The sequence below is a fragment of the Herbinix hemicellulosilytica genome (assembly GCF_002904165.1).
Classification (GTDB): domain Bacteria; phylum Bacillota; class Clostridia; order Lachnospirales; family Lachnospiraceae; genus Mobilitalea; species Mobilitalea hemicellulosilytica.
Map to the genome: position 1 here is coordinate 461371 of NZ_CVTD020000008.1, position 52931 is coordinate 514301.

Below are 52931 nucleotides of genomic sequence, written 5' to 3' on the forward strand. Positions count from 1 at the left end.
TTTTGCTTTCGGGTCGCTATCATTCCTTGGAGATTTTATAGATGAATTAAGAATACGAAAAAATTGCGATCTAAAAGATAAAGAAAAAAGTGAATATATTTGTCATAAAAAATAAGGTTTACCACAGAAAACTTGTCCGTGGTAAACCGGTAATTTGCCGTTTATTTATGGATTTAGGTCCGGCGGGTTAAAAATGCTTACCTTTGCTTTTCCGTCTGCCGGTATAATATAAGTGTTGGTATTGTCCATATCCTTAAAGAAAACATAATTTTCTGTTACATGAATTTGTTTGAAATGACCTTCCATCAAAATTTCGACTGCGGATGTTTCCAGATTCATTCGGCATAATTTGCTGTTGTCCGCATCATTCACCTGATAGTAAAGATATTTACCGGAATTTGTAATATTATAGGCGGAGCATTTTTCTTTTACAAGTACAGTACGGTCCGTTCCGTTAAGGCTCATCCTGTTTATGGTACCTGCAGACCGGTCGATATAATATATATAATCACCGAAAAAGACAGGATAAGCAAAATCACCTTCAATAAATGTACCGGTTGTAAAGCTGGATAAATCAAGGTAACTGATACTGTAATCAGAATCGGCTTCTGTATAATATAATCTGTCGTTAATTACAGCAGCCGGTATAGCAGGCTCAATCAAAAGCAGCCTTTGATGAGAGCCGTCAGTCTGATTTCGGTAGAGGCTAACACCTCTGTCTACATCGTAATTTTGATAATACAGATGATTTCCCTTTAAAGTAATGTAACTGCCTGGCTTACTGCTGATAAGTTTAAGGCCTTCACCGTTTCGGTTTATACGGTAAATACCTGTATTATTAAATGGAAGGCTGCTTCCTGAATTAACCGATTTGGTATCAACGGCTCGGATATAATATATATAATTTTCATCGACATTTATATAGGCAGCTTTGTCATCATGAAGCTTTTTAATATCTGTGGCATCAGATTTCATCATATAAAGGCTGCCGTTATCTTTATCATTGCTGAAATAGATTATGCCGTCCTTTTCACAAAACAGGCCACCGTTATAAATGTTGCCCGCCGTATTGCCTATAAGGTTCTCATCATTGGCGAAGGTTCGATTCCAGGAATATAAAAGAATGCCTGCTAATGACAAAGTTGTAATTATAAAAAGTGTCAGCAAGACTTTTTTTATGGTTGACAAAAAGGACCCCTCCAATTTTATTATAAATAAAGCTAATTTTATTGTATATAAAGATACACATATTATATATCGGCCCGAGGGAATCGACAATTAATACAGGAATTATAAATAAGATAAATAATTTCACGGAGGAATTTTATGAATGATATGTTAAAATTAAGAAATGAAATTGATGAAGTTGATAAAAAGCTTAAGGAGCTTTTTGAATACAGAATGGATCTTGTTTTAAAAATAGCTGAATATAAGAAAAAAAACGGGATTCCGGTTTATGATCCGGCAAGAGAAGAAGAAAAGTTAAGCCAGCTAAAGAATTCTTTAGCTGATAAAAAAAATGCAGATGCAGTTGTCGAATTGTTTTCTCAAATAATGGCTATAAGCAGAAGGGCACAATACGCAGCAATTAATTCGGCAGACGATCTGGGGTTTACAGCTGTTGATGAATTCGAAGCAGGGGATGATACCGTTATTGCCTACTATGGTGAAACCGGTTCCTTTACCGAACAGGCCATGCTTGAATACTTCGACGGTAAGGGAAAAGGGATTCCTATGGGTACATTCGAAGAGGTCATGGAAGCCCTTAAAAATAACAAAGCAGATTACGGTGTTCTTCCCATTGAAAATTCCTCAACCGGTACTTTGTCAGATATTTTTGACTTACTTGCGGAATATGATAATTATATAATAGGTGAACACGTTGTAGCTATCAATCATATTCTTTGGGGACTTCCTGATGCAGAATTATCGGATATAAAGAGGGTATATTCCCACCGCCAGGGTTTATTGCAGTGTTCAAATTTTCTGAAAAAGTATCCGCACTGGGAATTGGTTGAAGGAGGCAGCACTGCCGGGGCTGCAAAAAAAGTTAGTATGGAAAATGATATAACTCAGGCAGCCATTGCAAGCAGAAGAGCCGGTGAAACTTACGGATTAAAAATACTTAAACCCTCTATACATAATGAGGAGCATAACCAAACCAGATTTATCATTATATCAAATAAAAGAAATTATATCAGGAATGCAAAACGAATAAGCATTTGCTTTGTACTTCCGCATAAAAGCGGTGCCCTTTATCATATGCTGTCGCATTTTATCCATAATAATATAAACTTAACAAAAATCGAATCAAGACCTATAAAAGGCCAGGCTTTCAGATACCGTTTCTTTATAGACTTTGAAGGTTCCCTGGAGGATCTTGAAGTGAAAAATGCCTTACTTAGCATAAAAAAAGAAGCATTGGAAATGAAAATATTAGGATCTTATGTTCCTGTTCCCAATAGCAATTAAAAATTATTTCAAAATCTAATCACAAAGTAAACATAAATAGCTGTTAGAATAACATACATAAAGGTGGTTAGGATTTTGAAGGAGGAAAAAATATGAACGATAATTACAATAATGATAATTATAATAATGATAATTATAACAATGATAATTATAATATAAATAATCATGACAGTAACGAAAATTGGCGGATGGCAGAAGACAGCCCTAACCGGATTTATCCGACACCGGAGGTAAAGGATAAAGGTAAAAAGGAAAAAGGAAAGTTTAAAAAACTTATATGGTTTATGGCAGCAGCCCTTATTTTCGGTATAGTTGCCGGTATCGCAGTTACAGGATATCATTATTTTTTCCTTGGCGGCAGAGATTATATGAAGATGTCAGAACAGGACAAGGATGAAATTGAAGACAGTGGCCTTTCAGAGGAGTCAGACACCGACAAGGCGATTTATACGGACAGCAAGATAGACGGTTTAATTTCCGATGTTTCAGATATAGTGGACAAGGTTATGCCTGCCATAGTTTCAATTAATGCAACAGATATTATTACCAGTTATGATATATTCTTTGGCAGAAGATTTAATGAACCTGTGGTCGGAAGCGGTTCGGGCATAATTATAGGCCAAAGTGATTCACACATTTTGATAGTTACCAACAATCATGTAGTAAATGAAGCTGAAAAAATAGAAATAGTTTTCGCTGACGACAGCAAGGCTGAAGCAAGTATAAAAGGTACCGATTCTAACAGCGATCTTGCTGTTTTGGAAGTAGCAATAGAAGACTTGTCGGCAGAAACTTTAAACTCAATTAAGGTTGCCCGTTTGGGAAATTCGAATAATTTAAAAGCCGGTGAAATGGTAATAGCCATTGGCAATGCTTTGGGATATGGACAATCTGTGACTGTGGGATATATCAGTGCCCTTGAGCGTGAGCTTAATGTCCAGGGTTTTAAAATGAAACTGATACAGACCGATGCGGCCATAAATCCGGGAAACAGTGGCGGAGCTTTACTAAATATTTACGGTGAAGTAATAGGAATTAATTCGATTAAACTGGCAGACACAAAAGTGGAAGGAATGGGCTATGCTATTCCTATATCGGATGCAATCCCCATGATTAACTTGCTTATGAACAACAAAGTTCTGGAAGTTTCAGAAATGGGCTTTTTGGGAATAAATGTTGAAACTGCACAAAATGTGACCGAAGATTTATCAAAAATATATAATATACCTGTAGGAATATTTATTAATGATGTCGTCAAAGATTCACCTGCAGAAAAGGCAGGATTAAAACCCGGCCATATAATAGTAGGTTTTGATGATATAAAGATAGAAACTATCGATGATTTATTGAATGTACTTACTTATTCAAGGCCCGGCGATGAAGTGGTAATTAAAATAAAAGAACTGAATAACGGCCAATATGAAGAAAGAGAATTGAATGTCGTTCTGGGTAAAAGACCTGAATAACAAACGGGGCATTAAAATTTAAAGATGAAGTAATGTTGCGGCAAAAACTGGGTTGTCGCACAACTTGATAAAGAGGATATAAAGAGGATATAGATATAACCAAACCAGTGCATTGCAGTTATATCTATATCCTCTTTAATTATGCAATCAGCGCTCCAGCAGTAAAATAGAACACCCCAATAAACGCTTGACCAGTTTAGTTCATTTATATTTTTATTTAATGAATTTATGAAATATTTTAATCCTCCATATATATTCAATTATTTATGAGAAATTTGAGGTGAAAACCTTAATATAAATTTATCGGGATTATTTATTTGGTATGAAATGGTACCAGATATTTAATTTTGCATATAGTAGATAGAAGAAAATTTTTAGGGAGGATAAATGAAAAGAAAGTTTATTATAGTACTGGCTCTTGTTTTTTTGGCAGTACTTACGATGGCGGGATGTAAAAAGGAAGACGAGCTGATTGAAATTACTCTAAATGAAGTAGCACACTCCATTTTTTATGCTCCAATGTATGTGGCTTTTGAAGAAGGATATTTTGAAGAAGAAGGGCTAAAGGTTAATCTGGTAAACGGGCTGGGCGCCGATAAGACTATGACAGCACTGCTTTCAGGTGAATGTGAAATTGGATTTATGGGAGCCGAAGCTTCAATCTATGTTTATAATCAGGGTGCGGAAGATTATGTAGTAAACTTTGCGCAGCTGACACAGCGGGCCGGTAATTTCCTGGTATCAAGAGACTTAAATGAGGATTTTAAGTGGGAAAACTTAAAAGGTAAGACTGTTTTGGGCGGGCGTAAAGGCGGAATGCCCCAAATGGTATTTGAGTATATACTTAAGAATAAAGGTATAGATCCTCAAAAAGACCTTAATATCATCCAGAATATAGATTTTGGTCTTACTTCCCAGGCTTTTGCATCGGGCCAGGGAGATTATACTATTGAGTTTGAACCTGCTGCTACAGCACTGGAGCTTGAAGGTGTAGGCAAAGTGGTAGCTTCCCTCGGTATAGAAAGCGGAAAAGTACCGTATACCTCATTTTCTGCCCGCAAAAGTTATATAGAAAAGCATCCGGATATAATCCAGAAGTTTACCAATGCAATTCAAAAAGGCATGGATTATGTTCAAAGCCATACTCCCGAAGAAATTGCAAAAGCCATATCCGGACAGTTTAAAGAGACTGATGAGAAGACACTTGTATTGCTGGTAACAAGATATTACGAACAGGAAACATGGAAAGAAAACTTAATATTTGAAGAGGAAAGCCTTGACCTGCTGCAGGATATTCTGGAGTTGGCGGGAGAGCTGGATAAAAGGGTTCCTTATGAAAGCATTGTAACTACAGAGTTTGCTAAGAATGCATTGAGCAAATAAAATATTAAAAGACAATATATAATGCAAATCTGTTAGATAAGAATGCACAAAATTTATTTATTATGTAATTTCCAACTATCTTTAACTTTATATGATACCTCTTAAGCTGATAGGATGAATCCTTATTGCTTAGGAGGTATTATTTATAATAATATATATTTTTTAACTAATTATAGTAACTATCTTTATCTTAATATGGCGGTTAACAATAATTTATAGACTTGACATCAATGTATAATATTGATAGCATAAACAAATATATACTATAAATGGAATAAAATGAAATTATATAATTATGAAATTATGAAAAGTTGACTGTAATTGTGATTAAAAGGTGAATTTAATGAAATGGTTTGAAGCTGATAAAAGGGATAGGAATAATGAAAAGAAGAAAAGTAAGTAATTTGCTTATATTATGTAGTTTCCTTTTGGTATTAGGATTTATAATTAAAATTCTCGTTCATGGTTTATTAAATACGCTTAATCAGGAAAAATGGTTATTTAGTACACTTGAGTGTATTTTACCGGCAATTATCCTTATGATAGTTGGGTTTTATTTAAGAAGACATGATAAAAGCCAAAAAAAAGATTAGAAATAAAAAAGAATCACAATCGATTTTAAACAACTGACAGGAAATAAAATCGACGGTGATTCTTTATATTGGGTACTTAATTATTCTTCGGTAGTATCATCCTGTTCGGTTTCAACTACATCAGCTTCATCATCTTCATAATCATCTTCGTCATCAAAGTCGTCTTCATATTCGTCAAAGTCATCATCAAAATCATCCAGATAGTTAGGATTCAAATACCTGTAAACAGCATAAGCAATGGCTGCAACTGCCGCTATAGCACCGATAACAGCAAGAATACAGATGATAGGATTTCTCTTTTTTTCGGGTTTTCTATGCATAAGTTCTCCTATCTTAATTGCACTTAAAAACTCATCTAATTTATTTCCCATGGCAGCACTTCCTTTCTGGTTTATTATATGACTAACTGCTTATAAACAGTATAACATAATAATGGATTAATTACTATATATTATAATTTGTAATCGGCAATCTTTTTATTCAGTAAAAGTTTATCCTCAAATACTATTGATTAGTGATTCTATTACAAATTTAATTTATATAGTTTTTTAATTATTAAAAATTAATTTTATTTTTTCTTGACTAAAAGTTAGTCTACCTTTGTAAGATTGGCAAACGATGCCATAAGTTTTTTAACTCCAAATCTGGGAAAATCCACGGTAACTTCATAATCTTTACCGCCCGCAACAATATTTGTAACGATACCGGTTCCAAATTTGACATGTTTTACAGTATCGCCGATACCATAATCTATGGTGCCTAAATTACTGCCGCCAAAATTCTTTGGTTCGGGAGTAACAAAAGGTTTGTAGTGGGTTTGGGACAGATGATAAGCGGAAGTTTGTCCGGATTCTTTTGAAAAATCATCATCTGCAAATTTATATACAGTTTTTTTGTCGGGCGAAGTAATTTTCAGTAGATGTCTTGGTATCTCATGAATGAAGCGGGAGGGTTTATTATAGTGCATTTCACCGCGAAACATCCGGAATTTTGCTGCCGAAAGGGAAAGACGTTTTTGGGCTCTGGTTATACCCACATAGCAAAGCCTGCGTTCTTCTTCAATCTCTTCTTCTGGATTTTCCGCATTTATAGCCATATAGCCGGGGAAGGTGCCTTCCTCCATACCGCAGATATATACATACGGAAATTCCAGGCCTTTGGCACTGTGAAGAGTCATAAGTACAATATTATCCTTGCTTTCGTCCATACTGTCTATATCGGAAACAAGGGAAACCTCTTCCAAAAATCCGTTCAAAGTGGGAATTTCAGCAGTTTCTACATATGATACCAGTTTGTTTTTGAGTTCATAAATATTGTCTATTCTTTCTTCGGCTTCTTGTGTGCCTTCTTCTTCCAGCTCTTTTAAATAACCGGTTGCATTAAGGATATCATCGATTATTCCTGTCAGATCATAGCTGTCACTGTTTATACTTGAGCGAAGGCCTTCAATAAGGCTGACAAAAGGCTCTATTTTTGATGCAGTACGCTCAAGCCCAGGAATTTGCCTTGCTCTTACCAAAGCTTCATAAAAGCTGATATCGTTTAAAACGGCATAATCATTCACCTTGTCAATGGTTGCAAGACCAATTCCTCTGCGGGGGACATTAATAATTCTTTTTACCGAAATGTCATCCTTGCCGTTAACTATTGTTTTAAGATACGCAAGGATATCTTTAATTTCCTTACGGGCATAGAAGTTTAAGGCACCAATTATTTTGTAAGGTATGTTTTTAAGGACTAGTTTTTCTTCGAAAATTCTGGACTGGGCATTGGTTCTGTAAAGAATGGCAAAATCGTTATAACTGGCCTGTTTGCTTTCTACAACCCGTTTTATTTCACTGGTTATGCGGTCAGCTTCTTCAAAGTCCGATTCAAAGAGGGTAAATGATACCGGTTCGCCTTCTTCATTGTCGGTCCAAAGGGTTTTTTGTTTACGGCCCTTGTTGTTTGCAATAACTTCATTGGCAGCATTAAGTATGTTTTTAGTTGAGCGGTAATTTTGCTCAAGCTTAATAACTTTAGCATTTGGAAATGCCTGTTCAAAGTTAAGGATATTATATATATTGGCTCCCCGGAATTTATAGATACTCTGGTCGTCATCACCCACTACGCAAATGTTGTATTCCCTTTCACCATACTCGTTTATACCGGAAGCCAAAAGATGAATCAACTTAAACTGTGCGGTATTGGTATCTTGATATTCGTCTACCATTATATAGCGAAATCTGTTCTGATAGTAAGTAAGGGCTTCCTTATCATTCATAAAAAGTTCTACGGTCTTAAAAATCAAATCGTCAAAATCCAAAGCATTGCTTGCCTTAAGCCGTCTTTGATATTCCATGTAAGCGGCGGCGTATTTTCTTTGGGTATAATCATGACCGGCCCTTTTTTCAAATTCTTCGGGTGAGATAAGTTCATCCTTTGCTTTTGATATAGCATTCAATATGCTCTTTTCCGGTATCCTTTTGGTATCTATATCAAGATATTTACATACGTCTCGCATCAATGTTTTTTGATCATCCGTATCATAAATGGTGAAGTTTCGGTCATAACCCAGCCGGTCTATAAACCGCCTTAAAATACGGACACAGGTGGAATGAAAGGTGCTTACCCAGATGTTTTCCGCACCGGCGCCGACAATTTTATCCACCCGTTCCCTCATTTCGTTTGCTGCCTTATTGGTAAAGGTAATGGCAAGGATATTCCAGGGATTTACGTTTCTGTGTTCAATCAGGTATGCAATCCTGTAAGTTAAGACCCTGGTTTTTCCTGATCCTGCTCCTGCCAGGATAAGAAGAGGGCCTTTGTCATGCAATACAGCCTTTTTTTGTTCGGGGTTTAATGTATCATATATACTCATAATTTTACCTGCCTGTTTCTAGTTTTGAAATCGATAGAACAGGTTTAGTATAGCATGGCCTCTTCTTAGTTGCAAGTCGGTGGCATTATCCTGTTCAAAATTGCATAAGATACCATGTTATATGGTTGTAATTTAACTAAGCAAATAGCACTCAAAATCAGATTTGCGGATAACTGTTTTATAACATTCAAATAAATTGCTTTAATTTTGTGCTTTTAAATACAGAACTTTTAGCTTTGACATCTAGTATTGGATACTATATAATAAATTTGAGGTGATCGGATTGGAAACGTCAAAAGAGGAGTATATCTCCGGCCTGATAAATAACTTAAAAAAAATGAAATATATAATGCCCGATGATATACCTAACATAGATTTATATATGGATCAGGTTACCACTTTTATGGATAAACACCTGAAATCCTCAAAAAGGTATAGTGAAGATAAACTCCTTACCAAAACAATGATAAATAATTATACGAAGAACAAACTGCTTCCTCCCCCCATAAATAAGAAGTATACAAAGGAGCATATGTTTCTTCTTATATTTATTTATTATTTTAAGAACATACTCACCATAAATGATATTCAAAGCATATTTAATCCCCTGACTAAGAGATTTTATGGTGGAAAATCCGATATAGGGCTGGAAGAAATATATGAAGAGATTTTTGAACTTGAAAATGATTTAACCGATATCCTGACAAAGGATATGGTCCGCAAGATGGCAAAAGCCAAAGAATCTTTTGAGTTTGTAAAAGATTATGACGACCGCGATTTCCTGACATTGTTTGCATTCATTTGTATTCTTTGCTATGATGTTTATATGCGAAAACATGTTATAGAACAGCTTATAGATAATTATCTGAAACCAGAAGCAAAAGCCGAGGGTAAAGAAAACGGTAACAATAAAGTTAAAGGAAAAAGCAGCAATAACAACAGCAAGAAATCTTAAGTTTAATATGCTTTCTTTTAGGTCAAGAGTATATGTAAAAGACACCGAAATATTTAATTGTCTTAAATATAAATAATACCTGCTGTGATTTCTGCATTTATAATCTGTCTAAGACTTCATATGACTGCACAAATCACAGCAGGTGTTTATTTTTGATCATTAATTTTAAGCGATATGTTCTTTATATTAAAAGCCCATCATGACTATTTTTCTGTTTGCTTTTCGGATTTTTTATTTTTCATCCGTGAAAATACCATATCATAACCATCATTACCGTAGTTTAACGAACGGTTTACCCGGCTGATGGTTGCTGTAGAAGCACCGGTCTTTTCTGCTATTTCAAGATATGTTTTTTGATTTCTTAACATTTTAGCAACTTCAAATCTTTGAGATAAAGAAAGAATTTCGTTCACGGTACAAATATCTTCAAAAAAGGTATAACATTCTTCAATATTCTTAAGGCAAAGGATCGCTTCGAACAATTGATCAACAGCCGGTGTTCGTATATTTTTGCTCATCGTCTGGACTCCTTTCTCTCATCCGTTGTGTTTTTCACACAGTATAATTTTATCATTCTGAAGTATTAAAGTAAAGATTTTTTTGCTTTCAAAAAGGAGCCATCTTATTTGTAATATTTCCGGTAATCGTAATAACCGCATTTTCTGCTGGGGCAGCTTAAATAGCCGTCTCTGTAAAGGTTTCTGTATCTGTAATGCCGGTGTAAATCCTTTCTTTCGTGCCGGTAGAAAGGATCGTAAGGGTCGAATCTGTCATAATGTCTTTCACGTCTAAATCCCCAATTTTTGCAGCAACTCATATACGCTCAACTCCTTTTTCTTTTATCATATGCAAAATGATGAAAAAAGGTGAATAATGTCGCAAAAATCAAATAAAGGCATTAATATTATAATTTTATAAAATCAAATTAAATTTCAAATAATATTTTAGGATTAAAAATAGTCATATTGACAATTAATAATTATTAGTTTATTAAACCGGCACATAATGGTAATAATTAGTAATAACCTAATGAATATGGAGGCACCATGAGAAATAGAAGAAGAAAAAGAAAAATACAGGTTTTTCTTATGTTGCTAGACCTATTTGTATTGATACTTGTGATAAGTTTAGCATATATGAAAATGAAACCTGCCGTTGTAAAAGCTGTAACTGTTGAGGCAGGTACAGGCTCTATTAATATTAAAGATTTTCTGACCAATAAACGGAAAAACGGCAGTTTTGTTACAGATATAAATAATATTAATCTGAATATTCCGGGAGCTTATGAAATAAAAATAAAAATTAACGGACGTATTTATAAATCAAAGCTGGAAATTGTAGATACAGTAGCTCCAAAGGCTGATCCGGTTTCGGTTATTGCCTTAAAGGACCAAAAAATAGAAGCAACAGATTTTATTACGAATTTAAGTGATGCAACCGAGGTGACGGTTTCTTTTGAAGCAAAACCCGATACGTCTATTCCGGGAGAAAAGGATGTCAATATAATACTGAAAGATATGGGGAATAACCGCACGGTTATAAGCTCCAAACTGACCGTATTGAATGTAAAAAGTTCCGTACAGGTTGAAGCAGGAACGAAACTTAATATAAAAGCATCGGATTTTGCGGATGACAGCAAATTAAAAGTAAATATTTTATCAGACTTGTCAAAACTTGATATAAGCAAACCGGCAATCCATACTATACAGCTTGAGGTAGACGGTTTGGTTGTGGAATCCAAAATTGAAGTTGTAGATACCACACCACCTAAGGCTGTAGCGCTAGATAAGGAAGTCTGGAAAGGAGATGTTTTGGCTGCTCAGGATTTTGTCACTGATATCAGTGACGCATCAGATGTAAAAGTTACTTTTGCAGAGGAACCCGATTTTGAAACACTGGGGACAAAAGAAATAACAATAATTCTTGAGGATACCTACGGTAATAAATCGGAAGTAAAATCAATGCTTACAGTAAAAGAAGATACTGAGCCTCCCGTATTTTCGGGCATAAAGAATCAAATCGTTTATGTGGGAGATAAGATTTCATATAAAAAAGGAGTCAGTGTAAAAGATAACAAAGATACGGATATAAGTTTTCAGGTAGACTCAAGCAATGTAAACCTTAATAAGGCAGGGACATACAAAGTTTATTATATAGCAGAAGACTCCTCTGGAAATAAAGCAAAAGAAACTGCAACCATTACGGTTTTGCCTCTTACCGTAACCGAGGAAATGCTCAATGAAAAAGTGGATAAAATCCTTGCAAAGATTATGAAGGAAGGTATGACAAAAAGGGAGATAGCATGGGAAATATATCAATGGGTTAAGAAAAATGTAGTTTACACCGGTTACTCCGACAAATCAGACTGGAGAAAAGAAGCTTATAGAGGTATAGTAACCGGAATGGGAGATTGCTTTACTTATTATGCGATATCCGAAGCACTTCTTACAAGGGCAGGAATTGATAATATGCGGGTAACCAGAGTCGGAGGAAAGACAGAGCATTTTTGGAATCTGATTAATTGCGGCGACGGCTGGTATCATTTTGATTCGTGCCCGAATAAGGATAAGCGGCAAACTTTTATGCTTACGGATGCGGAAGTGGAAGAATTAACGAGGCTAAGAGGAAACAATTATTATACCTTCGATAAATCCTTATATCCGAGGACACCTGAAAAATAAGCCCGGGTATAATTGATTGGTATCAACCATATATATAATTTATCGGAATATTCGTAAATAAATATTTATTAAATACCAATAAGTCGGGAAGGGAAGCATATGCCGAAAAGATTGGGTGTTATAGGCGGTTTGGGACCGCTTGCAACTGCTTATTTTTATGAACTGATTTGCCGGATGACTGATGCCGGTAAAGATCAGGAACATCTGGATATGGTTATAATCGGCAAGTCCTCAATTCCTGACAGGACAGAATATATACTTGGCAAAAGCAGCGACAGCCCCATGCCCCAAATTAAGGAATCCGCAAAAACACTTGAAATAATGGGTGTGGACTATATTGCAATACCATGTATAACTGCCCATTATTTTTACAGGGAAATTTCAGAAAGCATTAAGGTCCCAATAGTTCACATTATAAAAGAAACCGTTAGGTATTTAAAAGAACGGGGGATAAAAAATGCGGGAATAATGGCTACGGAAGGAACCATAAAAAGCAACCTGTTCCAAAAAGAATTGCATGAAAATGGTATTAATCCTGTTATTCCTTCAAAAAATGGGCAAGAATATATTTCAGACATAATTTATAAAAATGTAAAAGCCGGAATGCCGGTAGATATGGTGCAGTTTAAAAAAGCAAGCGATGAACTGTTAAATAAGGGAGCCGATGTGATTATCTTAGGGTGTACAGAGCTTTCACTGGTAAAGCGGACGGCCGATATCGGCCCGGGTTTTATCGATGCCCTGGAAGTACTTGCCATGTGCTGCATAAATAAATGTGAAAGACCTGTAAGAAAGGAATTTTCAAATCTCATAACATAATTTAATTTATACAGGTTTTGAAATAATAAAAGAATCATTATTTAGTTATTTAAAACTTACTTAAAAATTACCGTATAAACAGGAAGGTAACAGGTTATGCAAACCAATGTACTGGAATATCTGGAAAATATAATAGGAAAAGTGCCTGATAAAATCGCTTATGCCGATGATACAAATGAGGTTACATTTAAAGAAGTATATAATAATTCAAGGGCTATAGGAACATATCTTTATAAGATGGGACATTACAAAGAACCTATAATGGTGTTTATGGGTAAACACCCAAGCACCATAATAACATTTTACGGAGTTATTTATGCCGGATGTTTTTATGTCCCTATAGATGAAGAAATGCCAAGGCACCGGATTGAACTGATTTTCGAAAATGTCAAACCGAGAGCCGTTATATGTGACCATAAAACCGTTAAGGTTATGGAGACTTTTGATTATAAAGGGAATGTATATCTTTATGATGAGATAATTAAGACAAGCCCGAATGAGAAAGTGTTAAACCTCGTAAGAGAAAAACAGATAGATACCGATCCCATATATATTGTGTTTACATCGGGCTCAACGGGGATTCCGAAAGGGGTTGTAGCCTGCCACAGGTCGGTTATCGATTATATAGATAATCTTACGGCAGTGCTTAAAATTGACGAGAATGCAATTTTCGGTAATCAGACACCCCTGTATGTGGATGCTTGCCTTAAGGAATTGTATTCCACTTTGAAATTCGGGGCTACCACCTATATAATTCCGAAACATTTATTTATGTTTCCGTTAAAGCTTGTGGAATTTATGAATGAAAAGAAGATCAACACCATTTGCTGGGTGGTTTCCGCCCTTACCATAATCTCATCTTTCGGTACGTTTGAAAAAGCGGTTCCTAAATATTTAAAAACCGTGGCATTCGGCAGCGAAGTGTTTCCCATAAAGCAGTTTAAACTTTGGAGAAAGTATCTTCCTGATGCCAGGTTTATAAACTTATACGGGCCTACAGAGTGTACAGGAATGTCCTGCTATTACGAAGTGGACAGGGATTTTGAACTTGATGAAGCTATCCCTATAGGACGGCCCTTTAAGAATACGGACATAATACTTCTAAACGAAGAAGATAAGCCGGCAAAGGAAGGCGAAGTGGGAGAGATTTGCATCCGGGGGACCTCACTTACCCTCGGATATTACAACAATTTTGAAAAGACTTCGGAAGTATTTGTCCAAAACCCCTTAAACAATTCCTATCCTGAGCTTATTTACAGAACAGGGGATTTGGGAAAATACAACGAACGGGGCGAGCTGGTCTTTGTGTCCAGAAAAGATAATCAGATAAAACATATGGGACACAGGATAGAACTGGGAGAGATTGAAACGGTGGCAAATATGCATCCGGAGATTAAATCGGCATGCTGCATATTTGATGATGTATCAAAAAAGATTATTCTGTATTATGTCGGGGATATTTCCGAAGCAGATGTGGCAACTTATATGAAGGACAAGCTTCCCAGATATATGATACCAAACCTGACAAAAAAACTTGACAGAATGCCCCTTACGGCAAACGGGAAAATAGACCGGGTACTGCTAAAAAGCTTAAATAAATAAATTTTTCATAAATAATGTTTAAAAGTTTGCATTTATATTAAGAATTGATTATGGGTGTAACTATAAGAATTAATTAGGGAATATTTTTGTTTTCCAATAAAATTAAAAATAATGAATAACAGGAGAAATGATATGGAAAAAGTAATTGAAATTTTAAAGAGCTTACATCCTGATGTTGACTTTGAAAACTGCACAACATTAATAGACGATAAAATTATCGATTCATTTGATATTGTTACCCTTATATCGGAATTAAGTGATGAATTTGATGTAAATATTCCGGTAGAAGAGATTGTACCGGAGAATTTTAACTCCGCAAAAGCTATATATGAGCTTATTAAAAGGCTTCAGGAGGATGAATAACAAGAGTATTTATGCTGTTTACATCGTTTGAATTTATTCTATTTGCAACCGTACTGTTTGTACTTTATTATATAATACCCAAAAAACTTCAATGGATGCTGCTTCTTGCGGCAAGCTATGTATTTTACGCCTTTGCGGGAGTTAAATATCTGGTATATATCCTGGCTACTACCGTATCAACCTATTTTACAGGCCAAAGGATAGGAAAACTTCAGAAAATCGGATATGAGTACATTAAAATCAATAAAGAAACTCTCTCAAGAGAAGAAAGAAAGGCCTATAAGGAAAAGATTAAGAAAAAGCAAAGATACTGGCTTGCTTTTTGTCTGGTGCTCAATTTCGGAATACTGGCGGTAATTAAGTATTACAATTTTACAGTCCTTAATATAAATTCTGTATTTGACTTACTTAAAATTAATGTAAATATACCGACTTTAGGTTTTGTCCTGCCCCTGGGTATATCATTTTATACGTTTCAGACCATGGGGTATATTATTGATGTTTACAGGGAAAAGTATGCTCCTCAGAAAAATATGTTCAGACTGGCCTTGTTTGTATCATTCTTTCCTCAGCTAATCCAGGGACCTATAAACCGTTATGATGATTTGGAAAAAACCTTGTTCGGGCCTCACAAGTTTGTTTCTAAAAAAGTATCTTTTGGCCTGCAAAGGATACTTTGGGGCTATTTTAAGAAACTGGTGGTTGCGGACAGGCTTCTTATTGCAGTTAATACCATTGTAAAAAATCCCGACGAATACCAAGGGGTATATGTGCTTCTTGGCATGTTCTTTTATGCCATAGAACTTTATGCGGATTTTACCGGAGGTATAGATATAGCTATAGGTGTGGCCGAAGTCTTAGGAATCCGAATGGCAGAAAACTTCGAGCGGCCCTATTTTTCAAAATCTATTACCGAATACTGGAGAAGATGGCATATTACACTGGGTACCTGGTTTAAGGATTATCTGTTTTTGCCCATATCGGTCAGCAAGTCTATGCTTAATCTTTCAAAGAAATGCAGAAAGCTTTTTGGGGATTCCATAGGAAAAAGAATACCGGTATATATTTCTACAATAGTAGTATGGTTTACAACCGGTATCTGGCACGGGGCTGCCTGGAATTTTATAGTCTGGGGACTTTTAAATGCCCTGGTTATTCTGATATCCCAGGAGTGTATTCCTCTATACAACAGATTTCATAAACGATTTAATGTAAGCGGGACCTTCTGGTATCGCCTGTTCCAGGTAGGACGGACTTTTTGGCTTATGAGTTTTCTTAGGACTTTGGACTGTTACAGGAATGTGCCTACGACATTCAGGATGTACGGTACCATATTTACAAAATGGAACTGGCATGAACTGTTTAACGGAAAATTTGCTTCCCTGGGCCTTGGTATTTCTGATTATATAATATTGACTCTGGCAGTTTTGCTGATACTTTATGTAAGCCTGGCTTCAAGAGCAGGATCATTTAGGGAAAAGCTTTCCAAAAAACCTTTAATTGTAAGGTATTTGTCTTATTTTGGCCTTATTATATCTATACTGATTTTTGGAGCATATGGAATAGGATATGATTCCAGCCAGTTTATTTACAGTCAGTTCTGAAAATAATATTAATAAACGGATGTGCTTTTACGGAAAGGCGGGATCAGAAGATGCTAAAAAAGATCCTGATAAATGTTTTTTCTTTTGTTATATTGGTCGGAGTATTATTTTTTCTTCAGGAGTTATTTATGCCCAAATATATGACTGAGATTCCTGAAGGAAATTTAATAGAAGAGTATTATAAGGAAGAAAAAAAGCATGACGTAATTTTTATCGGGGACTGTGAGGTTTTCTCCAACATTTCCCCTGTTACCTTATGGGAAAAATACGGAATAACAAGCTACATAAGAGGAAGTGCGCAGCAGCTTATCTGGCAGTCCTATTATTTGCTGGAGGAAACCTTAAGATATGAAAAACCAAAAGTGGTTGTCTACAATGTCCTCGCCATGAAATACAACGAACCTCAAAAAGAAGCTTATAACAGACTGACTTTGGACGGTATGAAATTATCCGGCTCAAAAATCAAGGCGATTAAAGCTTCTATGACAGAGGGCGAAGACTTTATTAGCTATATCTTTCCTTTGCTTAGATATCATTCCAGATGGAATGATCTTAAGGCTGAAGATTTTAAATATCTATTCGGTAAAAAAAAGGTTTCTCATAACGGATACCTGATGAGAATAGACGTAAAGCCTGTGGGTTATATTCCTAAGGGCAGAGTGCTGGCTGATTATAGATTTGGGGAAAACAGCTACTATTATCTTGAGAAGATGACTAAGCTTTGCAAGGAAAATGATATAGAACTGATATTAATTAAATCGCCAAGTGTTTATCCCTACTGGTATCCGGAGTGGGATCAGCAGATGAAAGATTATGCGAAAAAGAATAATCTTACTTATATTAATTTCCTAGAGCTGGCAGATGAAATCGGAATTGATTATCAAAAGGATACATTTGACGGAGGTTTACATTTAAATCTCTCCGGAGCAGAAAAATTCACCACATACTTTGGTGAAATATTAAGCAAAGACTTTAATCTGCCTGACCACAGGAACGAGGAGGAATATCAAAGGATTTGGCAGGATAAGGTTAAGTTTTATTATGCCATGAAAAAAGACCAGGAAAGGGAACTTAGAGAATACGGATATTTAAAAAGTTATGGGGCAGTAGCCCAGACTATAGAAGAATAGGTATATGAGATAAATCAGAGTTAAATGAATATTGCTTATGATATAAAAGTCTGTTTAAATAGGAAGAACAGTAAAATAAGAGGCGTGAATGCCTGGCTTATGAACTAATGAATTTATATCATATTTGATAATTTATATTTAATTTATAGATAAGGACATGTAGTTTTTTCTATAAATCAAAATTATTTAAAGACAGGTGAATTATTATGAGAAAAATATTGCTTTTATTAATTTTAATATCAGTGATATTGGGAGGTTGCGGTACAAAAGACAATTCATCAGATGTTAACGGAAATGACAAAAAAACTGCTGAAGAAGTGCAGACTGATGAAAAGCAAAATGAGCAGCAGGAACCTTCAGGATATGCCTTTGAATATAACGGAGTAACAATTTATATGAACACGGATGTAAAATCTGTAATAGACAAATTGGGAGACCCTTTAAATTATTTTGAAGCCGAAAGCTGCGCCTTTAAAGGGCTTGATAAATTTTACACATACCCGGGATTTGAAATTACAACTTATCCTATGAACGGGAAAGATTATATATCTTCTGTTAATTTAATGGATGATACGGTAAGCACACCGGAAGGGATTTATCTGGGATCGACGGTTGATGATATGATAGCTGCCTATGGGGATAACTATACGGAGTCATCCGGATCATATACTTATATTAAAGATGATTCAAAAATTCAGTTTATTGTAAAGGACGATGAAATAATTTCTATAACATATCTGGCAATAGTGGAAGGACTGGAATAAGAACTGTAAGTAAATTATAAAGCTCTTAATCTGATGGGGACTGACATGTCCGAATTCGGATTAAGAGCTATTTAATTAATTATTTAAGCAAAAAAGAACATATTACCATCGGTTTTGTGTTCTTTGAGCAAACCCAAGAATTTCTTTAAGGTATATAACAGTCCCGTCATCAAGGATGGCCCTGCCTGTAAATTTACCGAATACCTGATGGCGATTAAGGGAAAACGGGAAAGGAAATAAAGGAAATTGTAAACTACGGTCAATAATAGGTATAAATACCATATCTATTCGGCTGTCAGAGGAAGTAATTATCCAGGGTTTAAGATAATCATATCCGTTCTTTTTATCTTTGGGTATATGAAAGGATACATTTTCAAGCTTGCTTGATGTTCCGTCAAAAATGATCATATTTTCCGTAGCATAGGAAGAATCACTAAGTCCGCAGCCTAAATTGAAAGCAAAGATTTTGCCATGAATTTTACCTGCTGCCGAACTCCAATACCAGGTTGTCTTATAGGGCAATACCCCACGCACCCAGTTAATGACTGCAAAAGAATTTGCCGGTGAAAAACCGTAATTAACATTTCTGTACTTTACATAGCCGGATGCTCTCATACCAAATATTTTTCTGTTATAGATAAAGTTATTGCTGCTTTCGTCAAACGGCGCTGCGATAACCATAGAATCATTAGGTTCGTTAAAAAGAATCAAGGAAATATCCAAATCTGTTTCCTTTTTAAGATTATATTTTTTCAGTATAAGAATACGGACGGAATTTTCAATTTTTACGCATAAACGGATGAATTTATCTTTGTATATAATGCTGCCCCTTGCGGAATCTTTAGGAAGCTTAAATTTTTTTGGAGAAATTCTTATTGTATTTTTATTGATAATCTTTTTTTCTTTTATGTCAACAATTGAAACACATATAAAAACCAGGTTTAAACTTTTAGCGACAGTTAGATTTAGGGCATAATTTTTATTATAAACCAGATAATAATCCCATTCTTTTAGGCGATGCTTTTTCTTTACGAATTTTTTAGTATATCTAAGAAGCGGCCTTTTGGCATATCCTTTCTGGACTAATTTACCCTTATTATCAAGCAACATGGACGGTCTTGTGATTTCCAGCTGCATTATTATCCCCCAAAAAAAGTGTTTTGTATATCATATGCAGATATACCAATGATAAGCCATGAAATTATCTTTTTATCAATTCTATTTTGGTTTGTAATAATTAGAACAGGCAAAATGGCGATTGAAAAAATAATTGTGCTTTTTGGCGGAAACGAAGAAATGCTAAAAGATATGGATGCTACAATTTCATTAGACTTTATAGAAAACTCTTTTAGAAAGGTTTTCGTTAGAGCAAATAATTTTTTTTCCTAATAATTAAACATAAAACCTCCGGCTTTTATACCGGAGGCTATGATACATATTACTTTATAAGCCGCTGCCATAGCATTATATATAAGTAAAATAAAATAAATGCTATATATGTTTTGACCTGTTATATGACAGATAAGTTTGCAGGCATTATTCAAATACGATTACAGCATTCTTATTCTTAATTCTTAAAAGAAGCGTTTCTATGATACGGAAGTAATGATTCAAATTCTTGGTTTCAAGATAAGTAGTAATCATATCCTGACCGATTACTAAATCTATATTATGCGGCTCGGCACAGACCATAACTGCTTTGTCGCCCTTTAATACCGGAGTGCTGAAAATATTGCCGTTTAATAGTCTGCTTATTCTATCATATTCGGTAGTGCCTGTGCCCGGTTGAATTCTTTGAAGTTCTACATAAAGCTTAGGGCTGACTACGAGAGCTTTTCTGCCTACAATACCGTTTTCAATAAATTTGGCAATTCCTACGGATATATCTTTAAAAGGATTTTCGCCTTCGCTCCAGTCGGATAATTGAAGTTTAATTACTCCGTCTTCGTTTATAAGACCTTTGTAGCCAAGTTCTTCATTGCCTAAGAAAATTAATTCGTCTTCTTTTAAAGCGCATTGGGAAGCGGCCTGAATGGCTGCGGATAAATCAACCGGCAAACCCATTTGGTCGCTGAATTCTAAGTCTCTCCACAAAAGTGAAAAATCCTGATTTATCAAAGGAATATGTCTATATGTTCTTCCTTTAATAACGGAAATATCCCCTTCGCTTTCTTCCAATTCCGAAATGCTGTCAACGTTGATACTTTGAATACCGCCGCCTAATGGTCCGTAGTTACTAATAAATCTTCTTCCTGTAAGAATACTTTTAGCCGTTGATACAACAGTATCATCAATTTGCTTCCAAAGGTCTGCGGAAATCGGAGAACCTTCTCTGTATAAATAGTCCATATTCTCCCTCCTTGTAAAAAATATTTAACTAACTTTAAACTTACTTGTTAAGCAGGCTGCCTATGGTACTATCAGCTTTTGCGGAAGATGTTTTTGTTACAATATTCAGCTGCTCTAGCATTTCTCTTACTTCTTGTTCACCTTCAGCGAAATGTTCTGCTTCCTCAGGATCAAGATGGCGAAGCAGGGTCATAAGTTCACCGACATGTGCTTTTTCTTCATCCCTAATATCTGCAAGAACTTTTTTTGCCACAGGGTCATCGGTTGCCTGCACATGGGCGTCATAAATAAAAATAGCTTCAAGCTCGCCTGCTATATCAAGTCTTATTGCCTGTATCAGTTCTTCTTTAGAAATTTTTCCGGGTATGTTGCCGGCAAAGGGATTTGCAAAACTTGCCATATGGTATTCCTCCTTTTTAGAAAATTGTATGATTTGTTTAATTAATTATATTGCTTAGCTTATATTATACTACTTAATAATTAAATTTAAATAAAATAATAATAAATTATTCTATTTTTAGTTTTATTTGTTTAAAAATGAAATAAATTCATGAATATTTTTTGATAATACATAACGACAAATTTGAAAGAAAGATGAAAAAATTAATAAAGGGAATGTAAATATATAAATATGACAATATTAATTATAGTATTTACAAAAATATAATTACAGTTATTACATATAATTACAGTTTTTACAAATACATAAAAAACTTTCCTGCCTAGCACTTATAAATTATTATACCCAATAAAATTATAGTAAATCAGTAAAGCGACACAGATGTAATGGTGATACTTAATAACTTAGAATCTATGTTATAATTATTACATAATAATTGATAATATTTATGAAAAATCAGCTAAAGAAGTGAAAAACAGCTAATGTAAAAGTAAATAATGCCTCTATAAATGGCTAAAATATCATGACTATTTTATAAAGAGGATTTGACACAAGCAAATCTGATTTGAAAGTAAAGTTTTTAATTTAATAAGAACGATTCTTAATAATTATGGTTGCGCTTCTTATGAAAAATTAGGGGGGAAAATATGGCATATAAAGTTGATTTTTTAAATGTATCAACAACCGGTTTAGAATCTTCACCTGTAGCGGAAGCACTGGCAGGCCTTAGGGCTAATGAAGCCCGTTATTACAAGAACAAGTACAATCATGATTTTGTGGTAGTTCCTGCGGATGAAAGCCGGGAAACTATTGATTATGTTCAAAGAATTTTGAAGGATGAACGTGGTATTGAGTTTGAAGCAAAACCACTGGAAACATCACGCTTTAGAATCGAGAATACAGACTTTGCTTATGTTTTTTATGAGGATGGTCTTTGTGTAAATGTTATGTATTCGCTTGATGATCCTAAAAAAAGGGCTGTAGGATTTAAACTTTCCGAAGGAATGGATGTTCCCAAAGAACTTGAAGGAAAATTTAAATTTGCAAAGCAAAGATCAAAACTGGCAGGAACAATCAGAGGGTCGTTTTTTGTGATTAAGGGAGAGTATCAGCAAAAATAAACTAAATATCACAGCTATGCGTTCGATTGTGCTTATGTGACACAGCATCCATTTATTTTTAATGATACTCTTTTAAATAATATAACGCTTTATCGTGATTATGACCCTTTGCTACTAAATATTTTGGATTTGCTTGGTTTACGTGAGTTGATAGAAAGTAAGGGGCATAAAATATTTACTGAAAATGATAAAAAATTTCAAGTGGTGAGAGGCAGAAAATTGCTATTGCATGTATTCTTTTTATGAAAAAAACTTTTTATTAAGACTCAAAAAATACTTTAACTAAAATAAACACTTCTTGCATAAAAGATATTTTGTAAAGTAAAGGTGGCAAAAATGCGAATGTTAGTAAATATACTTTTTCTTTACCTTAATATATAATTTTATTTAAGGTGATGATAATGATCTTTTCTGAAAAATTGCAATTATTAAGGAAAAATAAAGGACTCACACAGGAAGAGCTGGCTGAAAAACTCGACGTATCAAGGCAAGCAGTTGCCAAATGGGAATCGGGACAGGGATATCCGGATATAGCAAATCTTATTCAAATAAGCAATCTGTTTAATGTTACAATTGATTATTTAGTAAAAGACCAGGCTTGCAATATAAGTATATCGCCTGATACTAAGACAGATATGGACAAGCTTATTGAATTCAGAATCGAAGCAGGCGCAAATACTTATGCGGCATGTATGAATGAAACAGCTTCAACAAGATTTGATTCCCATGATTATCAGTATTCGAAGGGACCTTTTATATATCATGATACATATGTAGGCGGGGAACAATTTGCAGGTGAAGAAGCCATATGGCAAGACGGTAAAGCAGTATATGCCATGAATTACATGGGTCGGGTGTTGGGAGAACCTTTTAGCGGTGATTTCTTAAAAGAAGCTTTAAGAAAGGCAGACAAAAATATGCCGTATCGGGGGCCTGAATACTATCAGTCAGGGGAATACTTGTATAAGAGCAAAGTCATGGGGGATTTTACCTGGTTTCAGGGCTATGAAGAAATCTACTATAATGGGACAATTATTTATGAATGCTATTTTCATGGCGGATTGATCCGTTAATATGAAATTATGGACTTTGAGTTGTATAGTGAAAATTCATTTAGGATACATTAATGGGAAACCGGTAAAGGTACATACTTTAAAAAGTAGACAAATGCTCAGACTTTTCGTATAATGTTGTCGCTGTATTTAATACTGATTAAAAAAAGAAACAGGAGAATGCGACGTGAAAAAAGGAACACAATATGTCGGTGAAGTTTTAAAGGTAGAATTTCCTAATAAAGGAATTCTTGAGATAGAAGATAAAAAGGTAGAGGTTAAAAATACTCTGCCCGGTCAGAAGATTAGCTTTATGGTAAATAAAATTCGTAAGGGTAAAGCTGAAGGCCGGCTTATAGAAGTACTTGAAAAGTCTCCGCTTGAAACGGCAGAACCAAAATGCATTCATTTTGGCCCCTGCGGTGGCTGCAGCTATCAGACATTACCCTATGAAACTCAGCTTAAACTAAAAGAAGAACAGGTAAAAAGACTGCTTGATGCGGTTTGCGACGAGTATAGGTTTGAAGGAATAAAAGGAAGTCCAAAACAGTGGGAATATCGCAATAAGATGGAATTTTCCTTTGGTGACGAGGAAAAAGACGGACCTCTTGCCTTGGGCCTTCATAAGAAAGGAAGCTTTTACGATATTCTGACAACCGATCAGTGCCAAATCGTTGACAGTGACTACAATAAGATACTGGCCGATGTTCTTAGGTATTTTGCAGGGTTAGGGGTAAGTTTTTATAAAAAGATGACCCATACGGGCTATTTGAGGCATTTGCTGATACGTAAAGGGATAAAAACCGGAGAAATATTAGTCAATCTGGTTACCTCAACACAGTGGGAGCATGAAAAACAGGAAAGAGAAGTTATAGAGGAGTTTAAAAACAGGTTGCTTAAGCTTGATTTAAGCGGTAAAATAGCGGGAATTCTCCATATATACAACGACAGTTTGGCGGATGTTGTACAGGGCGACAGTATCAATATTTTATTCGGCAGGGATTATCTGTATGAAGAATTACTCGGCCTGAAATTCAAGATATCCACCTTTTCATTCTTCCAGACGAATTCACTTGGGGCGGAGGTACTTTACAGTACCGTAAGAGAATATATAGGTGAAACAAAAGATAAGCTTATTTTTGATTTATACAGCGGAACCGGAACCATAGCACAGATTCTTGCCCCGGTAGCAAAAAAAGTAATTGGAGTGGAAATTGTTGAAGAAGCGGTTATGGCTGCGAGGGAAAATGCTGCCCTAAACGGCCTTGACAACTGTGAGTTTATTGCCGGAGATGTGCTTAAAGTTATTGATGAAATCGAAGATAAACCGGATCTTATTGTTTTGGACCCACCCAGGGACGGAATTCATCCGAAGGCATTGGAGAAAATCATTGATTTTGGAGTGGACCGGATTGTGTATGTTTCCTGCAAACCTACGAGCCTGGCAAGAGATTTGGTAGTACTGCAGGAGAGAGGATATAAGGTTGAAAAGGTATGCTGTGTGGATATGTTTCCCAATACGGTGCACGTTGAGTGCGTAGTATTGATGACGCGGCTGTAAGCCTTGATTTTACTGGATTTTCGGAAGCACATCCAAGTTGTCTACTCGACCTAAAGGGCTAAAATGCGTACGCGGAAACATATCGACAGGTGATTTTACAGGCAAAAATTTAGCTTAAAATTGGTAGGGTTGAGTTGACAGATTAGATAAAGGGCATTTTTCATAAGGTTGAGGAGACAGGATGGATGTACATTTAATGCAGGTATACTCATTTTCTGAAAAAACTTTATTTATTATGTATAAAGTTGTAATATGTTGAAATTGTTCGTTTCTTCGCATATAATAAAAACTGGAATCTCATGTTCTGCGAGGTATTCATAATGGATTACTTAACGGCAAAACAAGCTGCTGAAAAATGGAATATATCCCCGCGCAGAGTTCAAGTTTTATGCGAGCAGGGGCGCATTAAGGGCGCTGTACGCCTGGGATGGGCATGGGCGATACCTAAGGATGCTGAGAAACCTTACGATTTGCGTGTGAAAAAAGATAAAAAATAGAGGAGTAGAGTAGAATGGCAAAAGTTAAAAAATCAAAAAATGAAGTAAAAGAGCAGCCTATTGAACAAGTACTTTGGGCAGCTGCGGACAAGCTCCGCAAAAATATGGATGCTGCGGAATATAAGCACGTTGTTCTCGGGCTTATTTTTTTAAAATACATATCAGACAGTTTTTATGATTTATATTATAAACTTAAAGAAGGCAAGGGCGAGTACGAAGGAGCGGACCCTGACGATCCCTATGAGTATCGTGCGGAGAATGTATTCTATGTGCCACCGCAGGCACGCTGGGATTATCTTCAAAGTCGAGCCAAGCTGCCGACGATCGGCAAAGATATAGACGAAGCTATGGAGGCCGTAGAAAAGGATAACCCATCCCTCAAAGGCGTTTTGCCGAAAGAATACGCAAAAGAAAAGCTGGACAAGCAGTCTCTCGGTGGTCTGATTGATTTGATTGGTACGATTGCGCTTGGTGACAGTGTTTCTAAATCAAGTGATATACTGGGGCAGGTATATGAGTATTTTCTTGGACAGTTTGCCCTTGCAGAAGGTAAAAAAGGCGGACAGTTCTATACGCCCCGTTCCGTAGTACAGTTGCTTGTTGAAATGCTCGAACCTTACGAGGGCAGGGTTTTTGACCCTTGCTGCGGCAGTGGCGGTATGTTCGTTCAAAGCGAGAAATTCGTTGAAGCTCACAGAGACCACTATAACGGAAAATCAAGAGAGATTGATAAGCTTTTCGAGCGTGTTGTTTCTATCTATGGTCAGGAAAGCAACCAAACAACATGGCGGCTTTGCAAAATGAACCTTGCCATACGAGGTATTGACAGTAGCAATGTTTTATGGAACAATGAAGGTTCTTTTTTAAACGATGCCCACCCCGATCTGAAGGCTGATTTTGTGATTGCCAATCCACCTTTTAATGACAGCGATTGGAGCGGAGAACTGCTGCGGAATGACGGACGCTGGAAGTATGGTGTGCCACCAGTATCCAACGCAAACTATGCATGGATCCAGCACTTTTTGTATCACCTTTCGCCCAAAGGAACCGCCGGCTTCGTTATGGCTAAAGGCTCCCTTTCGTCAAAAACAAACGGCGAGGGAGAAATCCGTAAAAACATTATTGAAGCCGGTCTTGTAGATTGTATTGTAAACCTGCCGGCAAAGCTATTTTTGAACACCCAAATTCCCGCATGCTTATGGTTCTTGTCAAGGGAAAAGGAAACAAATCCGAACCACCCGCGTCGGAATACGATTTTGTTCATTGATGCACGGAATATGGGAACTTTGATAAACCGCAGGACCCGTGAACTCACCAATGAGGATATCCGTAAAATAGCCGACACTTACCACAACTGGAAGAAGAACGATGGTTCATATGAAGACATTCCCGGTTTTTGCAAATCAGCAACGCTTGATGATGTGCGGGAACTCGATTATGTGCTGACCCCTGGCAGGTATGTCGGATTGCCCGAGGAAGAGGATGACTTTGATTTTGAGGAACGTGTAAAAAAGCTGACTGCCGAGCTTAAAGCGCAGATGGAAGAAAGCGCAAAACTGGATGAGCGGATAAAAGAAAACCTTGCAAAAGTGGGGATTGAGTTATGACGGAGTGGAGAGAGTTTAAATTAGGTGATATTTGTACAATTATTCAATATGGTTATACTGAAAGTGCAACTTTTGACCCGGTTGGACCAAAATTTCTTAGAATAACAGATATCGTACCTAATATTATTGATTGGTCAACTGTTCCTTATTGTAAGATTGATAAGGAGAATTATGAAAAATATAAACTGGATGTTGGGGATATAGTTATCGCTCGTACTGGTGCCACAACTGGATACAATAAAAGAATAAAAGATAGTATTAATGCTGTATTTGCGTCATACCTCATAAGATTTAAGATTAACAAAGAAATTGCTGATGATTGTTTTATTAGTTATGTGCTAAAAAGTGATTCATATTTTGGGTTTATTGATAATGCCGTTGGTGGTTCAGCGCAACCAGGAATAAATGCAAGAGTACTAAGCCAGTTTTCTTTTTTACTCCCCCCCCTCCCCGAACAAAAAGCAATTGCTGATGTTTTATCCTCCCTTGACGATAAAATCGACCTTCTGACAAGGCAGAATAAAACACTCGAAGATTTGGCACAGGCATATTTCCGTAAATGGTTTATTGAGGATGCGAGCAAAGAGTGGGAAGTTGTTCCTATATCTGAAAAATTTGATGTTTTATTGGGAGGTACTCCTTCTCGAAAAATTGAATCATATTGGACGAATGGTACAATAGGTTGGATTAATTCAGGGAAAATTAATGAGTTCAGAATAATTGAAGCAAGCGAATATATTACTGAAGAAGCTCTTAACAACTCTTCAGCAAAGTTACTTCCCGCTGGAACAACTGTATTAGCAATTACAGGAGCAACATTGGGAAAAATCAGCATGGTATTGCGCTCATTTGCAGCTAATCAGTCTGTAATTGGTTTAGTGCCAAAAGCAGAATTATCGAATAATTTTATTTTCCTTTGGTTAAAAGAGAATATAAATGCTCTGATTAGCATGCAAACGGGAGGGGCTCAACAACATATTAATAGCAATGATGTAAAAAGTTTTGACGTTATTGTTCCAGATACAGTCGCATTAAGCCTGTTTAGAAGAAAAATTGATCCATTGATGTTAAAAATATCTCAAAATTGCTTTCAAATAAATACCTTAAATAAACTCCGCGATACCTTGCTTCCCAAGCTTATAAGCGGCGAAATCCGCGTAAAAATGTGAGGTGAAAAAGGTGCCTAAGCTTTGTGAGTCTGAAATAGAGAAAATGGCAATAGAAGAACTGGTGGAATTGGGTTATACATATCTTTCTGGGCCGGATATAGCACCGGATGCACCTTTTGCAGAGCGCAACAGTTACAGTGAAGTTCTGCTTAAAAAAAGACTGACCGATGCGGTAGTGCGTCTTAATCCCAACCTTTCCTATGATGTTATTTTGGAGGCAGTAAATAAAGTTGCACGTATAAGTTCTTCAAATCTGGTAGCAGACAACGAAGCATTTCATAAAATGCTGGTTGATGGTGTGCCCGTTGAATACCGCAAAAACGGAGATATAGTTGGCGATTATGTAAAGCTTGTGGATTTCTCGGAAGATGGAGTTAACAACAACGAATTTCTTGTGGTCAATCAGTTTACCGTCATTGAAAACAATAATAATAAGCGGCCTGACATTCTTCTTTTTATCAACGGTATTCCTATGGTGCTGTTTGAACTTAAAAATCCGGCCGATGAAAACGCCACCATTCGCAAAGCTTATGATCAAATCTGCACATACAAGGCCACCATACCAAGTCTTTTTACATACAACGAGATATGTGTTATTTCCGATGGGCTGGAAGCTAAGGCAGGTTCGTTAACTGCTCCGTTCTCACGTTTTTCAACGTGGAAAACCAAAGATGGACTAAATGAAGCGTCCAAGTTTGAAGATCAGCTTACCACCCTTATTCACGGGCTGTGCAACAAGAAAACCCTGCTCGACTATATACGCAATTTTATAACCTTTGAAAAGAGCAAAACTGAGGATAAAAAGACCAAGATAATAAAAGTAGAAACTGTCAAGAAAATTGCCGCCTATCATCAGTATTACGCTGTGAATAAAGCTGTTAAAAGTACGATTGAAGCGGCAAGGGTAGGTGGCAGCAAAAAAGCCGGTGTTATATGGCATACTCAAGGATCCGGCAAATCCCTATCTATGGTTTTTTATGCTGGAAAACTGGTGCAAAACCTTAACAATCCAACTATAGTTGTTATTACCGACAGAAATGATTTGGACGATCAACTCTTTGATACTTTTGCTGGAAACAGCGACCTTCTGCGCCAGCCGCCGAAGCAGGCGGAAAGCTGCGAGCATTTAAAAGAATTATTAAAGGTAGCATCCGGAGGCATAGTTTTTACCACTATTCAAAAATTCATACCTGATAATGACAGCTCGGTTTATGAGCTTTTGTCGGAAAGAGACAACATAGTTGTTATAGCCGATGAAGCGCACCGCACGCAGTACGGCTTTAACGCGAAACTCAGAGATATAAAGGACGAAAACAATCAGGTTGTGGGGCAGCGTATAGCTTATGGTTTTGCCAAATATATGCGCGATGCCTTGCCAAACGCTACTTTCATAGGTTTTACCGGTACACCGGTAGAGAAGCAGGATGCCAACACGCCGGCGGTATTTGGCAATTACATTGATATTTACGATATTGCCCAAGCGGTTGAAGATAAGGTGACAGTTAAAATATATTATGAAAGCCGTCTGGCTAAAGTCAATCTCACCGAGGAAGGCAAAAAGCTGATTGAGGAGTTCGACAGGGAACTTGAAGAAGTAGATGAAAAAGACGAAGCAAAAGCCGCAAAAATGAAATGGGCAAAGCTGGAGGCTATTGTCGGGAATAAAGAACGCCTTGCCACTCTCGCAAAAGACATTGTTACGCATTTTGAGGATCGCCAAAAGGTTTTTGAGGGTAAGGCGATGATCGTTGCGATGAGCCGTAGAATCGCTGTTGATTTGTATAATGAAATCATAAAGCTTCGCCCTGAGTGGCATAGTGACGATTTGGACAAGGGTGTTATCAAAGTTGTTATGACATCTTCCAGTTCTGATGGTCCTGAAATGCAGAAACACCATACTACTAAGGAGCAGCGAAAAATGCTTGCACAGCGTATGAAAGATGAAAATGATCCACTGAAAATTGTCATCGTGCGCGATATGTGGCTGACTGGCTTTGACGTTCCATGCCTCAACACCATGTATATCGATAAGCCGATGAAGGACCACAACCTTATGCAGGCAATAGCGCGCGTAAACCGTGTTTTCAAGGATAAGCCGGGCGGGCTGATTGTCGATTATATCGGGATTGCCCCAAACCTAAAAAAAGCTTTAAGTTTCTATGCAGAGAGCGGTGGCAAGGGAGTACCTGCTGAAACTCAGGCAAGGGCTGTAGAAATAATGCTTGAAAAGCTTGAGGTTGTCCGGCAGATTTTACACGGATTTGATTATACGAGCTTTTTCAAAGCAGAAGTAAAGGACAAGCTTTCTATTATTCTTCGTGCTGAAGATTTTATTTTATCTACAGATGATAAAAAAGCGCGTTTTATTAAGGAAGTAACCCTCCTAAGCCAGGCTTATGCACTTGCCAAACCTGATAAGGCAACGGTTACACATGCAGAGGAAATAGCGTTTTTCCAAGCAGTTAAGGCAAGACTCACTAAATTTGAAACAAGCGGCGAAAGTGGCATAAATTACGATTCTGTTATAAAAAACATTGTTGATTCGGCTATTGTATCAGATGAAGTTGTAGATATTTTTGATGCTGCTGGTATTGAAAAGCCGGAATTGTCCATTCTCTCAGATGAATTCCTTATGGAAATTAAAGGGATGAAACATAAGAATCTGGCTATTGAGCTACTAAAAAAGATTTTGTCCGATGAAATAAAAGTACGTTCAAAATATAACCTGACAAAATCAAAATCACTTATGGAAATGCTCAGTTCAGCGCTTAAGCGGTACCAGAATAATCTACTTTCAACGGCTGAAATCATAGAAGAGCTTATTCGTATTGCAAAGGAAATAAGAGAAGCAGACAGACGAGGTGAAAAACTTGGTTTGTCTGAAGATGAACTTGCTTTTTATGATGCCCTTGAAACCAATGACAGCGCGGTTAAGGTGTTGGGCGACGAAACGTTAAGAACAATCGCCCGCGAGCTTGCGGACAAGGTGCGTAAAAATGCCACAATCGACTGGACACTGAAGGAAAGCGTCCGCGCAAAACTGATGGTATTGGTTCGTCGGACATTAAATAAATACGGTTATCCGCCTGACAAACAGCAGCGCGCCGTGGAAACGGTCATGAAACAGGCAGAAAACTTAGCTGATGTATGGGCTTCACAAGGAGTAACCTATGGTGCGAGACATTTGTCAGGTCATTTAAAAGTAGCGGAAGAAATGGATAAATCGTATTTCGTGTAGCGCAAACATTTAATAAATATGGGTAGATAAAACTCCAATAAAGAGAAATACGGGGGTCTTTGCATGTATTTCTTTCAAAAAATAATGGAGAGAGTTAAAAGCCCTGAAGTTCAATTACTCTGCCAAATATCTGTATCGGATGACGAATATAAAGAGTTGTTAAAATATATACGCTCAAAAATATCAAATTTATATATGCAGGTAATCCCAGTACCTGATTTAATGCTTTCCATAACATTAGTTCAGATTGCAATTCGTAGATATGATGAAGGCAACTACTGGGATTGCTTTTTAAATGAGATTGGTGTAGAGGTTTCTGTAGCAAAAAGAAACTATTTAGGCCAGATTTTTATGAAAACATTACGACATTTTAATTTATTCATAATAGAACAAGAAAAAGGCTCAAGGCATGCTTATGTTGAAAACATTAAAGCTCATGCCTTTGTTCCTAATAATTACCTTTTCGGCTACTTTGACTTTCTGTTCTCATTTTACGATAGGAACCTTTTTAGACAGATTCCAGAAAATTTGGAAGATAGTATTTATGAAATGATTGACTTTATGAATGATTCATTATCCTTAAATAGTGATAATGTGAGAATTGAAGGTTTTGGTAATAAACCACCAAAGATTTATCGTCTTCTAAAAGCAACAAAAAATGTGATTGCACAGTGCTCGCCTGTTACTATATGTGATTTGATATCTGAGCATTTGATAATGATTGATGAATATTATTACGACAGAAAACTCCCGAAAAAAGATAACAGAATTGCGTCCGGTTTTATTGCTTGGTGTGAGACAAAGGAAGCTGAAATTAATCTTGAACCAAATATTAATAGGCGACGTAAGGCTATCGGTGTATTCTATAATAAACCGTACTTTGAAGTTAATCGTTCTCATGAGCAAGCTTTTATTGTGATACCGAGTCAAAAATTTAGGGAAGAAGAATTTAATGGAAGTGCTTTTATTAAGTTAGAATACGATAATAAGACAATAAAAAAACAACTCGATATTTATAGAGCGTATGGTGTTTTTGTATCTGAAAAACTAAAAATAGCAATTGATAATATATTTGCATCTTATCGTATTGACATTATTTCAAGTACAACACGTTCTTTTAAAATTCCTGAAAAAGAATATCGCTTATTTGATGAAGATTTTACAGAGATTCAGAAATTAAAAAAAGGGCAATGTTATATTCTCGCAAAGAAAGGCACTTCAGTCAAAAGTGATTTACATTCCGTATACGTAAATCCCCATCATGACTTATGGGATGAGTATTCATATAGCAATATTAATGAAGATACGGTTATTTATATAAAAAACAGGCCTATTTCTATCTCCGGGGAGTTTTCTGAAGAACCAATATTTGAATATGTATCAAAAGAATACATTTTGTATAGTGGAGAAAGACAAATACAAACCGCATATAAACACCCTATTATTTCATTTAAGGTTGCCAAAAAAGCTTTGGCAGGAACTTTTATATGGTGTAATAATAATCGTTTTTGCGCCAAAATGGAAAATGTCAGCTCCATTTATGAATTTGATTATGATTTGGAAAACTGTGGAGTATCTATTGCGTTGAGTAATGTGTTGGACAACAAAGATGGTTTATATCAAATTTGGATAGATGAACCGGGAAAGCATAGAAGACTAATCTGTCAATATGTTTTGATTACTTCTTTACGTTGTCGTCCAGAAAAGCCACGTTTTATTTTTTGCGATAAAGCTTTAGTACATATTATTGGAGACTATGACATCACTCCTTTGAATTGTGAGCGGGTTAGCGATAACGTGTATTCGCTTGATCTTACTTCTGGTACAGAAGAAGCGATATTTGAGTTATTATTAGAAGGGGTAAACTACACTTTAATTGTGCCGCTAAAAGTTTTCAAATACGGATTTTCCAAGCAGTGGAAATATAGAAGAGAAAATTACTTATGGTTTCCGGAGATAGAAAATGATCTTTTTGTTTTTATGCCTGGCGCAACTCGAGCTTTTGTTTATCTTGGAAATGAAGAGGAATGTATAGAGGGTGAAAAGCAATCTAATGGAGAGTTTCGATTTGATATAACTGATTTTGTTAACAAAATTAGACAAAGCAGCAGTGCGTTTGCAAACATCAATCTAAAATATTTCGATAATAAGTGGAGGAACCTACCACTTTTTAGAGTTTTGAAGAGATTGTGGCTGCATAAATTCGAAATGGTATATTTAAATAATATGGTTCGCATTATATCGGAATACGAGGGAAAAGCAAAATTAAAGGTTCGTATTTCAGATTTTGCAACCAAGGAAATTGTTACTGAAAAATATTTGGACAATGGTAGTACAGATTTTCCTGAACTTGATTATGATAAATTATACAGCTTGGAAAAGATTCAAGTCATTCCAGATCCATTTGGATTCTCAGACCAATCAACATCATTAGGAGTTATTTATAAAATTGGAACAATAGACTTTAGTGATCTGACAAATTGTAAAATGGTTATAAAATCTATAGCTTGTAATGGTGTTATGCTGAATCTGGATCATATATATACGGTTTACAACTTAACAAAAATCTCAGACTTTACTTATATTGGCAAGCTTACATTTAAGCCTAAGTCAGCAAATAATAGTTCTAAAAAAATAAGAGAGTCAGATTTATTTGAGAAAATTCGTTTTGAAATAATGTTTGAAGATGGGGACGTAAATATTCTTTATTTACATGCACTAGAAGACGGCGATTGGACAGAGATTTGGTATGATGCAAAAACTAATAAACTTATAAGCGCTTCTGATGACATACTTTATACCTCAACAAATTATGAACGGTTTATCCCGTTGTATGAAGATATTACAGATTATAATATTGAATTTAGGAGGGTTAAATGATGTTATTTAGACCTGCAGAAAGCTCAAAAAGAATCGTTGAATTCTTTCGAAAGTATCTTCTGACTACATTCAAAACAAACAAAGATATTTACAATAGACAATTAAAAGAACAATTGTCTGAAGATGGTGTTATTTCGAAGGGTCCGTACATTAGTATGAGCGACTCTTTTGAAAAGGATAAAACTTTGCGTGAATTGGTTGAAGAAGATATTTTATGCAGAGAACTGTTGCAGTTGTCTGAATTGCATCCTGACAGAAAACTATATAAGCATCAGGTGGAGGCTATATGTAAAGCAAATAATGGGAAAAATTTAATTATAACAACAGGAACAGGATCGGGTAAAACAGAATGCTTTTTGATTCCTATAATTAATCATCTGATGCGTGAGAAAGAAAAAGGCACTTTAGGTCCTGGAGTACGTACGCTTATCATTTATCCGATGAATGCTTTGGTTAATGACCAAATCAGAAGGTTAAGAGATATATTTTCAAATTATCAGGAATGTGGCATTACATTCGGAAAGTATACAGGTGAAACTTTAGAAAAGTATAGTGATGCACTTGACGAATTTATTGAACGTGAAGGTACTGAACCAATTAAGAATGAGTTGATATCCCGGGAACAGATGAGAAAAACCCCTCCTCATATCCTGATAACAAACTTTGCTATGCTTGAATATCTTTTACTGCGGCCTGGTGACAGCATTTTCTTTAATGAACAAAATGCATCAAGATGGCATTCAATCGTTTTTGATGAAGCGCATACCTACTGTGGAGCGAAAGGAATCGAAGTGGCTACTTTAATCAAACGAGTAAAGGCAATGCTTAATCGTAATGATATTCAATTCTTTCTGACTTCGGCAACGTTGGGTGATGAAAAATCAAACCCACAAATTATCAACTTTGCTCATTCATTATGTGATGTACATTTTGATGAAGACTCTATAATAAGATCGTCAACTATTGCACCTGCAAAACCAGAAAGCACAAGTAAATTAGATTTCTCAATTTATCGCGAACTTGCAGAAAAAATCAGAAATAACTTTGCTTCTGAACATATTCTTAAATTTCTTAGAGAAAAAGGCATTGACATTATTAAGGCAGAAAATGCAGATGAAGCTTTGGAAAAAACTCTCTATTCAATGATACTGCATGATGACTTTTATTATGAAGTCAGGCATCATTTATTGAACAAAATAAAACCATTGAATCAGCTTGCTGAAGAATTAAGTGTTTCGGTTGATGATATAACAGATTTTATAGCAGTAGCTTCAAATGCTCAGAATAACGGTGACAGGATATTTGAAGCAAGATATCACATGTTTATTCGTGGTATTGAGGGCGTGTATGTTACTCTAAATCCAAGCAATAAACTTTTCATCAGGAAAATGGAGACTTATAAAGAAGACCCGGAAAGCAACGATTGTGGTTTTAAAGTATTTGAAATCACATTTTGTTATAATTGCAATGCTACATTCATTGTTGGACAAACAGAAGATGGATATCTTGTACAGAAGTCCAAATTTAACGATGATTACAGCCCAGAAGTTTACTTGTTAGATGGCGTATATGATGAATATGACGAAGAAAACGAAAATGAGAATAAATATATAGTGTGCGCAAAATGCGGAGCAATAGAACGCGCTTCATCCATAAATGGATTATCATGTGGACATAGCAAAGAAAATTATAATTTGTTGATCAAAGTCAAAAATTCTGGGGACAAACTCCACACTTGCCCATGCTGTCATGTAGTTAACACTCAGCGCAGTATTTTGCGCCCATTCTTTTTGGGTAATGAAGCAGCAACAGCTGTTATTGCTACAGCATTATACAATGAGCTTCCTGATGTCAAAATAACAAAAAGGTTTATATCTATTGATGATCCTTTTTTTGGGAATAGTCCTGAAAAATTGATCGAAGAGCGTGAAAATTTAGTTAAGCAGTATTTAACTTTTTCTGACAACAGACAAGCTGCAGCGTTCTTTGCTAGCTATCTGCAAACAACATACCGAGAAAATTTGGTTAAAAGAATAATGACTAAAATATGTGAAGACAATTCACAAGTATTACATCAAGGGGTAAGATTGAGTACATTTGTTAGTTTGCTTGAAGAATATTTTGAAAAGCATAACATATATCATGCGGATGAGAGAAATAAGCAGGCATGGTTAGCAGTCATTAAGGAGTTGACTAATTATAAAGCAATGAATGCTTTACAAAACATGGGGATATTACATTTCGATCTCAATATAAAAATGCCTGAAAATGAAAAATTAGAATTATCTTCTGAAGAAACAACTACTCTTTTTAAAATTATGGCATTGTTTTTTATAAAGGATGCAGCAATAAAATTACCAATTACCTTAACAAAAGCAGATATTAAAAGGCTATCCTATGCTGGAGAAATTAAGGGATTTACTTGTGATTATACTCAAAAAAAATATATACGTTCATGGCTACCAGCAATAGGGAGGGAAAATGCGCAGACTAAACTATTACGTAAGTTATTTTTAGGAATGGACAATGACACTATTCTTAAATTATTAAAATCAATCTGGGAAATATTAAAATATTATAATTTAATAGAATATGATAGCGAAAACGGAACATATTATTTATCTTCTGAAACAATTATGGTTAAAAATGTTGATAAGCTTTATATTTGCAATGAATGTAAAACAGTAACACCATATTGTTTAAAAAATGTTTGTATTAATCCGAGGTGTAATGGAAGACTTGTTGAATATGACTATCTTAAGGCAATGAAGGACAATCATTATTATGATGTTTATCATAATCTGAACATAAATGACTTGATTGTTAAGGAACATACTGCTCAGTTAAGCAGTCAAAAAGCATACTCTTATCAAAATGAATTCAAGAATAAACATATTAATGTACTGAGCTGCTCAACTACATTTGAAATGGGGGTTGATGTTGGTACCCTCGAAACTGTATTTATGCGAAATATGCCTCCTTCTCCGGCTAGCTATGCACAAAGAGCAGGTCGAGCAGGCAGAAGTTCAAAGGCTGCAGCGTATTCTCTGACATACTGCCCAAATAGTTCACACGATCAGAATTATTTTAAAGATCCTGTATCTATGATTAAGGGGACCATCCAACCACCTTCATTTAATATTGATAATCAAAAAATTGCTTTACGCCATGTTTTTGCATCTGCTTTCTCTTTCTTCTGGAGAAAGTATAGAGAACTATATAAAAGAACAATCGGTGATTTTTTAGAAGCAGATGGAGTAAATGCATTTAAAAAATATCTTGAAACCCACCCTGAAGATCTTAAAAAGTATTTATGTGAAGTATTAAGTCCTGAATTACAGAAGTATTATGAAATTAACAATTACGGTTGGATTAGTAAATTGTTTCTTGATGATCCTAATAATCCTGGAGTATTTGATATAGCATTGAAGAAGTATACTTCTGATTTAGAGGAGCTCGAGAAATCCAGAACATACTGTACTGAAAGACAAAGAAATATTGAACCAGGCTCCAAGGAAGATCGTGAATTGAGTTGGAAGATAAGGGATATTGGTAATTCTATAAATACAATTAAAAAGCAAGAAATAATTGAATTTTTATCTCGTAACAATATAATTCCTAAATACGGGTTTCCTGTTGATACAGTGGAATTGATGAGCTATGGGAAAGGTGGAGTATTAGATTCATTACGTTTAGATAGGGATCTATTTACAGCAATATCGGAATATGCACCGGAGTCAGAGGTTGTTGCAGACGGTAAGCTGATTACTAGCCGGTATGTTCGTGTTTTAAGCGGATTTGCATGGCCTGAATATAAGTATGTTATATGTAGAAATTGCCATACGTTAATTAGAGTTATTTGGGTTGAAGATATTCCCAAAGAATGCAAACATTGTGGACACACTTTGCCCAAAAAGATAAAAAAGTATATAATACCTAAGTTCGGTTTTATAATGGAGAACGGAGAGCCGGAAGATGCAGGAACAGAAAAGCCAGAACGTACATATAAAGGTTCAATATCTTACATAGGGGATGGTACACGGATAGAGTCGAATACATACTCGATTTGTGGCAAAAAAGTTATTATCGGAAGTAGTAAAATGGATGAGCTTGCTGTGCTAAATACTTCTAATTTTTATATTTGCAAGGTCTGTGGATATGCAAAGTTATACGATAACGATAATGATTTAGCTAAGGAGCATGCCCATTACAAACCAGACGGGTATCCTTGCAGCAACAAAACACTTTACCCATATTCTCTTGGGCATGAATTTAAAACAGATGTTGTACTATTGAAGTTCGTTTCAGAGAATATTACTGAAATTGATGTTGCATGGACTATACTCTACTCGCTTATTGAGGGGCTTTGCAGACACTTGGGTATAGATAGAAATGAATTGTCAGGATGTTTGCATTGGTTCCGCAACGATGAGTTTTCTGGTATAGGTAATTATGGTTTTGTTTTGTTCGATAATACTCCTGGTGGAGCCGGATACGTTAGACGAATGAGAGATATATCTATTCTTATAGGCATGTTAGAAGCAGGGGCTCAAGTTGTAAATGGGTGCACATGTGGCGGTAAAGAAGCTGATACTGCTTGCTATAGTTGCTTATGCAATTACTACAATCAGAAACAGCATGATATTCTTAAACGACGATATGCCATTGATTTCTTCAATTCTCTTTTGAATGGAGAAAAAAAGTGGTGGGGAATTAGACTTCCTGATATTGGCTTAGTATTCAATATGGAAAATAACTGATAAAAAGCAGGCAATTTTTATCCGGACTTTGTGTTATGGATTGATACGCCCGATGTGCAATATATTTCCTTTATCGACCCAAAAGGATTGCGGCATTTGCAATGGGATGATCCTAAAATCGAGTTTCATGCTACAATTAAAGAGCTTGAAGTGCATCTTCAACCTATAAGCAGCGATAAGAAAATCGTGCTGAATTTTTTTATAATGTCCGGCACCATTCGATAAGGTATGATATTTTTCGCAAATTCATAAAAGTCCGATAAAAATGACATGGACGTAACCGTTTGGTAGAATTAAGTTACCACACAAAATCAACCAAAGGAGGTTACGAGCCATGTCTGATAAGATTATACAGCTAAATGAAGGAGTAATAAAGCAGGAGTTAAAAGAATTGGTCCGTAGCAGCGTTGAGGAAACCCTAAATAATTTATTAGAGCAAGAGGCAGCAGAACTGACTAAAGCAGAACGATATGAACGCACCCAGGAAAGACAGGGATATAGATCCGGTCACTACGAGAGAAACTTAACTACAACATCAGGAGACGTGAAGCTAAAAATACCTAAATTAAAAGGGGTAGCCTTTGAAACAGCAATCATTGAACGATATAGACGACGTGAAAGTTCAGTGGAAGAAGCTCTAATTGAGATGTATTTGGCGGGTGTATCAGTAAGGCGAGTTGAAGACATTACTGAAGCACTGTGGGGAACAAGAGTTTCACTTGGAACTATAAGTGAATTGAACAAGAAGGTATATGTACATATTGACGCATGGCGTAACAGGCCACTAAGGGGCAGATATCCCTATGTCTACTTAGATGGAATCTACCTGAAACGTAACTGGGGCGGCGAATATGAGAATGTATCCATTCTCATTGCGATGGCAGTTAACGAAGATGGCTACAGAAAAGTCATTGGCGCCGCTGAAGGGATGAAAGAAGATAAGGCAAGCTGGCTGGCCTTCTTGCAGGGTTTAAAGGAGCGTGGACTATCAGGGGTCCAGTTATTCATCGGAGATAAGTGCCTGGGGCTCCTGGAGGCTATAAATGAAGTCTTTCCCCATGCGAAATATCAGAGGTGCACAGTTCACTTCTATCGTAACGTTTTTACAGTAACACCTCGATCCAGGGTGAAAGAAGTCGCTGCAATGCTGAAGGCCATTCACGCACAGGAGAATAAAGAAGCAGCAAGGCAAAAGGCCCAGATCATAGTTCAAAAGCTACGGGAAATGAAACTCAGAGAAGCAGCTGACAAGATAGAAAAGGGCATCGAGGAAACTCTTGCTTATATGGATTTCCCCTATGCTCATTGGTCTAAATTGAGAAGCAATAATGTTATTGAACGGCTTAATCGGGAGATCAGGCGAAGAACAAGGGTTGTAAGAGCCTTCCCTGATAGGAATTCTGCCCTGATGCTGGTTTGCGCAAGGTTGCGCTATGTTGCAAGTAAGGCTTGGGGAACCAAGCGTTACATGAGCATGAAACACCTTGAGGAAGAAGCCTTGATGACTCACTAATGACAGTTAGCTAAATGATTGTCGCCAAACGGTTTGAATGATTTTGCGAAAAAATCTTGACGGTACCCCATTCCGAGGATTTGCGTCAATGGTGGGGAAAAGGCAAGCCGGAACGTAGAGCGAAGAATGTGTTTTGCCTTGATGAAGACGACTGCATCGATGGTATGATAGCGAAAATATTGAAATCGGAATAGCTTATTGTTGAATATTAAGCTACCAATTACGTAATCCAATAGTACCAATTGGAAAAAATTGTTTATTTAGTACAGAAAAATAAGAAATAAATTTCTGTTAGTAGAATAATTGTAAAGTTAATGACAATATTGACATACTTTATCAAGAACACCCAAATGGGTGTTTTTATTTTATAATGTTTAATTTATAGACTCCTAACAAGGAGTTGATGTCTATGATTGCACTGCTAAAGGCATAGATTTTATAACAAAACCAAAGGAGGAAATCAAAATGATCGGCATTGAACAATACCGAAAAATCCAGGAGTACAAAGCACTTGGACTTGCTCAGACAAAAACCGCAAAAGCACTGGGGATAACCTATTCTTCTATCAGCAAATACTGGAATATGAGCGAAGAAGATTATGTAAGGGAAGCTGAAAAGGAAAGGTACCACATGGATAACTACCGTCAGTACATACTGGAACATTTGAAAATTTGTCCACAAATGAGGGATACAAACATCTATCTCAAATTGGTGGAGGCCTTCCCTGATCTACAAGTTAAACGAGCTACATTCTACCGCTATATGAAAGCCTTAAGGGAACAGCACGGGTATCCGCATGCCAGTAAACGTAAAACCTCACCCCGTGAAATTTCTCCACCGGGATATGAAGCGCAGGCGGATTTTGGTCAATACAAACTTAAGGATATGTACGGGCGAATTGTACGAATATATTTCTTTTGCATGGTTCTGAGTTATAGCAGAATGAAATTTGTTTATTTTTCACCGGATCCCTTTACAACCAAAGCAGCCATTAAAGCTCATAACTATGCATTCCAATATTTTGGAGGAAGAACACAGACTATTCTTTATGACCTTGACCGTGTCTATGTAGTCAGCGAAAATCTGGGAAATATCATATTCGTACCCGCCTTTGAAGAATATGTTAAGCGTATAGGTTACAGTGTTTCGCTATGTAGACCAAGAGATCCTCAAAGTAAAGGCAAGGTTGAAGAGGTGATTGGATACATAAAGCAAAGTTTTCTTGAGGGCAGGATATACACCGGAATTGATTGCCTTAACAGTGCTGCCCTTGCATGGTTGGATAGGGAAGGCAACGGGCGAATACATACTGTGACCAGAAAAGTGCCGCGTGAAATGTTCATGGAAGAGCAAAAATACCTGTTCCATGTCAAACCTTATTCCGAAGTATCAAGCACTGTGGCCTCCTTTGATAAGGATGGAGTGGTAAGTTATAAAGGCAACCGTTATCTGATTAATACAGGTATGATGGATGTTCATAAACGCATTCGCATTGAAGATGATGTTGAAATGCTTTTGTTCTATGATGCTGAAACAAATGATTTATTGGCTAAATATCCAGTCACAGAAGATACCGGGCAGTTGTTCAAACCAGAAGAAAATTACAGCAGAGACAGGGTTTCTTTAACCATCATAAAACAATATTTTGCAGAATACGAAATAGCTCAGGAATTCATCCGGCTTATGGAGTTACAGCAACCAAAATATTTTAATTCCCATTGTATTCGAATAAACCGGATGACGAAGTTTTATACAATTGGACAATTGCTTGATGGAATAGAATACTGCATTGATACTGAACGCTGCAGTGCCTATGAGCTTTTGGCTTATCTCATGTATCAGTACGGAGAGCATATAGCTAAGAAGTTTTTGCCGAATCAGCAGTATTTTAATCATTTGGCGAGGAGTAAAGAAATAAGGAGGGAAATCGATGGCTGATATAACAGAAATCCGTGAATTGGCCCAAAAGCTCAACCTTTGGAATATCGCAAGGGGATACATTGATTTGAACGATGAGAAACTATCAAACCTTGACTATCTTAAGATGGTGTTAGAAAAAGAATTGGAGATTAGGGCCAGACAAAAACACACCAAGCTGAAGAAGGCAAGTAAGCTTCCAAACAAAGCATTTGACGCATCGAACTCAAACAAGGGCTTAAAATGGCAGATTAAACAGTTATCCAACCTGACATGGCTTAAGGAAGAGCAAAACTTAATCCTGCTGGGAAAATGCGGGACGGGTAAGACCGGTCTTGCAGCGCAGCTTGGAGAAACTGCAATCAGTAATGGACATAAAACCTATTATGCGCCTTTTGATAATTTTATCGCAGTGGCAGAAAAGAAAGCCACAAATCCAAAAGCAGAAGCGATCTTTTCTTATATGCAGGAATGTGACTTAATTATTATTGATGATGTCTTTTATGTGGAACCAACCAGGGCAGAACTGCAGGTTTTCTACCGGGCAGTTACCTTTCTTAATGAAACCAGAAGCATTATTTTTATAACCAATCGTGAACTGTCAGCATGGATAGATGTAGCCGATGACAAGCACCTTTGCCAGACTTTATTGGACAGAATGACGGTCAATTGTCAAATTGTTCGTTTGACTGACAAGTAAATAAAAACACTCACTTCTTTTTAATAGGGGCAAATACCTCGTTTGAAAACAATGCCGAAAAACGGCTTAAAATAGATGCAAAAATCTCACGAAATTCAAAGAACTGCTTAACTTTTGAGATTTTCTGCAGTTTATAGGGTAGGGGGGTCTAAATCTCTACCGCTTTTCATCCCGGAAACGGGCGGGGGGTCACGCGCGAAAAATCGCGGTTTCAAACAGTGCGGCGATATTTACCGACGGGTACATTGGAATAACAGAGGCTACAAGTCTATTGTTTGGAGATGTGTCAGTCGTTTAGAGGAAAAAGGCTCTGAATGCACTGCTCCTACCATAAACGAGGAAACATTGCAGACAGCAGTGGTCAAGGCTATTAACGAGCTTTTGGCTAACAAAGAACCCTTCCTCTCAACCTTGCAGAAAAACATAGCTACTGTATTTAATGAAGAAAATGATAATGCCACCGATGATATTGATGGCAAATTGGAAGAATTACAACAACAGCTTCTTATACAAGCAAAGTCCAAGAATGACTATGAAGATGTGGCTGATGAAATTTACCGCCTTCGAGAATTGAAGCAAAATGCACTTGCAGAGAATGCAGAGCGTGAAGGAAAAAGGCAACGAATCGCTGAAATGACTGATTTCTTAAATGAACAATCCTGCGAGTTGGAGGAATATGATGAGCAATTAGTAAGGCGGCTTATTGAAAAAGTTACGGTATTTGATGATAAGCTCACTGTTGAATTTAAATCAGGTGTTGAAATAGATATTGAGATATAGGATATCAGAAATGGCGACCAATTGAGAGGTGTTACTTCCTTGATTGGTGGCTTTTCTTATTTACGGATTGACTTTGACTGTGAATATACGTATAATAATATCAACAATGTTGTTGATATTATTATTAATAAGGAGTGGACAACATGATTGATGTAAATGAGCTATTGGAAGAAGCTATTAGAGAAACTGAAAATCTAAATGATGGCGAAGTTTTTCTTGTTAAAGATTTATTCAAGGGATATGTGTGGAATAGGATACCCAGAAAGGATCGACTTCTGCTTGGAACGTTATTTTTAAACCATGTTAGCAAAATGAATGGTAATTTAAAGGCTATTGAAAAGACTTCATCTAATCAGCAGAGGTATAAAAAGACAATTGATAAGTTTTAACTATCTTTTGTGAAATTAAAAAAATTATAAATATGTTGAGTAGAAGCAAAAGATTTGGCTTGGAATTTTTACAGCAGTGAATCGATAAAAGGAGCATGCTTGATGGTAGATAATATTATTAAATCAGTAGCAGAGAAATTATCCTCTCTGTCTTATATAGAAGGTATTGTTTTAGGTGGTTCACGTGCAAGGGGCACCCATACAGAGGATTCGGATATAGATATCGGCATCTATTACAATTCAGAATCATTTGACATAAATACTATTAATCAATTCGCTACAAAGCTGGATGATGAGCATAGAAATAACCTTGTTGTACCTCCCGGAGCATGGGGTGATTGGATTAATGGCGGCGGATGGTTAGTCATAAACGGGTATCATGTGGATTTAATTTTACGTGATATTAAACGTGTGGAACAAATAATGAAAGATACAGAGCACGGAATTGTTACTGCCAATTATCAGACTGGGCATCCCCATGGTTATATTAGTGCAATGTATCGAGGAGAATTAGCGATTAGCAAAATACTATATGCTAAGAATGAAAGCTTATGCGAATTAAAAAAACAGGCAGAAACTTATCCCAATGCTTTGCAGAAAAGTTTAGTTAACTTTTTTATGTTTGAAGCAGGGTTCTCTTTAATGTTTGTAAAAGCAAATTCGGGAACAGACGATAAATATTATATTGCGGGTCATGTTTTTCGTATAGTTTCATGTTTAAATCAAGTGTTATTTGCATGTAATAATGCTTATTGTATCAACGAAAAGAAAGCTATAAAACTGCTTGAAACTTTTGAACATAAACCTGAAAAATATACCGAGAAGGTAAATCATATTTTTGAAGTACTCGGTATCTCACTTTTTGAATGCTACGACATGACCGAGAAGCTTTATAATGAAGTGAATGAAATTGTATCGGAGATAAATAACTTTTTAAACGAGGAGAGTTCAGATGAAAGAAAACAAATATGATGATAATATATTTTTTCAAAAATACAGTCAAATGAGTCGCTCGCAGAAAGGACTGGCTGGTGCGGGAGAATGGGAGACTTTGAAAAAGATGCTACCTGATTTTAAGGGTAAGCGTGTGCTTGATTTAGGATGCGGCTATGGATGGCACTGTATATATGCGATGGAAAACGGTGCTTCCTCTGTAGTAGGTGTTGATATTTCTCATAAAATGCTCGAAGTAGCAAAAGGAAAAACCCATTTTCCACAGATTGAATATGAATGCTGTGCCATAGAAGATGTGGATTTCCCAGAGGAGAGCTTTGATGTAATACTAAGTTCGCTTGCGTTTCATTATGTAGCAGACTATGAGAATTTAATAAAAAAGATATATAGGATGCTGAAGGCTGGTGGCAATTTAGTTTTTACAGTTGAACATCCTGTTTTTACTGCTCATGGAACACAAGACTGGTATTATAACGAAAAAGGAGAAATACTGCATTTCCCGGTGGACAATTATTATTATGAGGGCAAACGGACAGCTATGTTTTTGGAAGAAAAGGTTACAAAATATCATAGAACACTGACCACATATCTAAATACACTGCTTTCAAATAGTTTTATAATAAATCAGATTGTGGAGCCACAGCCGCCAGAGAACATGATGGATATTCCGGGGATGGCGGATGAAATGCGACGCCCAATGATGCTGATTGTATCGGCAAAAAAGAAGATGTAATAATATAGAAAAAATAAACGAGGAGTATGTAAATGAGATCAGAAAAAGAAATGATGGATTTAGTACTTTCTTTAGCAGAACAGGATGAACGTATTCGAATTGTGACCCTTGAGGGGTCACGCGCAAATATTAATATACCTAAAGATGAATTTCAGGATTATGATATTACATATTTTGTAAGTGATATAGAACCGTTTATATCTAATGATGACTGGCTTAATCAATTTGGGAATATAATAATGATGCAAAAGCCGGAGGATATGGAATTATTCCCACCTGAAGAAAAGGGATTTTCCTATCTTATGCTATTTGATGATTACAATAAAATTGATCTTACCTTATTGCCCTTGGAAGAGTTAGATAATTACCTAAAGGGCGATAAATTAATAAAGGTTCTAATTGATAAAGATTGTAGAATTAAAAGGGACATAGTTCCGACTGATATAGATTATCATGTAAGAAAGCCAAGCGCAAGGGAGTATGATGATTGCTGCAATGAATTTTGGAATGTAACACCTTATGTTATTAAAGGATTGTGCCGCAAAGAGATACTGTTTGCAATCGATCATCTGAACCAGATTCTACGGTTTGAACTACTTAGGATGATGTCGTGGAAGGTTGGGATAAAGACAGAATTTTCATTAAGTGTTGGGAAAAATTATAAGTATATTAACAAATACATTGATGAAGATCTATGGAATAGATTATTATCTACATATCGTATGGATTCCTATGAAAATGTTTGGAAGTCATTATTTATATGTCACCAATTGTTCAGGGAAGTGTCCAAAGAGGTAGCAGAACTACTGGGGTTTGATTATCCAGAGTATGGTAAGAACATAACAAGATATACCGAGGACATGTATAAAAAATATGTTGAAAATGACTATTTTTAAAGATTAGCAAAGATTATTAACCATAAGCAAGGGGTGTAAATGTATGGAAAGTACTGATGTTATAAATGAAATTAGAGGTATATTACCTCGTAACTCAATTGGAAAATATGATTTACTAACTATTTTTACACATAAAACCGTTTTTGATAAAATTGTAAAAGTACTATCATTGGATTTTCAAAATAAAGTAGATTATGTGGCTGCCCCAGAAGCAATTGGATGGATACTAGGCACTGCCATAGCCAAAGAACTTGGAGTGGGGTTTATTGGAGTAAGAAAAGGTGATAAGCTGCCATACGCAAAAGAAGAGATTATTTCGACACATTTTACCGACTATTCAGGTCAAGATAAAAGCTTTGAAATATCTAAGAGTTCTATTGTGAGGAACAAAAGAGTTTTGATTGTAGATGATTGGATAGAGACAGGTTCTCAAATGAAGGCTTTAATAGCTTTGTTAGAGAAATTGGATTGCAGCATTATTGGGTTGGCTACTATTGGGATTGATATAAATGAGGTTACTCAAAAATGGATAGACAGCAGTTTTGTAGCTTATATTGGCTCAAACATATAATAAACCGAAAGAAAATCTTGAATCAAAATTTTGGATGGCGTTAATTTACAATACAACGAAAGATGTTTACTCTTTTTTTATAAATTTTAAGAGGCGTTAAAAAACAGTTTTCAGACGAAAGGAGATCGAAGTTGAGTATAGATTTAAGTAACAAAAAAATTCCGAAAGAAGCAATTCAAGCATTAAAAACTATAGCGGAACTACTTGATAATATGTTAATTGGGGTGTATTTGTATGGTTCGGCAGTAATGGGTGGTTTACGTATGAATAGCGATGTAGATATTTTGGTAATAACAAATCAAAGTTTATCTGAAAAAACTCGAAGGAATCTTACAAATAGGTTAATGCTTATATCTGGGAAAATAGGAAACATAAAAGATATGAGGCCTCTTGAAGTTACGGTCATAAATCAAAAGGATATTGTCCCTTGGCATTTCCCCCCCAAATATGAATTTATGTATGGCGAGTGGCTAAGAGAGCAGTTTGAAAAGGGAGAAATTCCTGAGTCGACTTATGATCCGGATTTAGCAATACTTTTAGCACAACTAAGAAAAAATAGTATTAACCTTTTGGGACCAAAGGCAACAGAAGTAATTGAGCCTGTGCCAATGACAGATATTCGAAAAGCAATTAAAGAATCGTTGCCCGGGTTGATAACTAGCATTAAAGGTGACGAACGCAATGTGATTTTAACTTTAGCCAGAATGTGGGTGACAGCATCTACTGGTGAAATCAGATCAAAAGATCTGGCAGCTGAATGGGCAATACCTCAATTACCTTATGAGCATGCCATTTTACTTGACAAAGCAAGAAAGGCTTATCTAGGAGGGTATATTGATAAGTGGAAAGGAATGGATTCTGAGGTGACTGAACTCGTTAATAATATGAAGAAGTCTATAGAGTCTTCCCTTAATCTCTAAAAGGCTGGTGTTGAGAATTCCATTGATAGGTTCTCTCATACCGAAATTTCTTAAAATGGTCAAAAACCGCTGGATATGTTCCCGTCTACCGATAGTTCCAAAAATGCTGCTGATATGTTTCCACAGACGGGCAAAGTAATATGACATCAATGCCATCAACTCGAGCCATGTGGAGACGGTTGTATTGATGTCACGCAAAGACAAATAAATAGGCTCTAAAGGGCTTGAAATCAAAGGTTTCTAGACTTTCGGTATTTCATACTGATTGGCTTGAAACCTTGTTTTTTATCCACTTAGCAAAGCTTAGAACGTGAAATATGTGTAGGGTTGAGACTATAGAACTGCTTTTTGCCTTGCGTGACTATGGAATTGATATTTTTGGGATAGGTTGAGACTATAGAATTGTTGTTTATGATTTACTTCTTTTATAGGTTTTCTCCCGTTTATTTGGAAAGTATCATGTGATTTGATATGTTCAATGATATCAGTAACACCTCTAGCGTCAAAGTGCCTGTGATAAGGGTGTCATAGCTGTTATGCTTATGATAAATTCTAAAATGTCTGAAGGTTGTGTACTCCTCTAAGAGGATACCCCAGTAGTGTATTGTATTCTTTGATTGTACATAAATGGAAAAGCAACCTTTGTGTAGAATATTAAAGTACTATGTATGCGTCACTTGGTGGCTATTTTTTATGCAAAAAATCCGGTTAAATAAATGTTATCTGTCCTTAGGAAGTTAGAGGTTATTACTCAACGATTGGAGGTGTAATATCAATGACAAAAGAACAAAAATTACAAATTGCTAAACATCGTGGTGATGATTATGGCTATGTAAAGATTGCTCACATACTTGGTATTTCAAACAATACTGTAAAGTCGTTTTGTAGAAGAAACCATCTAACAGGAAAGGATGGGACAGAATTAATAGTATAAAAAATATGCAATAAAGCCCTGGTTGTACTCGGTCTTTATTGTATTAATGCTAGGATGCAGTAATTAAGGATTGTAATTGAACTTAAACAAGGACCTATTATTTATAATTGTAAAATTATATCATTTGTGGTATGATTTAAGAAATATTATTAATTAAGCAAATTCTAAGGAGGTATATATGGATAGTTTTAAGATTCAGATAGATGAAGATATTAAACTAATACAGCGGGAGTATGGTAATATTGATCCACGCCTTACTAAGGTAGAATTTGCATTTAACTATTGGGTACTAAGTCGGATTTACAGTCTTGATGAAGAGATTATATCCCCAAATATTACAGAATACAACGATAAAAATATTGATTGTTATGTTTGGTATGAGGATATTAAAGAACTACATATTATTCAAAACAAATATTATGAATTAGACACGGTAGTTAATAGAAACGATGTATCAGACTTTTTAACGACACCTTTATCCGTTTTAAATAGAGGACAATATAGTAGGAATCCTGAACTTCAAAGAATTTTTGATCGAATAAAGAGTGATAATGAGTATAAAATATATCTTTCTTTTTTTGTGACTAACGAATACCATTCACCAGATATTGATGGGTTATTTGATAAAGATTACTCTTTACCAGGGATTGAGGCTAGTGTCTATGCAAAATATTACGACTTATCTGATATTAAAAGTTTATATTATGGTGATAGATTCACAAATAAAGTTAATTTTTATACTATAATGCCTACCCGTCAAAAGGCTACATCTCTTGATGTAAGACCAGATAATTATGATATGCCTTGGATGATTGACTTGCGTTATGTTATGATTAATGTGGCTGAATTGTATCGTATATATAAGGAAGCAGCCAAGAAAAATTATGTACTTTTTGAAGAAAATATCCGGGAGTATTTAGGTACACAAGGCATAAATAATGGTATTATTAAGACTCTTAAGGATAAGAATGATAGAGAAAACTTCTTTTATTACAATAATGGTATAACAATTATATGCGAATACTGTGAAACTCTTGGAGTTGATAAACTTCCGGCTGAATATAAAAAGAGAAAATATAATTATGGCTTTAAGCTAACAAATCCACAAATTGTTAACGGCTGTCAAACAATAAATTCAATAGCTGAAGTGCTTTCTCACTACGATGAAAAAAGCGTATACAGTGAGTTTGAGAAAGTATATGTTCTTGTAAAAATATTTGTATTTGATGAAACAACTAAAAGAAGTAAAGCTGGATTAGATAAAAATATAGTCAGATTTACAAACAGCCAAAATGCTATAAGTGATAAAGCATTTGCTTCCAAAAAGAACTATTTTTTAAATATTCAATCAGAATTTGTTAAACGAGGATATTTGTTACTTGTTAAACCTAGTGATAAGGCTAAATATACCAGTGAATATAATGATCCCGTAGAGTTTAAAAAGTTGCAAAATAAGGCTAAATCTTTTGATGAAAGACTTGATCTTCATTCTTCAAAATTAAGTGATTATATGATTCCGCTCGAAAAATTACTTAAAGTTTTATTAGCTTTTCGGGAAAATGGATATATTGCATTTACCAGAGGAAGTTCAGTACTTAAACCTAATAGTCCAATGTATAAAGATTTTTCATTAAACATAGAAACTTGGTGTACAATTGATAACATGCTCCTATTATATCTAATGCATTATAAAGCTGAAAAGGAAAAGAAAGCAAGTGAAAGTAAAAGGTTTCCGATACCGTATTATGTTATGAGTTTCATAGGAGCAAGCTGTAAAGATAAAGCTCCATCAGAACTGAAAAAACAACTTGATATTTTGTTTCAATCAAAGGAAAACTTTTTACCTATTTATAATTTTTATAAAGAACTTACAACTGCTTATGCTGAAAATGTACGTGATTATTATAATATGGATTATAATATTATGATTAAGCAAGAAATGTTTCCTTCAATATTCGACAATTGCTTTAGAAACTCATTACGCTTTTATCCAGACAAAGAGAGAATAAAAACATTTGTGGAGTATGGAAAGTACATTAATTATTAAAAAAGTTATTAAGTGGAGGCAGGTCATGGATTTGATTAATATTGAGGTGATACATAGAACATATGGAGAAGGAATTGTTGTATCTCATGATGGAGCTTATATAACAGTTAAGTTTCTTCAAGGTGAAAAAGTATTTCCGTTTCCTAATGCTTTTGACGGATATTTAAAAGCTAAAAATGAGAGCATCGCAGAGAATATCAATAATATATTACAAAATTATAAGGAAGAAAAAAATGCTGAAAAAATGAAACTAATTGAAAAAGAGTGTATTCAATATAAATATGAACAAGCAAAATTCAAAACTAAGATCTATACTCGTGCTAATGTTGCATTTAAATGTAACTTTTGTGATGGGGGGCGTTCTGAAAAGCAAATTGGATACAATGGGGTTTGTAGTGATAATATAATTTTTAATAATATAGTTATTGAAAAACGTACTTGGTGTAGTTCTGATGATAGTCCGTGTAATCAATATCTAAAGGGCATAATTAATCGTTACGAATTAGATGATATCTGCAGCGATGGAGGTTTTGTTTGCTATGAGAGTCAGATGCTTAGAGACTGGAAAGCTTATGCTGGTATTGTACAAACAGGTGAAAAAAAAGGTCAACCTATGAAATTAAATCAAGTGCAAAAGAATAGTCTATGCATTCTAACGACTCGTGATCCTAATTCTAATGAAAGCGAAAGATATATCTTTGGAGTATTTTTAGTTGGACAAACGTATGAGGGTGATCATGTTGATGAAGGCTATGTGATTTCAGATTCGAAATATCGTATTAAATTATCACCAGAAGAAGCTCATAAAATGCTTTTTTGGAACTATCATGCCAATATTAATCAACCTGATTTACCAAAATGGAGTTCAGGATTACACAGATATTTTGGAGATGATCAAGCTGTTCAAATACTTCAAGATATTATAAAAATAAAAACTGGTACGAAAGAGAAAGAATTAGCAGAAGATTTTTATTCCTATTTTATAAATATTAATGGAATTGATGTTAGTGATTTGCCAGAAAAAAATGGTGCATTACTAAGATAATAATATACAATACTAAAATAGTCTATCCAAGCAAAGAAAAATGATATAAACGACGATGATATTAAAGATATTTCTAAATTCTATAAAGAGTTATAATACATAAATAGAAGAGTATTAGTTTGGAGATTATAAAATCACTAATTAATATAAATGCACACTGTACGGTATCGTTATACCATACAGTGTGCATTTTTTCCGGCTCTTTG

At 35.7% G+C, this 52931-nt stretch carries 44 protein-coding genes (1 of these 44 running past the window's edge); 36 read left to right on the forward strand and 8 right to left on the reverse strand.

Going from position 1 to position 52931, the window contains the following annotated elements; all coding sequences use genetic code 11:
- Positions 1 to 115 carry the final stretch of a bifunctional folylpolyglutamate synthase/dihydrofolate synthase gene (locus HHT355_RS03075; RefSeq protein ID WP_103201976.1) on the forward strand. Its footprint begins 1283 nt before the window's first position, so only the last 115 of its 1398 coding nucleotides appear in the window; its start codon lies off the left edge, out of view; its stop codon occupies positions 113 to 115.
- A gap of 50 nt (positions 116 to 165) precedes the next feature.
- Here HHT355_RS03075 and HHT355_RS03080 read toward each other — a convergent pair whose 3' ends face one another.
- Complete coding sequence (locus tag HHT355_RS03080) at positions 166 to 1188, reverse strand: DUF5050 domain-containing protein (protein WP_158245875.1); 1023 nt, start codon at positions 1186 to 1188, stop codon at positions 166 to 168.
- A 138-nt stretch (positions 1189 to 1326) separates the two neighbouring features.
- Here HHT355_RS03080 and pheA point away from each other — a divergent pair, with 138 nt between their 5' ends.
- The 4 genes from pheA to HHT355_RS03100 all read left to right on the forward strand — a co-directional run bounded on the left by pheA (position 1327) and on the right by HHT355_RS03100 (position 5914).
- A complete protein-coding gene (gene pheA / locus HHT355_RS03085) occupies positions 1327 to 2472 on the forward strand; it encodes a prephenate dehydratase (protein ID WP_103201978.1) in 1146 nt (381 codons plus the stop codon).
- Between the two features lie 92 nt (positions 2473 to 2564).
- The gene (locus HHT355_RS03090) at positions 2565 to 3938 is read left to right on the forward strand and encodes a S1C family serine protease (protein WP_103201979.1); all 1374 of its coding nucleotides are present in this window, start codon (positions 2565 to 2567) and stop codon (positions 3936 to 3938) included.
- A 387-nt stretch (positions 3939 to 4325) separates the two neighbouring features.
- On the forward strand, positions 4326 to 5321 hold the full coding sequence (locus HHT355_RS03095; protein ID WP_103201980.1) for an ABC transporter substrate-binding protein: 996 nt from the start codon (positions 4326 to 4328) through the stop codon (positions 5319 to 5321).
- A 380-nt stretch (positions 5322 to 5701) separates the two neighbouring features.
- Positions 5702 to 5914 carry a hypothetical protein gene (locus HHT355_RS03100; protein ID WP_103201981.1) on the forward strand — a complete coding sequence of 71 codons (213 nt, stop codon included), beginning with the start codon at positions 5702 to 5704 and terminating at the stop codon, positions 5912 to 5914.
- A gap of 80 nt (positions 5915 to 5994) precedes the next feature.
- Here the strand turns inward: HHT355_RS03100 and HHT355_RS03105 are convergent, their stop codons facing one another.
- Entirely contained in the window at positions 5995 to 6285 is a 291-nt protein-coding gene (locus tag HHT355_RS03105; protein WP_103201982.1) for a DUF4366 domain-containing protein, read from the reverse strand.
- Positions 6286 to 6503: 218 nt separating this feature from the next.
- Complete coding sequence (gene pcrA / locus HHT355_RS03110; protein WP_103201983.1) at positions 6504 to 8774, reverse strand: DNA helicase PcrA; 2271 nt, start codon at positions 8772 to 8774, stop codon at positions 6504 to 6506.
- A gap of 283 nt (positions 8775 to 9057) precedes the next feature.
- On the opposite strand from pcrA, the gene HHT355_RS03115 reads away from it, so the two are divergent.
- Complete coding sequence (locus HHT355_RS03115) at positions 9058 to 9729, forward strand: DUF1836 domain-containing protein (RefSeq protein ID WP_103201984.1); 672 nt, start codon at positions 9058 to 9060, stop codon at positions 9727 to 9729.
- Positions 9730 to 9932: 203 nt separating this feature from the next.
- Here HHT355_RS03115 and HHT355_RS03120 read toward each other — a convergent pair whose 3' ends face one another.
- Together HHT355_RS03120 and HHT355_RS03125 are read right to left on the reverse strand one after the other, a co-directional pair.
- The gene (locus HHT355_RS03120) at positions 9933 to 10247 is read right to left on the reverse strand and encodes a YerC/YecD family TrpR-related protein (RefSeq protein WP_103201985.1); all 315 of its coding nucleotides are present in this window, start codon (positions 10245 to 10247) and stop codon (positions 9933 to 9935) included.
- Positions 10248 to 10351: 104 nt separating this feature from the next.
- Complete coding sequence (locus HHT355_RS03125) at positions 10352 to 10546, reverse strand: hypothetical protein (RefSeq protein WP_103201986.1); 195 nt, start codon at positions 10544 to 10546, stop codon at positions 10352 to 10354.
- Positions 10547 to 10775: 229 nt separating this feature from the next.
- Here HHT355_RS03125 and HHT355_RS03130 point away from each other — a divergent pair, with 229 nt between their 5' ends.
- The 7 genes from HHT355_RS03130 to HHT355_RS03160 all read left to right on the forward strand — a co-directional run bounded on the left by HHT355_RS03130 (position 10776) and on the right by HHT355_RS03160 (position 18692).
- A complete protein-coding gene (locus HHT355_RS03130) occupies positions 10776 to 12410 on the forward strand; it encodes an immunoglobulin-like domain-containing protein (protein WP_103201987.1) in 1635 nt (544 codons plus the stop codon).
- 99 nt (positions 12411 to 12509) lie between these two features.
- Complete coding sequence (gene cuyB / locus HHT355_RS03135; protein ID WP_103201988.1) at positions 12510 to 13229, forward strand: cysteate racemase; 720 nt, start codon at positions 12510 to 12512, stop codon at positions 13227 to 13229.
- A 96-nt stretch (positions 13230 to 13325) separates the two neighbouring features.
- Entirely contained in the window at positions 13326 to 14831 is a 1506-nt protein-coding gene (locus HHT355_RS03140) for an amino acid adenylation domain-containing protein (protein ID WP_103201989.1), read from the forward strand.
- Between the two features lie 132 nt (positions 14832 to 14963).
- Complete coding sequence (locus HHT355_RS03145; protein ID WP_103201990.1) at positions 14964 to 15194, forward strand: acyl carrier protein; 231 nt, start codon at positions 14964 to 14966, stop codon at positions 15192 to 15194.
- Between the two features lie 11 nt (positions 15195 to 15205).
- Positions 15206 to 16798: an MBOAT family O-acyltransferase gene (locus tag HHT355_RS03150; protein ID WP_103201991.1), complete on the forward strand. Its 1593-nt coding sequence runs from the start codon at positions 15206 to 15208 to the stop codon at positions 16796 to 16798.
- Positions 16799 to 16848: 50 nt separating this feature from the next.
- Positions 16849 to 17928 (forward strand): SGNH/GDSL hydrolase family protein, encoded by a 1080-nt coding sequence (locus HHT355_RS03155; protein WP_103201992.1) that lies wholly within the window; start codon positions 16849 to 16851, stop codon positions 17926 to 17928.
- A gap of 206 nt (positions 17929 to 18134) precedes the next feature.
- Positions 18135 to 18692 carry a hypothetical protein gene (locus tag HHT355_RS03160; RefSeq protein WP_103201993.1) on the forward strand — a complete coding sequence of 186 codons (558 nt, stop codon included), beginning with the start codon at positions 18135 to 18137 and terminating at the stop codon, positions 18690 to 18692.
- 102 nt (positions 18693 to 18794) lie between these two features.
- On the opposite strand, the gene HHT355_RS03165 is transcribed toward HHT355_RS03160, so the two are convergent.
- Entirely contained in the window at positions 18795 to 19829 is a 1035-nt protein-coding gene (locus tag HHT355_RS03165; RefSeq protein WP_103201994.1) for a DUF2804 domain-containing protein, read from the reverse strand.
- Between the two features lie 48 nt (positions 19830 to 19877).
- On the opposite strand from HHT355_RS03165, the gene HHT355_RS03170 reads away from it, so the two are divergent.
- On the forward strand, positions 19878 to 20081 hold the full coding sequence (locus HHT355_RS03170) for a hypothetical protein (protein ID WP_103201995.1): 204 nt from the start codon (positions 19878 to 19880) through the stop codon (positions 20079 to 20081).
- Between the two features lie 147 nt (positions 20082 to 20228).
- On the opposite strand, the gene HHT355_RS03175 is transcribed toward HHT355_RS03170, so the two are convergent.
- Together HHT355_RS03175 and HHT355_RS03180 are read right to left on the reverse strand one after the other, a co-directional pair.
- Positions 20229 to 21041 carry a family 1 encapsulin nanocompartment shell protein gene (locus tag HHT355_RS03175; RefSeq protein ID WP_103201996.1) on the reverse strand — a complete coding sequence of 271 codons (813 nt, stop codon included), beginning with the start codon at positions 21039 to 21041 and terminating at the stop codon, positions 20229 to 20231.
- A gap of 40 nt (positions 21042 to 21081) precedes the next feature.
- Positions 21082 to 21441: a demethoxyubiquinone hydroxylase family protein gene (locus HHT355_RS03180; protein WP_103201997.1), complete on the reverse strand. Its 360-nt coding sequence runs from the start codon at positions 21439 to 21441 to the stop codon at positions 21082 to 21084.
- A gap of 647 nt (positions 21442 to 22088) precedes the next feature.
- Here HHT355_RS03180 and HHT355_RS03185 point away from each other — a divergent pair.
- From HHT355_RS03185 to HHT355_RS03290, 22 genes are all read left to right on the forward strand, one after another.
- Positions 22089 to 22562, forward strand: a complete 474-nt coding sequence (locus tag HHT355_RS03185) for a phage tail protein (RefSeq protein WP_103201998.1) — start codon at positions 22089 to 22091, stop codon at positions 22560 to 22562.
- A 401-nt stretch (positions 22563 to 22963) separates the two neighbouring features.
- Complete coding sequence (locus tag HHT355_RS03190) at positions 22964 to 23635, forward strand: DUF5680 domain-containing protein (protein ID WP_103201999.1); 672 nt, start codon at positions 22964 to 22966, stop codon at positions 23633 to 23635.
- A 166-nt stretch (positions 23636 to 23801) separates the two neighbouring features.
- A complete protein-coding gene (rlmD, locus tag HHT355_RS03195; RefSeq protein WP_103202000.1) occupies positions 23802 to 25175 on the forward strand; it encodes a 23S rRNA (uracil(1939)-C(5))-methyltransferase RlmD in 1374 nt (457 codons plus the stop codon).
- Between the two features lie 320 nt (positions 25176 to 25495).
- Positions 25496 to 25672: a helix-turn-helix domain-containing protein gene (locus HHT355_RS03200; RefSeq protein WP_103202001.1), complete on the forward strand. Its 177-nt coding sequence runs from the start codon at positions 25496 to 25498 to the stop codon at positions 25670 to 25672.
- 14 nt (positions 25673 to 25686) lie between these two features.
- Positions 25687 to 27279 carry a class I SAM-dependent DNA methyltransferase gene (locus tag HHT355_RS03205; protein WP_103202002.1) on the forward strand — a complete coding sequence of 531 codons (1593 nt, stop codon included), beginning with the start codon at positions 25687 to 25689 and terminating at the stop codon, positions 27277 to 27279.
- Positions 27276 to 28448, forward strand: a complete 1173-nt coding sequence (locus HHT355_RS03210; RefSeq protein WP_103202003.1) for a restriction endonuclease subunit S — start codon at positions 27276 to 27278, stop codon at positions 28446 to 28448. The genes HHT355_RS03205 and HHT355_RS03210 overlap by 4 nt, the downstream gene beginning before the upstream one ends.
- A 10-nt stretch (positions 28449 to 28458) precedes the next feature.
- Positions 28459 to 31686: a type I restriction endonuclease subunit R gene (locus HHT355_RS03215; RefSeq protein ID WP_103202004.1), complete on the forward strand. Its 3228-nt coding sequence runs from the start codon at positions 28459 to 28461 to the stop codon at positions 31684 to 31686.
- 63 nt (positions 31687 to 31749) lie between these two features.
- Complete coding sequence (locus HHT355_RS03220) at positions 31750 to 34566, forward strand: hypothetical protein (RefSeq protein ID WP_103202005.1); 2817 nt, start codon at positions 31750 to 31752, stop codon at positions 34564 to 34566.
- Complete coding sequence (locus HHT355_RS03225; RefSeq protein WP_103202006.1) at positions 34563 to 39326, forward strand: DEAD/DEAH box helicase; 4764 nt, start codon at positions 34563 to 34565, stop codon at positions 39324 to 39326. Before HHT355_RS03220 ends, HHT355_RS03225 begins: the two co-directional genes overlap by 4 nt.
- 334 nt (positions 39327 to 39660) lie before the next feature.
- Complete coding sequence (locus HHT355_RS03235) at positions 39661 to 40839, forward strand: IS256 family transposase (RefSeq protein ID WP_103202007.1); 1179 nt, start codon at positions 39661 to 39663, stop codon at positions 40837 to 40839.
- Between the two features lie 465 nt (positions 40840 to 41304).
- On the forward strand, positions 41305 to 42777 hold the full coding sequence (istA, locus tag HHT355_RS03240) for an IS21 family transposase (protein WP_103202008.1): 1473 nt from the start codon (positions 41305 to 41307) through the stop codon (positions 42775 to 42777).
- A complete protein-coding gene (locus HHT355_RS03245) occupies positions 42770 to 43456 on the forward strand; it encodes an ATP-binding protein (RefSeq protein ID WP_103202009.1) in 687 nt (228 codons plus the stop codon). The genes istA and HHT355_RS03245 overlap by 8 nt, the downstream gene beginning before the upstream one ends.
- 114 nt (positions 43457 to 43570) lie before the next feature.
- The gene (locus tag HHT355_RS03250; RefSeq protein WP_278320032.1) at positions 43571 to 44236 is read left to right on the forward strand and encodes a recombinase zinc beta ribbon domain-containing protein; all 666 of its coding nucleotides are present in this window, start codon (positions 43571 to 43573) and stop codon (positions 44234 to 44236) included.
- 143 nt (positions 44237 to 44379) lie between these two features.
- Positions 44380 to 44625 (forward strand): single-stranded DNA-binding protein, encoded by a 246-nt coding sequence (locus HHT355_RS03255; RefSeq protein ID WP_000567889.1) that lies wholly within the window; start codon positions 44380 to 44382, stop codon positions 44623 to 44625.
- Between the two features lie 102 nt (positions 44626 to 44727).
- Complete coding sequence (locus tag HHT355_RS03260; protein WP_000228166.1) at positions 44728 to 45597, forward strand: nucleotidyltransferase domain-containing protein; 870 nt, start codon at positions 44728 to 44730, stop codon at positions 45595 to 45597.
- Entirely contained in the window at positions 45578 to 46312 is a 735-nt protein-coding gene (locus HHT355_RS03265) for a class I SAM-dependent methyltransferase (protein ID WP_000662263.1), read from the forward strand. The genes HHT355_RS03260 and HHT355_RS03265 overlap by 20 nt, the downstream gene beginning before the upstream one ends.
- A gap of 32 nt (positions 46313 to 46344) precedes the next feature.
- Entirely contained in the window at positions 46345 to 47208 is an 864-nt protein-coding gene (ant(6), locus tag HHT355_RS03270) for an aminoglycoside 6-adenylyltransferase (protein ID WP_103202011.1), read from the forward strand.
- 43 nt (positions 47209 to 47251) lie between these two features.
- Entirely contained in the window at positions 47252 to 47779 is a 528-nt protein-coding gene (locus HHT355_RS03275; RefSeq protein WP_002294507.1) for a phosphoribosyltransferase family protein, read from the forward strand.
- A gap of 131 nt (positions 47780 to 47910) precedes the next feature.
- A complete protein-coding gene (ant(9), locus tag HHT355_RS03280; RefSeq protein WP_027622104.1) occupies positions 47911 to 48699 on the forward strand; it encodes an aminoglycoside nucleotidyltransferase ANT(9) in 789 nt (262 codons plus the stop codon).
- A gap of 775 nt (positions 48700 to 49474) precedes the next feature.
- Positions 49475 to 49633 (forward strand): helix-turn-helix domain-containing protein, encoded by a 159-nt coding sequence (locus HHT355_RS13495; protein WP_113976298.1) that lies wholly within the window; start codon positions 49475 to 49477, stop codon positions 49631 to 49633.
- 178 nt (positions 49634 to 49811) lie between these two features.
- A complete protein-coding gene (locus HHT355_RS03285; RefSeq protein WP_103202012.1) occupies positions 49812 to 51680 on the forward strand; it encodes an AIPR family protein in 1869 nt (622 codons plus the stop codon).
- A gap of 25 nt (positions 51681 to 51705) precedes the next feature.
- Positions 51706 to 52725, forward strand: a complete 1020-nt coding sequence (locus HHT355_RS03290; RefSeq protein ID WP_103202033.1) for a hypothetical protein — start codon at positions 51706 to 51708, stop codon at positions 52723 to 52725.
- Positions 52726 to 52931: the final 206 nt, after the last annotated feature.

Coding starts and splice junctions, on each gene's coding strand:
- pheA (WP_103201978.1), top strand. CDS start 1,327: ATGAATGATATGTTAAAATTAAGAAATGAAATTGATGAAGTTGATAAA.
- HHT355_RS03090 (WP_103201979.1), top strand. CDS start 2,565: ATGAACGATAATTACAATAATGATAATTATAATAATGATAATTATAAC.
- HHT355_RS03095 (WP_103201980.1), top strand. CDS start 4,326: ATGAAAAGAAAGTTTATTATAGTACTGGCTCTTGTTTTTTTGGCAGTA.
- HHT355_RS03100 (WP_103201981.1), top strand. CDS start 5,702: ATGAAAAGAAGAAAAGTAAGTAATTTGCTTATATTATGTAGTTTCCTT.
- HHT355_RS03105 (WP_103201982.1), bottom strand. CDS start 6,285: ATGGGAAATAAATTAGATGAGTTTTTAAGTGCAATTAAGATAGGAGAA.
- pcrA (WP_103201983.1), bottom strand. CDS start 8,774: ATGAGTATATATGATACATTAAACCCCGAACAAAAAAAGGCTGTATTG.
- HHT355_RS03120 (WP_103201985.1), bottom strand. CDS start 10,247: ATGAGCAAAAATATACGAACACCGGCTGTTGATCAATTGTTCGAAGCG.
- HHT355_RS03125 (WP_103201986.1), bottom strand. CDS start 10,546: ATGAGTTGCTGCAAAAATTGGGGATTTAGACGTGAAAGACATTATGAC.
- HHT355_RS03130 (WP_103201987.1), top strand. CDS start 10,776: ATGAGAAATAGAAGAAGAAAAAGAAAAATACAGGTTTTTCTTATGTTG.
- cuyB (WP_103201988.1), top strand. CDS start 12,510: ATGCCGAAAAGATTGGGTGTTATAGGCGGTTTGGGACCGCTTGCAACT.
- HHT355_RS03140 (WP_103201989.1), top strand. CDS start 13,326: ATGCAAACCAATGTACTGGAATATCTGGAAAATATAATAGGAAAAGTG.
- HHT355_RS03145 (WP_103201990.1), top strand. CDS start 14,964: ATGGAAAAAGTAATTGAAATTTTAAAGAGCTTACATCCTGATGTTGAC.
- HHT355_RS03150 (WP_103201991.1), top strand. CDS start 15,206: ATGCTGTTTACATCGTTTGAATTTATTCTATTTGCAACCGTACTGTTT.
- HHT355_RS03155 (WP_103201992.1), top strand. CDS start 16,849: ATGCTAAAAAAGATCCTGATAAATGTTTTTTCTTTTGTTATATTGGTC.
- HHT355_RS03160 (WP_103201993.1), top strand. CDS start 18,135: ATGAGAAAAATATTGCTTTTATTAATTTTAATATCAGTGATATTGGGA.
- HHT355_RS03165 (WP_103201994.1), bottom strand. CDS start 19,829: ATGCAGCTGGAAATCACAAGACCGTCCATGTTGCTTGATAATAAGGGT.
- HHT355_RS03170 (WP_103201995.1), top strand. CDS start 19,878: ATGATAAGCCATGAAATTATCTTTTTATCAATTCTATTTTGGTTTGTA.
- HHT355_RS03175 (WP_103201996.1), bottom strand. CDS start 21,041: ATGGACTATTTATACAGAGAAGGTTCTCCGATTTCCGCAGACCTTTGG.
- HHT355_RS03180 (WP_103201997.1), bottom strand. CDS start 21,441: ATGGCAAGTTTTGCAAATCCCTTTGCCGGCAACATACCCGGAAAAATT.
- HHT355_RS03185 (WP_103201998.1), top strand. CDS start 22,089: ATGGCATATAAAGTTGATTTTTTAAATGTATCAACAACCGGTTTAGAA.
- HHT355_RS03190 (WP_103201999.1), top strand. CDS start 22,964: ATGATCTTTTCTGAAAAATTGCAATTATTAAGGAAAAATAAAGGACTC.
- HHT355_RS03200 (WP_103202001.1), top strand. CDS start 25,496: ATGGATTACTTAACGGCAAAACAAGCTGCTGAAAAATGGAATATATCC.
- HHT355_RS03205 (WP_103202002.1), top strand. CDS start 25,687: ATGGCAAAAGTTAAAAAATCAAAAAATGAAGTAAAAGAGCAGCCTATT.
- HHT355_RS03210 (WP_103202003.1), top strand. CDS start 27,276: ATGACGGAGTGGAGAGAGTTTAAATTAGGTGATATTTGTACAATTATT.
- HHT355_RS03220 (WP_103202005.1), top strand. CDS start 31,750: ATGTATTTCTTTCAAAAAATAATGGAGAGAGTTAAAAGCCCTGAAGTT.
- HHT355_RS03225 (WP_103202006.1), top strand. CDS start 34,563: ATGATGTTATTTAGACCTGCAGAAAGCTCAAAAAGAATCGTTGAATTC.
- HHT355_RS03235 (WP_103202007.1), top strand. CDS start 39,661: ATGTCTGATAAGATTATACAGCTAAATGAAGGAGTAATAAAGCAGGAG.
- istA (WP_103202008.1), top strand. CDS start 41,305: ATGATCGGCATTGAACAATACCGAAAAATCCAGGAGTACAAAGCACTT.
- HHT355_RS03245 (WP_103202009.1), top strand. CDS start 42,770: ATGGCTGATATAACAGAAATCCGTGAATTGGCCCAAAAGCTCAACCTT.
- HHT355_RS03255 (WP_000567889.1), top strand. CDS start 44,380: ATGATTGATGTAAATGAGCTATTGGAAGAAGCTATTAGAGAAACTGAA.
- HHT355_RS03260 (WP_000228166.1), top strand. CDS start 44,728: ATGGTAGATAATATTATTAAATCAGTAGCAGAGAAATTATCCTCTCTG.
- HHT355_RS03265 (WP_000662263.1), top strand. CDS start 45,578: ATGAAAGAAAACAAATATGATGATAATATATTTTTTCAAAAATACAGT.
- HHT355_RS03275 (WP_002294507.1), top strand. CDS start 47,252: ATGGAAAGTACTGATGTTATAAATGAAATTAGAGGTATATTACCTCGT.
- HHT355_RS13495 (WP_113976298.1), top strand. CDS start 49,475: ATGACAAAAGAACAAAAATTACAAATTGCTAAACATCGTGGTGATGAT.
- HHT355_RS03285 (WP_103202012.1), top strand. CDS start 49,812: ATGGATAGTTTTAAGATTCAGATAGATGAAGATATTAAACTAATACAG.
- HHT355_RS03290 (WP_103202033.1), top strand. CDS start 51,706: ATGGATTTGATTAATATTGAGGTGATACATAGAACATATGGAGAAGGA.